The sequence below is a fragment of the Acinetobacter colistiniresistens genome (genome assembly GCF_000413935.1).
Lineage (GTDB): Bacteria > Pseudomonadota > Gammaproteobacteria > Pseudomonadales > Moraxellaceae > Acinetobacter > Acinetobacter colistiniresistens.
In genome coordinates this window covers 184815-239759 of the sequence record NZ_KE340382.1, presented here as the reverse complement: position 1 = coordinate 239759, position 54945 = coordinate 184815, and the positions used below count along the sequence as shown (strand labels likewise).

54 protein-coding genes and 1 rRNA gene are annotated in these 54945 nt (G+C 42.3%); 27 read left to right on the top strand and 28 right to left on the bottom strand.

The features are described from left to right. Positions 1–27: 27 nt before the first annotated feature. Both rrf and F907_RS02530 read left to right on the top strand, forming a co-directional pair. A 5S ribosomal RNA gene (gene rrf / locus F907_RS02525) occupies positions 28–142 on the top strand. A 259-nt stretch (positions 143–401) separates the two neighbouring features. Beyond that, entirely contained in the window at positions 402–4760 is a 4359-nt protein-coding gene (locus tag F907_RS02530) for a hypothetical protein (RefSeq protein ID WP_016653118.1), read from the top strand. 223 nt (positions 4761–4983) lie between these two features. Here the strand turns inward: F907_RS02530 and F907_RS02535 are convergent, their stop codons facing one another. Further along, positions 4984–5319, bottom strand: a complete 336-nt coding sequence (locus F907_RS02535) for a protein tyrosine phosphatase family protein (RefSeq protein ID WP_005277339.1) — start codon at positions 5317–5319, stop codon at positions 4984–4986. A 122-nt stretch (positions 5320–5441) separates the two neighbouring features. On the opposite strand from F907_RS02535, the gene F907_RS02540 reads away from it, so the two are divergent. From F907_RS02540 to F907_RS02555, 4 genes are all read left to right on the top strand, one after another. Beyond that, a complete protein-coding gene (locus F907_RS02540) occupies positions 5442–6338 on the top strand; it encodes an alpha/beta hydrolase (RefSeq protein WP_016653117.1) in 897 nt (298 codons plus the stop codon). Beyond that, the gene (gene trxC, locus F907_RS02545; protein WP_005277333.1) at positions 6339–6776 is read left to right on the top strand and encodes a thioredoxin TrxC; all 438 of its coding nucleotides are present in this window, start codon (positions 6339–6341) and stop codon (positions 6774–6776) included. 1 nt (position 6777) lies between these two features. Next, the gene (locus F907_RS02550) at positions 6778–7191 is read left to right on the top strand and encodes an acyl-CoA thioesterase (protein ID WP_005277330.1); all 414 of its coding nucleotides are present in this window, start codon (positions 6778–6780) and stop codon (positions 7189–7191) included. Positions 7192–7258: 67 nt separating this feature from the next. After that, a complete protein-coding gene (locus F907_RS02555) occupies positions 7259–7738 on the top strand; it encodes a GAF domain-containing protein (protein WP_016653116.1) in 480 nt (159 codons plus the stop codon). Positions 7739–7796: 58 nt separating this feature from the next. Here F907_RS02555 and F907_RS02560 read toward each other — a convergent pair whose 3' ends face one another. Then, positions 7797–8291 carry a DUF4442 domain-containing protein gene (locus F907_RS02560; protein WP_016653115.1) on the bottom strand — a complete coding sequence of 165 codons (495 nt, stop codon included), beginning with the start codon at positions 8289–8291 and terminating at the stop codon, positions 7797–7799. A gap of 14 nt (positions 8292–8305) precedes the next feature. Further along, positions 8306–8794 (bottom strand): YajQ family cyclic di-GMP-binding protein, encoded by a 489-nt coding sequence (locus F907_RS02565; protein ID WP_005239796.1) that lies wholly within the window; start codon positions 8792–8794, stop codon positions 8306–8308. A gap of 90 nt (positions 8795–8884) precedes the next feature. Between F907_RS02565 and F907_RS02570 the strand changes: the two genes are divergently transcribed. After that, positions 8885–9199, top strand: coding sequence for a rhodanese-like domain-containing protein (locus F907_RS02570; RefSeq protein WP_005239794.1), 315 nt, complete (start codon positions 8885–8887; stop codon positions 9197–9199). A gap of 86 nt (positions 9200–9285) precedes the next feature. On the opposite strand, the gene mnmC is transcribed toward F907_RS02570, so the two are convergent. From mnmC to F907_RS02590, 4 genes are read right to left on the bottom strand one after another with little or no spacing between them, the layout of a single operon-like run. After that, entirely contained in the window at positions 9286–11196 is a 1911-nt protein-coding gene (mnmC, locus tag F907_RS02575; RefSeq protein WP_016653114.1) for a bifunctional tRNA (5-methylaminomethyl-2-thiouridine)(34)-methyltransferase MnmC2/FAD-dependent 5-carboxymethylaminomethyl-2-thiouridine(34) oxidoreductase MnmC1, read from the bottom strand. A gap of 17 nt (positions 11197–11213) precedes the next feature. Beyond that, complete coding sequence (locus F907_RS02580) at positions 11214–11672, bottom strand: SH3 domain-containing protein (RefSeq protein ID WP_016653113.1); 459 nt, start codon at positions 11670–11672, stop codon at positions 11214–11216. Between the two features lie 3 nt (positions 11673–11675). After that, entirely contained in the window at positions 11676–11978 is a 303-nt protein-coding gene (locus F907_RS02585) for a YciI family protein (RefSeq protein ID WP_005277316.1), read from the bottom strand. Between the two features lie 24 nt (positions 11979–12002). Continuing rightward, positions 12003–12614 carry a septation protein IspZ gene (locus F907_RS02590; protein WP_005239785.1) on the bottom strand — a complete coding sequence of 204 codons (612 nt, stop codon included), beginning with the start codon at positions 12612–12614 and terminating at the stop codon, positions 12003–12005. 45 nt (positions 12615–12659) lie between these two features. On the opposite strand from F907_RS02590, the gene F907_RS02595 reads away from it, so the two are divergent. Continuing rightward, a complete protein-coding gene (locus F907_RS02595) occupies positions 12660–13523 on the top strand; it encodes a PHP domain-containing protein (RefSeq protein WP_016653112.1) in 864 nt (287 codons plus the stop codon). A 134-nt stretch (positions 13524–13657) separates the two neighbouring features. On the opposite strand, the gene F907_RS02600 is transcribed toward F907_RS02595, so the two are convergent. After that, the gene (locus F907_RS02600) at positions 13658–14554 is read right to left on the bottom strand and encodes a LysR family transcriptional regulator (RefSeq protein ID WP_016653111.1); all 897 of its coding nucleotides are present in this window, start codon (positions 14552–14554) and stop codon (positions 13658–13660) included. Positions 14555–14657: 103 nt separating this feature from the next. On the opposite strand from F907_RS02600, the gene F907_RS02605 reads away from it, so the two are divergent. Then, positions 14658–15704: an aldo/keto reductase gene (locus F907_RS02605; RefSeq protein WP_016653110.1), complete on the top strand. Its 1047-nt coding sequence runs from the start codon at positions 14658–14660 to the stop codon at positions 15702–15704. A 46-nt stretch (positions 15705–15750) separates the two neighbouring features. On the opposite strand, the gene F907_RS02610 is transcribed toward F907_RS02605, so the two are convergent. Continuing rightward, positions 15751–16662 carry a bestrophin family protein gene (locus tag F907_RS02610; protein WP_004655906.1) on the bottom strand — a complete coding sequence of 304 codons (912 nt, stop codon included), beginning with the start codon at positions 16660–16662 and terminating at the stop codon, positions 15751–15753. Positions 16663–16706: 44 nt separating this feature from the next. Continuing rightward, positions 16707–17429: a RadC family protein gene (gene radC / locus F907_RS02615; protein WP_005239780.1), complete on the bottom strand. Its 723-nt coding sequence runs from the start codon at positions 17427–17429 to the stop codon at positions 16707–16709. Between the two features lie 196 nt (positions 17430–17625). On the opposite strand from radC, the gene coaBC reads away from it, so the two are divergent. The 6 genes from coaBC to F907_RS02645 all read left to right on the top strand — a co-directional run bounded on the left by coaBC (position 17626) and on the right by F907_RS02645 (position 21996). After that, entirely contained in the window at positions 17626–18882 is a 1257-nt protein-coding gene (gene coaBC, locus F907_RS02620) for a bifunctional phosphopantothenoylcysteine decarboxylase/phosphopantothenate--cysteine ligase CoaBC (RefSeq protein WP_016653109.1), read from the top strand. Positions 18883–19036: 154 nt separating this feature from the next. Then, positions 19037–19414: a cytochrome b562 gene (locus tag F907_RS02625; RefSeq protein WP_016653108.1), complete on the top strand. Its 378-nt coding sequence runs from the start codon at positions 19037–19039 to the stop codon at positions 19412–19414. Positions 19415–19581: 167 nt separating this feature from the next. After that, positions 19582–20427 carry a methylated-DNA--[protein]-cysteine S-methyltransferase gene (locus F907_RS02630; protein WP_005277300.1) on the top strand — a complete coding sequence of 282 codons (846 nt, stop codon included), beginning with the start codon at positions 19582–19584 and terminating at the stop codon, positions 20425–20427. Then, a complete protein-coding gene (locus tag F907_RS02635; protein WP_016653107.1) occupies positions 20414–21151 on the top strand; it encodes a 2OG-Fe(II) oxygenase in 738 nt (245 codons plus the stop codon). Before F907_RS02630 ends, F907_RS02635 begins: the two co-directional genes overlap by 14 nt. Positions 21152–21155: 4 nt before the next feature. Beyond that, positions 21156–21401 (top strand): Ada metal-binding domain-containing protein, encoded by a 246-nt coding sequence (locus tag F907_RS02640; protein WP_016653106.1) that lies wholly within the window; start codon positions 21156–21158, stop codon positions 21399–21401. Next, a complete protein-coding gene (locus tag F907_RS02645; protein ID WP_016653105.1) occupies positions 21388–21996 on the top strand; it encodes an alpha-ketoglutarate-dependent dioxygenase AlkB family protein in 609 nt (202 codons plus the stop codon). The genes F907_RS02640 and F907_RS02645 overlap by 14 nt, the downstream gene beginning before the upstream one ends. A 53-nt stretch (positions 21997–22049) precedes the next feature. Here F907_RS02645 and secB read toward each other — a convergent pair whose 3' ends face one another. The 4 genes from secB to rsgA all read right to left on the bottom strand — a co-directional run bounded on the left by secB (position 22050) and on the right by rsgA (position 24382). Continuing rightward, positions 22050–22508 (bottom strand): protein-export chaperone SecB, encoded by a 459-nt coding sequence (gene secB, locus F907_RS02650; RefSeq protein WP_004804306.1) that lies wholly within the window; start codon positions 22506–22508, stop codon positions 22050–22052. A 32-nt stretch (positions 22509–22540) separates the two neighbouring features. Further along, complete coding sequence (gene grxC, locus F907_RS02655; RefSeq protein WP_005239771.1) at positions 22541–22801, bottom strand: glutaredoxin 3; 261 nt, start codon at positions 22799–22801, stop codon at positions 22541–22543. An 11-nt stretch (positions 22802–22812) separates the two neighbouring features. Continuing rightward, entirely contained in the window at positions 22813–23229 is a 417-nt protein-coding gene (locus tag F907_RS02660; RefSeq protein ID WP_005239768.1) for a rhodanese-like domain-containing protein, read from the bottom strand. Positions 23230–23323: 94 nt separating this feature from the next. After that, positions 23324–24382: a ribosome small subunit-dependent GTPase A gene (rsgA, locus tag F907_RS02665; RefSeq protein WP_016653104.1), complete on the bottom strand. Its 1059-nt coding sequence runs from the start codon at positions 24380–24382 to the stop codon at positions 23324–23326. 124 nt (positions 24383–24506) lie between these two features. Here rsgA and orn point away from each other — a divergent pair, with 124 nt between their 5' ends. From orn to F907_RS02680, 3 genes are all read left to right on the top strand, one after another. Further along, positions 24507–25067, top strand: coding sequence for an oligoribonuclease (gene orn / locus F907_RS02670; RefSeq protein WP_005146882.1), 561 nt, complete (start codon positions 24507–24509; stop codon positions 25065–25067). A gap of 126 nt (positions 25068–25193) precedes the next feature. Beyond that, a complete protein-coding gene (locus F907_RS02675) occupies positions 25194–25928 on the top strand; it encodes a Bax inhibitor-1/YccA family protein (RefSeq protein ID WP_016653103.1) in 735 nt (244 codons plus the stop codon). 142 nt (positions 25929–26070) lie between these two features. Further along, positions 26071–26874 (top strand): enoyl-ACP reductase FabI, encoded by an 804-nt coding sequence (locus F907_RS02680; protein WP_004655876.1) that lies wholly within the window; start codon positions 26071–26073, stop codon positions 26872–26874. 99 nt (positions 26875–26973) lie between these two features. On the opposite strand, the gene F907_RS02685 is transcribed toward F907_RS02680, so the two are convergent. Together F907_RS02685 and F907_RS02690 are read right to left on the bottom strand one after the other, a co-directional pair. Next, entirely contained in the window at positions 26974–27456 is a 483-nt protein-coding gene (locus F907_RS02685; protein ID WP_016653102.1) for a hypothetical protein, read from the bottom strand. Between the two features lie 78 nt (positions 27457–27534). After that, positions 27535–27936, bottom strand: coding sequence for a phospholipase D-like domain-containing protein (locus tag F907_RS02690; RefSeq protein WP_228129562.1), 402 nt, complete (start codon positions 27934–27936; stop codon positions 27535–27537). 293 nt (positions 27937–28229) lie between these two features. On the opposite strand from F907_RS02690, the gene F907_RS02695 reads away from it, so the two are divergent. After that, entirely contained in the window at positions 28230–28646 is a 417-nt protein-coding gene (locus F907_RS02695; RefSeq protein WP_005239748.1) for a hypothetical protein, read from the top strand. 29 nt (positions 28647–28675) lie between these two features. Here the strand turns inward: F907_RS02695 and F907_RS02700 are convergent, their stop codons facing one another. The 8 genes from F907_RS02700 to F907_RS02735 form a co-directional block, all read right to left on the bottom strand. After that, the gene (locus F907_RS02700) at positions 28676–30070 is read right to left on the bottom strand and encodes an efflux transporter outer membrane subunit (protein WP_016653100.1); all 1395 of its coding nucleotides are present in this window, start codon (positions 30068–30070) and stop codon (positions 28676–28678) included. Between the two features lie 11 nt (positions 30071–30081). Then, positions 30082–32070 carry a MacB family efflux pump subunit gene (locus F907_RS02705; protein WP_005239735.1) on the bottom strand — a complete coding sequence of 663 codons (1989 nt, stop codon included), beginning with the start codon at positions 32068–32070 and terminating at the stop codon, positions 30082–30084. 1 nt (position 32071) lies between these two features. Continuing rightward, entirely contained in the window at positions 32072–33418 is a 1347-nt protein-coding gene (locus F907_RS02710; protein WP_016653099.1) for an efflux RND transporter periplasmic adaptor subunit, read from the bottom strand. A gap of 108 nt (positions 33419–33526) precedes the next feature. Continuing rightward, positions 33527–34357, bottom strand: coding sequence for an SIR2 family NAD-dependent protein deacylase (locus tag F907_RS02715; RefSeq protein ID WP_032862384.1), 831 nt, complete (start codon positions 34355–34357; stop codon positions 33527–33529). A gap of 37 nt (positions 34358–34394) precedes the next feature. Further along, entirely contained in the window at positions 34395–35390 is a 996-nt protein-coding gene (gene holA / locus F907_RS02720; protein WP_016653097.1) for a DNA polymerase III subunit delta, read from the bottom strand. Between the two features lie 9 nt (positions 35391–35399). Further along, complete coding sequence (locus F907_RS02725) at positions 35400–35909, bottom strand: LPS-assembly lipoprotein LptE (protein WP_005277271.1); 510 nt, start codon at positions 35907–35909, stop codon at positions 35400–35402. Positions 35910–35998: 89 nt separating this feature from the next. Then, positions 35999–38623, bottom strand: coding sequence for a leucine--tRNA ligase (gene leuS, locus F907_RS02730; RefSeq protein ID WP_016653096.1), 2625 nt, complete (start codon positions 38621–38623; stop codon positions 35999–36001). A gap of 143 nt (positions 38624–38766) precedes the next feature. Further along, positions 38767–39114: a DUF4124 domain-containing protein gene (locus tag F907_RS02735; RefSeq protein WP_016653095.1), complete on the bottom strand. Its 348-nt coding sequence runs from the start codon at positions 39112–39114 to the stop codon at positions 38767–38769. Between the two features lie 507 nt (positions 39115–39621). Between F907_RS02735 and F907_RS02740 the strand changes: the two genes are divergently transcribed. The 4 genes from F907_RS02740 to F907_RS02755 all read left to right on the top strand — a co-directional run bounded on the left by F907_RS02740 (position 39622) and on the right by F907_RS02755 (position 45537). After that, a complete protein-coding gene (locus tag F907_RS02740) occupies positions 39622–41346 on the top strand; it encodes an acetolactate synthase 3 large subunit (protein ID WP_004655856.1) in 1725 nt (574 codons plus the stop codon). Then, complete coding sequence (ilvN, locus tag F907_RS02745) at positions 41346–41837, top strand: acetolactate synthase small subunit (protein WP_005277260.1); 492 nt, start codon at positions 41346–41348, stop codon at positions 41835–41837. The genes F907_RS02740 and ilvN overlap by 1 nt, the downstream gene beginning before the upstream one ends. A 127-nt stretch (positions 41838–41964) precedes the next feature. Beyond that, entirely contained in the window at positions 41965–42981 is a 1017-nt protein-coding gene (gene ilvC, locus F907_RS02750) for a ketol-acid reductoisomerase (protein WP_005277255.1), read from the top strand. A 492-nt stretch (positions 42982–43473) separates the two neighbouring features. After that, a complete protein-coding gene (locus tag F907_RS02755) occupies positions 43474–45537 on the top strand; it encodes a putative bifunctional diguanylate cyclase/phosphodiesterase (RefSeq protein WP_016653094.1) in 2064 nt (687 codons plus the stop codon). Between the two features lie 72 nt (positions 45538–45609). Here the strand turns inward: F907_RS02755 and F907_RS02760 are convergent, their stop codons facing one another. Next, positions 45610–46755, bottom strand: a complete 1146-nt coding sequence (locus F907_RS02760) for an alpha/beta fold hydrolase (protein ID WP_016653093.1) — start codon at positions 46753–46755, stop codon at positions 45610–45612. Positions 46756–46977: 222 nt separating this feature from the next. On the opposite strand from F907_RS02760, the gene F907_RS02765 reads away from it, so the two are divergent. Both F907_RS02765 and F907_RS02770 read left to right on the top strand, forming a co-directional pair. Next, complete coding sequence (locus tag F907_RS02765; protein WP_016653092.1) at positions 46978–47352, top strand: hypothetical protein; 375 nt, start codon at positions 46978–46980, stop codon at positions 47350–47352. Beyond that, positions 47349–47546 carry a helix-turn-helix transcriptional regulator gene (locus tag F907_RS02770; RefSeq protein ID WP_016653091.1) on the top strand — a complete coding sequence of 66 codons (198 nt, stop codon included), beginning with the start codon at positions 47349–47351 and terminating at the stop codon, positions 47544–47546. Before F907_RS02765 ends, F907_RS02770 begins: the two co-directional genes overlap by 4 nt. On the opposite strand, the gene F907_RS02775 is transcribed toward F907_RS02770, so the two are convergent. Both F907_RS02775 and F907_RS19140 read right to left on the bottom strand, forming a co-directional pair. Further along, positions 47531–47989 (bottom strand): GNAT family N-acetyltransferase, encoded by a 459-nt coding sequence (locus tag F907_RS02775; protein WP_016653090.1) that lies wholly within the window; start codon positions 47987–47989, stop codon positions 47531–47533. The genes F907_RS02770 and F907_RS02775 overlap by 16 nt on opposite strands. Positions 47990–48086: 97 nt before the next feature. Next, positions 48087–48320: a hypothetical protein gene (locus tag F907_RS19140; protein ID WP_016653089.1), complete on the bottom strand. Its 234-nt coding sequence runs from the start codon at positions 48318–48320 to the stop codon at positions 48087–48089. 228 nt (positions 48321–48548) lie between these two features. Here F907_RS19140 and F907_RS02785 point away from each other — a divergent pair, with 228 nt between their 5' ends. Beyond that, positions 48549–48776 (top strand): hypothetical protein, encoded by a 228-nt coding sequence (locus tag F907_RS02785; protein ID WP_016653088.1) that lies wholly within the window; start codon positions 48549–48551, stop codon positions 48774–48776. A gap of 320 nt (positions 48777–49096) precedes the next feature. Here the strand turns inward: F907_RS02785 and F907_RS02790 are convergent, their stop codons facing one another. Next, entirely contained in the window at positions 49097–50185 is a 1089-nt protein-coding gene (locus F907_RS02790) for a helix-turn-helix domain-containing protein (protein ID WP_016653087.1), read from the bottom strand. Between the two features lie 255 nt (positions 50186–50440). Between F907_RS02790 and F907_RS02795 the strand changes: the two genes are divergently transcribed. Next, positions 50441–54945: ESPR-type extended signal peptide-containing protein (locus F907_RS02795; RefSeq protein WP_016653086.1), on the top strand; the 4505-nt coding region annotated here is incomplete at its 3' end.

Genomic DNA, 54945 nt, shown 5'->3' with positions numbered 1-54945 from the left:
TAAGACCCGAAAGCACCACAACAGTTTGCTGGCGACAATAGCAAGAGTGAACCACCTGATCCCTTCCCGAACTCAGAAGTGAAACCTCTTAGCGCTGATGGTAGTGTGGCACTTGCCATGTGAGAGTAAGTCATCGCCAGCTTTTAAATACGAACACCCCCTAACTAACGTTAGGGGGTGTTTTTTTATTGCATAGAGAAATTAATTTAAGCATTAAAAAATAATATTTAGAGGCTTTATTAAATTTATAATTTAAAAGATGGTTTTTTGCCAAGTAGTTCTCTTTATATACTGATAAAGAGGAAGTTGCAGATTGATAAAATATGTTATTTCTAGTAAATTTTTGTGTTAAAGCCGTAAGAGTATTTAGGGCTGAATTATTACATAAAATGGACACTACCATGACATATTTAATTAATTTAAAAAAATTAGGGGTTAACTCTACGCTTTTAGCTACCTCAGTTGCACTTGTTGCTTGTGGCGGCGGCGGCGGGGGTGGCTATTATGGAAATAGTGGAAGCAATAACACGAATGAAGGTGGTTCCAATTCTGGAAATAACTCTTCCAATGATAGTTCTAAAGTAGCTGAAAGCATTAAAGTATTAGATTTAAAAGATGCCTCAGATAAGACTATTGTTAATGCTAATGATAATTCGGTCGTAAAATTTTCAGTCCAGGTTTTAAATAAAGATCAGGGGGGAATCGCTGACAAAGATGTCCGTTTATCTATAACAGATAATGAAAAATTAGGGGTGACAAGTAAAGTTTCATTAGTTAAAACAGTTGATGGTGGTGTCGCTGGCTTTGAGCTTAATATTCCTGCTCTTGCGACGGCATCTGGAAAAGTATTATTAACTGCTACTGTTGATGGCACATCAATTAAACAAGTTTATACACTGAATATTACTAAAACCAGCACTGTTCAAAGTAATTATAATTTAAATGTTCAGCAAGGCGTTGTTTTAAATTTACCGAAAGGCACTGCAACAGTTAATGCTCAGGTTACGGATCAAAATGGGGGGATTAAAGCAGGACAAAATGTTAGTTTAGTTTTACCAGCAGAGATGCAGGGTAAATTTTTCATTTCGTCAGGCTCATCGCTTACTACAGATAATAATGGTAATGCTGCATTTACGATTACAGCGAATACTGATTTAACTTCAGATGATATCCAGAAATTTGTTGCAACCTCTCAAAGTCTAGAACTTAAATTGGTAGACGAGTTTAAAGCTCAAAAAACTGTCAAAGCTGCAATTACATTTAAAGATATTTCTCAGGTTGTACAAAAACTTGAAATTATTAAAGCTGATGTACCTATCACTGCTCAAAATGGCACCACGACAGTCAAAGTTCGTGCAAAAAATAGTAGTGATGTTGCTTTAGCAAATAAAAAAGTAAAATTAATTTTTACTGATAAAAGTGATGCTTATGGTGTGAGCTTGGATCAAGCTGAAGTGATCACGGATGCGAATGGCTATGCAACTTTTACAATCAAAGCAAACTCTAGTTATCCAATTGCTTTATCTCAACAGGGAATTAATCTAAAAGCGATTTATTCTGATAGTTCTGATGTTTTCGCTCAGGATACAATTACTGTTATCACCACAGATTCAAATGCAGCGGATCAATTGGCTTTACAGCGTTTAGAAATTGCATCTTCTTATAAAATTAATGCAAAAAATGATCAAGTCACGATCACTGTTAAAGGAATTAATAATAAAGGTGAGGCTGCTACAAAAGGAAAGGTGTCCTTAGCGTTAAATGGTGATGCCATTTCAAATGGCGTCACATTTGATGGAAGTGCTGAAAATGATTTTAGTAAAGTAGCTGGGGGATATGTTACTTATACCTTACGAACGAATGCAAAAACAGAGGCTGCTGTTGCCGCTTTAGTTAAGTCAGGTATTACAGCAACATTCAAAACGGATAATAATTTAACCAATAGTATTCAAATTGCGGTAGCAGACGAGGAAAAATCGGAAGAAGCAGTTGGTTACTTAGCAATTGATCCAATTAATAGTGCTTTTGATTATACAAAAGATCAAACAATTACCGTCAAAGTCAAAGCAATTGGCGTAAAAGGAAGTGCTTTAAAGGGAGAGAATATTTCAGTCGCTCTTCCTACATTAACGAGTACAGATTTACAGGCACTGGGTTTAAGTTTAACTGGCCAAGCATCTAAAAATACAGATGAAACGGGTTATGCGACTTTTGTTTACGAGTTTAAAGCGAATGGTTCCGATAGGCAAAAGCAGTTAGTTGCAAATGGAATCAGAATCACGGCACAAGCTGCATCAAATGCATCCCAGCAAACTACAACAGTGAACTTTAAGGCACCTACCGACCAGACCGAGATTGATCTGGATTATTTGGCTGTAGATATGCCTGGAAACGTTGTTTTAACTCAAGGGGGTGAACAAACAATCAATGTTGTTGTTAATGCGACGGGAACGGATGGAAAACCTTTAACGGGTCAAAAAATTGGAATTGGTTTAAATGAAGCAGCTTTAGGTAATGGGGTGAGTCTTGCCACAGCATCTGCACTTTCAACAGAAAATGGCAAAGTCACTTTTAGTTTAAAAGTCAAAGCAAATAGTCAGACTGAATTAACGAATTTAATTGCGAATGGGATTACTGTTGCAGTAAAAGGTACGCGTAAGGACGGTTCTGCTTATACATTAACACGTAAGATTGATGTGAGTCGTCCGCCAGTAATTCTACCTAATTTAGCTGGACTTACACTTTCTTATAATGTCCAAACTGTATCTGTATTGGGTGGAGATGTTAGGGTTAAAGTCATTGCCCAAGATAGTGCTGGGAATGTGGTTGCAAATACGCCTCTAGCCATTGCGCTCGCTGGGTTAACAGGCTCTCGAGTATCTTTATCTGATTCTGCATTAACGACCAATAGTAAAGGTGAAGCAGAATTTACAGTTAAGGTCTCAGAAGGTGCTTATGATGCAAGTCTGATTAAGAATGGCATCACGTTTGCTATCGTTGGAACAAACCTGAATAATGGTGATCGTATTCAACAAACAGGTACGATCCAGGTTGCTATCCCTAAAGATTCAGTAAATCTACGGTTAACTTCAGATAAGACAGATCTGGAAATTGGTCAAAGTTACCAAGTTCAGGTTGCTGTAAAAGATGAGTTAGGTGCAAATACAGCTTATCCAGTGAATCTTTCTCTGAATCAAGAAGCATTAAATGCTGGTGTTAAATTGAGTGCTGATTCAGCCCTTACTACAGCAAATGGTTCAACAGCAATTTCTCTAAGTATACCAAAAGATATGTCTGATACAGCTAAACAAGCTTTATTGACATCTGGTATACAAGTGATAGGGACGATTAAAAACCCGAAAGGTGAAGAGTTAAAGACGACGCTAAGTTTTACTGTGGTAGCGCCTATTAATACAAACCATTTAACGATTGATAGTAATAAAATTTCCTTAAGTACAGCGGGTGATACAGCGCTTGCTACAGTTAAGCTTTTAGATGTCAATCAGGGTGGAGTTGCAAATCAGCCTGTTACATTAAGTATTGTTGATCCGAGAAATGCAACGTCAATTAAAGGCGCATCACAGGTTGTAACCAATCAATATGGTGAAGCTGTCTTTAGTCTGGATATGAAACAGAGCAATAGTACGAATACTGATCCTATTCTTTTGATTGCCTCTCATATAAATGAACAAGGTGCTGTAGTACAGCAAGTTTCACAAATATCGGTCAATTCGCCAACAACTTTGGCTCCTCAACTTGATCTGAAATTAAAGGCATCAAAAGATAAATTACATGTACGTGGTGATGCAGTTGATGTTTCTGTACTCGTGACAGATATCAATGGTTCGAGCCAATCTGGAAAAGCAGTAACATTAACAATTCCAGATTACCAAAAAAATGGTGCTTATATCCGTGGTGCTTCTACAGTAGAAAGTGATGAAAATGGTTGGGTGAAATTTACTGTAGTGATTGATGAAAATCTTCGTGCTCAAGGTTATAGCGCTGCTCAGTTTATTACAGATGACCTCCGTGTAGAGGCATTGGTTAAAGACAGTAATGGAACAGAACGACGCCAGAGTTATGTGGCTGATATTATTGCTGCGGATGTTCCCGTAACTCAAGGCTCAATAACGGTTGTTATGAATCCTAATAAAGTGGGGACTGATGATACTTCTGGTATTTACTATAATTGGAATGCTTCTGTACAAGTAACCGATTTAGATGGTCGACCAGTAGCGAATCAAAATGTCACAATGGATGTACGAGCTGTCGAGTTTTCTCGTGGTGCATGGACGGTTGTTGAAAATCCGACTACGAAAGAAAAATTCTGGACTCAACATTTACCACCAGCATTAACACCTCCATTAGCCTGTGCAATATCGACTACAGATGATCCTTCAACGCCTTATGATGATCGCAATGTCACGATTACAGGTGAGAAAGATAGAAATGGTGTCGATGTCCTTGAAACTTTAAATGTTGTTCGCTTTATTGGAGCAAGTGACTCAAATCCATATACTGCAACCTATACAACAGATAAAGAAGGTAAATTTGACTTCCAAATACGTTATCCGAAAGCGTATGCGTCATGGTTATCTGTGCAGATTGGCGCGACTGCGACATTGGCGAATACACCAATACATGGTTATCGAACTGTCTCTTTACCAACCGTATCTGCTGACTTTGATAAGAGTGATTGGGCCTTTACACCATCGATTAATAATAAGAGTCCATATGGAATTCTGAATACGTGTAAATAACTAATGTAAAAAACAGCACTTCGGTGCTGTTTTTTTATAGTGCTGTTCCTACACTGACGGAGGCAGTCGGACGAACTTGTAGTGAGCTACACGCCGAAACAGCGAAGAGACATAAAAGGATAAGCGCGAGTTTTGACATGGTTCTTGATCTATTGAAAAAGAACCATCATCTTATAAATACAAAGCTTTAACTATTTGGATCAGGTAATGAAATGTAATGGACTTAATCGTCTAATAAATCCATTTGTTTAGCGATCTGATATAAATTATTTGAACGGTTACCTGTACGGCAGAACATGAGTATTGGTTTTGGCAGTTCATTATAATGATTGGCAAATGTACGGACATCGAGTTCAGTGATCTGGCCAGCAACAACAGGTTGATAAACATAGTCTAGGCCTGCACTACGCGCTGATTCTTCGATTAGCGCACTGGTGGGTTGGTCTGGGCCACCTTCCAGATCAGGACGGTTATTAATAATCGATTTAAAGCCTTTCTCGACGACTTGCCCAATATGCTCAGGGCCGATTTGACCTGCGAAACCAACATTCTCTGTCATCTTGTCACTCCAAAAACAAATAAAACATTTTATGCTCTATCATAGCATTAAGCTCGATCTTGAGTTTAAATGTCTATATTAAATAAATGATGATAAGTAAAAGATAACGCAATGGAGCGCGCATGCATACTTACACTGTTGAGCCGTTGTATGTTTCCAGTGGTGATGAAACCATCGCTGCGGACTTCTATCTTCCTAAAGCCAATATCAGACCTGCAGTGATTATTATGGCACATGGCTTTGCAGGATTGCGTCAATTCAAACTCATCCAGTATGCGCAGCGTTTTGCACAAGCGGGCTATGCCGTTATTTTATTTGATTATCGCTATTGGGGCGGGAGTACGGGTAAACCTCGAGAGTTGGTCTCGCTGAGCGCACAATTGGATGATTGGAAGAGCATCGTTCAATATGCATCCAACTGCAAGTTAATTGATAGTCGACGCATTATTTTATGGGGAACATCGTTAAGTGGTGGCTATGCACTAAGTCTGGCAACTGACCTTAAAAATATTCAAGCGGTGATGGTGCAGGTTCCCTATGTGGATGGGGCTGAAACAGCCAAGCTTTATCCGCTACAGCGTTATCCTGAAGCCCTGAAACGTTCTAGTCAGGATTATATGGGTTCCAAGATGGGCTTAGTGCCGAAAACCCTGCCTGTGGTCGATCAATATCGACTCTGTTTCTTGCCAACGTCAGATAGTTATTTTGGTTATCACTCGATTGTGAACCCTGACTACTATTGGAGCGGAGAAGTCCCTGCGCGGGTGTTCTTTAATCTCATGCGTTATCGTCCGATTCAGTTTGTAAGAAAAATTAATATCCCGGTTTTATTCATTGCCGCCAAGCATGACTCCCTGATTCCGATTGAATCAAGTCGTGAAGCTGCCACCAATATTGCGCCATTTGTGAGCTATCACGAATGGGAAATGAAACATTTTGATATTTATCATGGTTCTTGGTTTGAAAAAGCAGTCACAACCCAATTAGAATTTTTACATCAACATATTGGAGTGATGTAGATGATTATTGTCTGTGCATCATGTGGTGCAAAAAATCGTGTACCCGAAGAAAAATTAGCAGTTCACCCTAATTGCGGTCAATGTCATCAAGCGTTGTTGACGCAGACCCCGATTGAATTAAACGAACAAAATTTTAGTAACTTCATCAGTAATTCTGACCTACCTGTACTGATAGATCTGTGGGCAGAATGGTGCGGTCCTTGTAAGATGATGGCACCACATTTTGCGCAGGTGGCGAAGCAGAATCCTTATGTGGTTTTTGCCAAAATTGATACTGAAGCCAATCCTCGTTTAAGTGCTGCTTTTAACGTGCGTAGTATTCCGACTTTGGTCTTAATGAATAAAACCACTGAATTGGCGAGAATTAGCGGGGCATTACGTAGCCCTGAATTACAGCAATGGCTAGATCAGCAATTACAGCAACACCAAGGACATTAACATGAGCGAACGCCCAACTCATCCTGAAGGGACTTTATCACTACAGAATATTGCCATGCCAGCTGATACCAATTGGAGTGGCGATGTTTTTGGCGGCTGGATTGTGTCTCAGATGGATCTCGCAGGAGCGATTCATGTTGAACGTTTTAGTAAAGGTCGCTGCGCCACTATTGCGATCAATCAGATGACTTTTCTTGTGCCGGTAAAGGTCGGGAATGTGATTAGCTGTTATACCAAGATTTTGAAAGTCGGTAGCAGTTCGGTGCAAGTTCAAATTGAGGTATGGAATAGTCACGATGATTCACGTGAACCTATACGGATTACCGAAGGGGTGTTTACCTTTGTGGCAGTTGATGTAAATGGTAAGAAACGTTTGATCTCAGAAGAGATTAAGCAGACATTTGCCGCAAGTTAAGTAATTGCAAGGCCTGCTCGCTCTTGTTTTGTTGAGCAAGCCAATATTCTTTTATTTGGAATGATGTATGGCTGAAGAATTAGTTTTGCAGCATGGCCATAAGGCTGAGCAATATCAAAGTATCCTTCCACAGATTCAAGCAATTATTGAAGATGAAACTGATGTGATTGCCAATCTCGCCAATATCTGCGCTGCGTTAAAACAGCAATTTGGCTGGTTCTGGATTGGTTTTTATCTAGTCAAAGAGAATGAGTTGGTGTTAGGTCCATTTCAAGGCCCCATTGCCTGTACCCGTATTGCAAAAGGTCGTGGCGTGTGTGGGACTGCGTGGCAGCAACAGCAAGTCATTATTGTACCCGATGTCGATCAATTCCCTGGACATATTGCCTGTAGCTCTGCCTCAAAGTCGGAGATTGTACTGCCGATCATGAAAAATGGGACGTGCGTCGGAGTATTGGATATTGATAGTGATGAACTCAATCAATTTGATGAAATCGATGCTGAATATTTGAAACAACTCATGCAGCGGATTGAAAAATTTATTTAACTGCTTGATAACAATAAGGCCCAAATTAATTTGGGCCTTATTGTTAGGTGATTCAGTGCTATTTTTTACGCTTTGGCAACCAAGCCCAAAGCATTTGGCATTGGATTGGTGTATTGCCTGAATCATCTATTACGGTTACAGGAATCAATAACTCGCCTTTCTCATTGTCCGCAATGAACTGTTGTTGCTCTGCTGACAATGTTGCCGTTGCGGTTAAACCACCTTGAGCCACTTTTAAATAATCGACATGCAATGATTTGATCAACAAGATGCGATCATCAGGGACATGTAAACCTGTTAAAAAACCCGTCGCAGTCTCGCCGAGTAATGCCATAGCTGCTGCATGAACACCCTTAATATGATTTTGCATATTACGCTGGTTTTCAATACGTACAGTCACGTGGTCTTTGTCGACTTCTAAATAGCGAATATTCGCTGTTCCGACCATCGGAACCACACGACCAAACGCCTTGCTCCAGAGTGTGCTGCGGATGCCTTTTGGAAATTTAGATGTGGTTTTAACCAGCTTATAAAGACGATTATCTTTTGCCATAGTGAACCTATTGCTTAATCTTTGAAATTATTAAATTGCAGTGGCAGACCAAATTGTTGTTCACGTAAAAAGTTCATGATTTGTTGCAAAGTATCGCGTTTTTTATCTGTGACACGGATTTTGTCTCCTTGAATAGAAGATTGCGCTTTGATGCCGCTTTCTTTAATGGCTTTATTAATTTTTTTTGCGGTATCTGAGTCAAGTCCATCTTTGAGCTTGATCACTTGGACGACGTTTTTACCCGAAGCTGTGGCTTTTTGAGGGTCTAAAGCTTGTACATCAATCTTGCGTTTATAAAAATGGTTTTCAAGCATGGTATAAACTTGTTCGCACTGGAAATCACTTTCAGTTGAGATTTTGATTTCTTTATTTTTCTCATTTAACTCAATTGAAACGTCTTGTCCACGGAAGTCAAAACGAGTTGCAATCTCTTTTTCTGTGTTTTGCACAGCATGATTGACTTCAAATAACTCTAATTCAGAAACAATATCAAAAGAAGGCATGGTTAGACCTTTACAAAGGGAAAGAATATTTGAGATGCTAAGGGGGTTTTCTTCATTTGCCAAGTGTTGTTTACATCAAAGGAGTGCACAATGATCCGTAAACAAGAAATTACAACATTTGAGTTCCCAGAAGGCGCAGTCATCTGGGATGTCCGTGATACCAAAGCGTATGCAGAGGCTCATGTCAAAGGGGCGGTGAATCGCCCAATTACTGAAATAACTGCGGATAGTTTGACTCAAGTTACAGCGGATCAACCGATTTATATTCTATGTGGTGGTGGCAGCAAAGCACCGCGTGCAGCAGAGCTTCTAGACGGTATTGATGGTTCTCGAGAGTATGTCGTATTGATGGGTGGCACACGCGCAGCGCGTGATGCGGGCTTGCCTTTAGAACAAGGCGCTTAAATCACTCAAAAAATTGGCCAAAATACTTGGGTATTTTGGCCAATTCAAAACTTTAGATCTCAGTCATTTTTAAAATTAAAAAATATTTAAGCAGAATAATAAGGCTTCTTCACTTTAGTTTTCTTTTGAAAACGTTGTGGATTGAGCTTATCCAATAAGTTTTGAGGTACTGGGCATAATTCGCCTAAGACTAAGGCTGCCAATATTTCACTACACAAGGGGGCAAACAAGAACCCTTTAGAGCCTAGACCTGCAAAGGTATACATTTGCCCATTATTCCCGATTTTCCCAACCAGAGGGAAATAATCCAAACTTTGCGCACGTACGGATGCACGGCCTTGCCAAGTGTCTACAACGGGCAGTTGTTGTGCATATTCTGGGAACACGCTGTGGATAAGTTCATAGTTATGCACATGATCTTCTGCCAAGACATCAACATCATCTCGGTTCGGATAAAAGGATGCACCGAGAATCAATTGCGCTGCATCTAATTGCATACAATAACCGCCATAACTATAGGCTTGATCCAAGGCTAATGGTTGTATGGAATTATTGACCCAACTAACTTGTCCTCGAATCGGCTTTAACACGGGGTAGTTTTCAAATAGCTCAGCACTTTGCTTGGCACAACAAACAATCACATCATCGGCTGTTGCGATGAGTTGTTGTTCTTGCCAAAGCTCAGTTTGGTTGTTTGCGGTATTTAAGCGAGAAATTTTTGCTTTTTTACATTGGATATTCGGATGTTGCAAAATTTCATCACGCAATTGTTGTGGCGACACAGCCCCTGCTTGATGAAGCGCCAAGCTTGGATAAGCTGTTTCAGGTGTAGCTTTCTGCTGATCTGGTACAGATAACACCGCTTCAGGGTACTGTTCCGCTAAGCCGAGCAATTCATCTGCATTTTTTAAAGCCAGTTGCTGGACTTGAATCGGTCTAAATGCTTTAAAGCGTGAATAGAAATTCAAGGCATGTTGCCAGCTCAAAGTCATTAAGTGCTCATGTGCCTGTTCAATTGGGCACAGTTTGGGATTCAGTAAAGCCAGAGGATTGCCCGAGGCACCTGAAAGTGGCTCATTTTGCTCGTAGATCGTGACCTGATGGCCGCGTTGAGCAAAGGCCCATGCTGTGCTTAAACCTGCGATCCCAGCGCCAATGATGGCAATCTGACGAGGTCTTGAACTGGATGCCATTGGTGCTACTTCAGATTGAACCTTAATTTCTGATGCTGCATCCAAGTCTTCAGTTTTAACGTGCGTAGGATCAAGCCAGATGGCTTTGAGCATTTCACGTTTATGACCAAAACCACGTGGGCGGCTAATGTGCACACCATGTTGCTTGAGTCCACGTTTTAGTACACCAGCAACACTAAAGGACGCAAACGTCGTTCCATAGTCGGATAAACGAACCATGTGATTCAGTACATTTTCCTGCCACATGTCTGGATTACATGAAGGCGCAAAGCCATCAAGGAACCATGCATTTACGGCTTGGGTCTTGGGAATAGTTGGAAAAATATCCTGTGCATCACCTAACCATAAATCGATGCTAAAGCGTTCTTCTGGAAAGCTTAAACGATGACAGCCTGCTATGGCCAAAGGGTATTGCGCAATCAGTTGATCGGCTAATGGTTTGAGCTCAGGCCAGACATTCAGTGCACGGATCAGATCGACTTTGCTCAACGGGAATTTTTCGACGCTGACCACATGTAAATGGCTGTGATTGTCAAGACGAATCTGCTGCCAAAGCTGCCACAAGGTTAGAATATTTAAACCTGTGCCAAAGCCCGTTTCGCCCACACAAAAGTATTGATAGTCGTTCAGTTGCGACAGACGTTCAGTGAGGTCATTACCATTTAAAAACACGTGCCGTGTTTCAAGTAAACCATTATCTTTAGAAAAGTAGACATCGCCGAACTGTTTAGAAATGGGAACTTCGATGCCATCGATGAGTTCCCAGTCTAATTCGGCTGTTTGTAATTTTGCTGAGTGAGACATAAATAAAGGAGAAGGTTTTACCACTGACGACGACGTTTAGTGTGAATATAACTGGCAATCAAGAAACCCAGAATCACACCGACAGCAAGGGTCATCGCACCATATAAAAACATTTGTGCACTGCGTTCGCTTTGCAACACCTGAACCTGTACAGTCAAATTATCATTTTTTAACTGTAACTCTTGATTTTGAGAGAGCGCTTCGAGGTTGGCGTGTTCAAGTTGTTTCAAACGACTGGCTTGATCTTGAATCATGGCCTTTACTTTTGCATCTTGCTGCTGTTTGGCTTTGGCAATTTGCTCAGCAGTCAGTGGTTTTACTGCTGTTGTATTGGCTGTAGCGGGTACGGTGGTAGTGGGTTGGGTTTGCGCTGTTGCAGCAGCCGTGGCTGGAGCAGCAGGTGCAGGGGATTCAACGGCCCATGCAGTCGAACTGAGTAGACATAATGCGAATAGACTTTTTACAACAACTTGCATGATTTACCCTTTTGGAAAAGCTTTATTGAATGGTTTTACTTCGATATTTGAGTAAATCCCTTCTTTTAAAAATGGCTCTTCTTTAATCCATGCATCTAATGCTTCTCGACTGTCAAATTCGACAATCATGGTACTGCCAAAAAAGCCTGCTTGTGGATCATTTGGGTCTTTAGGATGCGCACCAGCTGCAATTAAACGACCTTCATCATCTAACTTTTGTAGTCGTTCAATATGTTGCGGGCGGGTTGCTAAACGTTTTTCCAAAGTACCTTCGCGATCAGTACAAGTCAGCACAAAATATGGCATGGCAGTAGCTCGATGATTTAAAATCTATTCAGTGGTTTTAAAATGCTTTCTTAAGAAAAACAGTATAGCAGCTAGGTAACTCATAGAAACGATAATATCGCCAAAAGCGGTGAATTCACCCCAATATTTTCCTTGCATGTAGACAAAACCAAAGAAGAAATGCAAAGCAGCAAGTAAAAAGAATTGTCCACACCATGCCCAGTTCAATTTGATCCAGCCTCTTGGGCTAAGTTCGAGTAAAGAGCCTAAAAGCTTCTGGATAATTGGCATGCGTTCTTTATTAAATAATGGCGTCACGAGGAAGCCTAGTCCAATGCCGATATTGATAATAATGGCCTTCATTTTAATGTAGGTGACATCACTAAAGATCAGGGTGATTCCACCAAAAATGACGGACATACCCACGATGAACCACTGCATTTTTTCCAATTTAAATTTCTGGAAAAAGAACAGGCAGCCATACACCACCAAGGTTGAAATGAGTAGTGCACAGGTTGCAACAAGAATATGATTTTGATCAGTATTTCCAGCACTGCCCACCAGCTGTAGCAGGGGGTGATGACTATCTTTAGGATCGGTGGTTTTATAAAAATAAAAGAAGATAATAATCGGAAGATAGTCGAGCAACGCTTTCATGTTACAGTACGATGATGAAATAGGTCAGATAGCATAATACAAACCATGTTCGGTGTCGATTTACACACACATACACTCATTTCCGATGGTACCTTCTCTCCGGAGCAACTGGTACAGGCTGCGGTGGACTTAAAAATTCATACTTTGGCAGTCACAGATCATGACACCATGGATGCTTTGTCACGTGCCCAAAATTATGCTCAAGCACATGATATTCAAATTATTTCTGGGGTAGAAGTTTCCAGTCAATGGTCTAGACCGAATACCAAAAAGAGCTATGGTGTGCATATAGTGGCCTTGGATATGCAGGATGATGCGCCGATCAAAGCCATGTTGGAACAGCAGAAAAAAGTCCGTGCGGAACGGGCAAAAGTGATTTGTCAGCTCTTAGAAAAATGTATTGATTTTGATATCTATCCTGATGTGATTGCACAAGTGGATGGTGAAGCAGATCGTGTCACCCGAACTCATATTGCCAGAGCCTTAGTCGAAAAAAATATTGTCAGTCGTCCGCAACAGGCTTTTGACCGTTTTCTGAAAGAAGGCAAAAAAGCCTTTGTGAAATTTGAAGGCATGGGCCTTAAAGAAACCATTGATGTGATTCATGCCAGTCAGGGTTTCGCCGTGCTTGCTCATCCGACCCGTTATGACCTGTCTGCCACCAATATCCGTTATTTGATTGAGCTATTTGCTGAATCAGGTGGTGATGCCGTAGAACTACCACCGAGTATTGAGCCTGCTTCGACACGTCAAATGGTGGATCGCATGATTCAGCAATTTGATCTGGCGGTTTCAATTGGTAGTGATTTCCATGGTGACAATATGCCGTGGATTAAATTGGGACAGACACCACGCCTGAAAGAGGGGCAGAAAGGGATTTGGGAAAGTTTTAAATCACCTGTACTATGAAAAAATTAGAATTTTGCCTCATCCTTGTTTTTTTCATACTGCTTGTATGGGGCGTTCAATGGATGTTTCATGGTTTTGCAGGAGGGGGCTAATAAATACTGCAACCTTAAGGCTCGTCTGAACGACTAAAGTTTTTATGATTCACGCTGCTGAAAGTAATCGACTAAATAATCCAAAAAGCGTTGTACTTTAGGCGCGATCAGCTCTCGATGCGGAAATACTGCATAAATTGCGGTTGTTTCTACAGGATAGTCGGGTAGAACTTGTACTAATCTTCCTGAAGCAAGATCCTCAGACACATGCCAGATCGAATGATTGGAAATCCCAAGGCCCGCTAAGGCGGCTTGTCGAACACCTTCACCTGAGTTGGTTGCAAAATATCCTTCGACATGAACCTGTTCAACTTTCCCTTCTGCATTGACCAAATGCCATTGATCGGTGAGACCCTGACCATGCTGCTGTAAGATACAGCGGTGTAGCTTGAGGTCTGCCAAGGTCTGCGGTTGACCATATTTTTCCAGATAGCTGGGTGAGGCGCAGAGCAAACGATGATTGGCACTCAGCCGTTTGGCGATCAAGCTGGAACTTTTTAACTGACCAATGCGAATCGCAAGATCTATTCCTTGTTGAATCAGATCGATGTTCTGGTCATTCAGATCCAAGTGAATTTTCAGTTCAGGATGCAACAACGCAAACTCTGCAATTACAGGCATGAATACTTTGGTGCCGAAAGTGGTTGAGGTGCTAATCCGAAGTCTACCTGTAAGCGGCCGATCTTTAAGCTTTAATGATTCTTGCAAGTGAATAAAATCAGCAATCCAATGCCGACCATGCTCAAGCAAAGCACGACCTTCATCGGTTAATGTCAGTTTCCGCGTGGTGCGATGAAACAAGCGTAGTTGTAGGTTTTGTTCTAGGCGCTGCAATTTCTGACTGGCGACGGAAACTGAGATATTTGTATCCTGTGCAGCTTTGCTGATTGAGCCCAAGTCTGCAACACGAATAAAAAACTGAAAATCTTCTGTATTCATTATCAATAAAATCAGAAAAGTATTTCTTGATTATCGTGGTTTTTCGAATAAATCCCTAGCGCTATTTTTGTATCTAAATCATCACAGGTTGAAGAGACAGATCATGAAATATCACTTTTTAGGAAATTCAGGATTAAAAGTATCAGAGCTGGGGTTTGGTGCGGGAACCTTGGGTGGACAAGGACAAATCTTTGCGGCTTGGGGGCAAGCCAGTCAAACAGAAGCCAATCAAATGATTCGTGCTGGTTTAGATGCGGGCATTAATTATTTTGATACGGCTGATGTCTATTCTGATGGAGAGTCTGAACGGATGCTGGGCAAGGCTTTGGCATCTGAACGTCAACATAATATTATTTCCACCAAAACCGGGATTCGTAGTTCAGACCATCTCAATGATGCCGGATTTAGTCGACGTTATTTATTGTCCGCAGTTGAACAGTCCTTAACTCGGCTGGGAACCGATTATATTGATGTATTACAGCTGCATCAGTTTGATAGCTTTACTGCATTGCCTCAGTTAATGAAAACTTTGGACGAGTTGGTGCGGAGTGGCAAAGTGCGTTACATCGGCGCGTCTAATTTTGCAGGTTGGCAACTGATGAAAGCCCAAGCGATTGCCGAACAATATAGCTATGAAAAGTTTGTGGTCAATCAGGTTTATTATTCATTGATTGGCCGTGATTATGAATGGGAGTTGATGCCCTTAAATGATGACCAGCAGATTGGGGCGGTGGTATGGAGTCCTTTGGGCTGGGGGCGATTGACAGGTAAGTTTGATCGCGAGAATCCGGTTCCAGCCCAGAGCCGTTTACATGAGACCGCGCAATTTGCACCACCAGTGAATGAGGCACATCTCTATGCTGTGATTGATGTGCTCAAACAGATTGCAGTCGAAACTGGCTATACAATTCCGCAAATTGCCTTAAATTGGTTGTTGCAGCGACCCACTGTATCCAGTGTCTTGATTGGTGCGCGTAATCAAACGCAACTGCAAGACAATCTTGTTGCCAAAGATATTCAGCTGTCGCTTGAACAGAGCGAACGCTTAAATCAGGTCAGTGCGGTTTATCCGCCATATCCTTATTATCCTTATTGGAATGGACAGTTTACCGAACGCTTTAAGTCCATCGTCCCATCACAATTTATTTAAGTGATGTTAAGCCGCATAAAAATGCCCTCATTGGAGGGCATTGCAATTAGAGTAAGTTATGGTCATGGGCCTGAATCGGCGGTGGGGTTGGGCGACCAAGCGTCCCCAATAGTTCGATTTCGATCGAACGTACCATCGCATCAAGCGGTAAGTCATTGCTTTGTGTGCCGAAAGGTTCTTCTATTTCAGTACTTAAAGCATCTAGACCTAAGAAGGTATAAGCGAGGATACCTACGAGCAGCGGTGTAACTAAGCCCAAGAGCGAACCAAGACTGAATGGCAGCATAAAACAGAAAAAATACACGGTACGATTCAGCAAAACCGAATAGGCGAATGGAATCGGGGTATTGGCAATGCGATCACAACCAGTTTGCATTTCACTTAAAGCGGCAACATGACGGTTCATCTGGGTATAAATGATATCCGAGATTTCACCTTCTTTCATGGCTTGTAACAGTTCCCATTGAATCAGGCTCAAGGTGTACTGCGGCGCATTATGCTGTTGATATAGTTGGGTCAGTGCTTGTTGGCTCAGTCCACTGGTTTCGGTCAATTCGGTCGGATTGGCGGTTTGATGACGCAGACGATCACGCAGTACATTGGCAAAGACAATTACGTTTTGAATAATCCGTTCACGACGTGCTTGGGTCAGCACGCGGCAATCACGGTCAAAATGGCGCGCAGTGGCAATTAACACGCCCCAGAGTTTACGCGCTTCCCACCAACGGTCATAACAGGCGGTATTCTTAAAGCCCAAGAAAATGGACAGTACCACACCAATTAAGGTGAAGCCGACTAAAGGAATTTCTGGGAAACGATACAGATTGACATACTCGACGCCACCAATGATGGCGGAAATCAGCATCACGAAACCGAGAGAGGGCAAAATTTTGGGTAAAATCGTTCCTCGCCATGAGAATAAAACTTTAAAAATACTCGGCTGGTCACGGACAATCATGTTATTTGAATCATTAATTTTATGTCTTGATATTCCTGTTTGAATTAAGCTTTGTCAAGGCGAGATTGCTTGGTTTGAATAGGGTTGAGTAGTTGTTGTTCAGAAAATGAAAAATAGCCTTCAGCTGAAATAATAAAATGATCGATCAAATGAATTTCCAACAGTTTGCAGGCTTGTTTCAGCTGTTGGGTCAGATAAATATCTTCTGTTGATGGTTGGGCAATGCCATAGGGATGATTGTGCGCTACTACGATTTGGCAGGCCTGTTGTTGCAGGGCATAGCGGAGGGTTTGATTCAGCGAGACAGTACAGGAATGATGTGAGCCGAAGAAGAGCTTTTTAAAATGCAATTTTCTGAGTTCGGCATCTAAACACAGCACGGCAAAAACTTCCTGTTTTTCACCTTGCAGTTCATAACGTAAATAGTCGAGCACCAGTGTTGAAGTATCCAGACAAAGTCGTTGTTGCTGGAAATGATTATTCAGATAACGCCGTCCAAGTTCCTTTACGGCCATCAGCTGTGCATATTTGGTTGAAGCAATGCCATTAAATTGGGATAAATCTTCAAGATTGGCATCAAATATCAAATTAAGTCCGCCAAAATGTTGAATCAAAATACGCGCCAATTCCACTGCAGAATGCTGTTTTGAGCCTGAACGTAGGAAAATCGCCAGTAATTCAGCATCGGATAAGCTTTGTGGGCCTTGGGATAAAAGTCGTTCTCTTGGACGTTCTTGTTCAGGCCAAGTTTTAATGGATTGATTCAATCGCTGATTTTCCTTTGATTTTATTGTGATTATTTTTTTAACGCGCAAAAATAATTGCACGTCTTTTCCTTTTATATGGCCTCATCTCAACACGATTTTCGATCATCGTCAGTGCTGAAATGTTGAGGGTGCTACTTGGGTATCCCGTTATTTAATGCTATTGTGAGCGCCACTGCAACAGTAAGGTATCCTGTTTGTGAGCTTCGATCTAAGTGTTATTCCCCATAAAAACATTATATTAGCGGTTACAGGTGGTATTGCTGCCTATAAAAGTGCCATCTTGGTGCGCCGTTTAAAAGATTTCGGTTTCGATGTCCGTGTGGTCATGACCCATGGCGCACAAGCATTTATTACCCCACTGACTTTTCAAGCACTTTCAGGCAATCCTGTGCATACTGAATTGCTTGATCCTGAGGCCGAAGCAGGCATGGGACATATCGAATTGGCACGTTGGGCTGATCTGGTTCTAGTGGCACCTGCCAGCTGCGACACGATTGCAAAATTTGCCAATGGTTTGGCAGATGATCTGCTCAGTACGTTATATCTGGCCACCAAAGCACCAGTTTGGGTTGCCCCTGCGATGAATCAACAAATGTGGGCAGCGAAAGCGACACAGCGTAATCTGCAAACTTTGGTGGAAGATGGCGTGCATGTGATCATGCCAGATGCGGGTGAGCAAGCCTGTGGTGATGTCGGTCTAGGGCGTATGCCTGAACCTGAAGATCTAGCGCGCCAAGTTGCAGCCTATTTCCATAAGGCACAACGTGCGCTTGCTGAAAAGTTTGGTTTGCTGGCTGGAAAACGCGTCACCATTACCGCTGGCCCGACCCGTGAAGCGATTGACCCTGTACGTTATATTTCCAACCACAGTACTGGAAAAATGGGCTTTGCCTTGGCAGCAGCTTGCTATGCAGCAGGGGCAAAAGTGACTTTGGTGGCTGGCCCTGTCAGTTTGGATACACCGAATGGTGTACAACGTATGAATGTCAGTTCTGCCATGCAGATGCTAGATGTCAGCATGAATCAACTGAAAGACGGCTGTGACATCTTTATTGCAACTGCAGCAGTGGCAGATTATCGTGTGGCACAAGTGGCTGAGCATAAGATTAAAAAAGCAGGTGATGAACTTGCGGTTGCGCTGGTTAAAAATCCGGATATTGTGGCGACGATTGCACAGCAAGATGAGCGTCCTTTCATGGTTGGCTTTGCTGCTGAAACGCAAAATGTTGAAGAATACGCTGCAGGTAAACTGGTGGCGAAGAAACTGGATATGATTGCCTGCAATGATGTGTCACGTCCAGATATCGGCTTTGCCTCAGATGAAAATGCCATGACCGTATTCTTTGCCCAGTCTTATCATATGAAAAAGCGTGAGCTGGAAAAGGCATCGAAACAAGAGATTTCGCAGCAGTTGGTTGAGTCGATTGCCGATGCTTTACGCCGTCGCCTATAAAATTGGACTGATCTCATTTATCAAAATGCAACGAAATCGTTGCATTTTTTATGTATGCTAAATCAGCAATTTCCCTTGTACATCGGAATACACAGTACGAGGTATTTGCTGAAGACAAATCAAGCATAGCCACAGTTTTTGATAGGATATCCGAATGATTAAAAAAACTTTAGCCACCGTCGTGATGTTATCCGCTTTTGCCTTCAGCCATACGGCAATGGCTGCGGGTTTAGAAGATGATATGAAAACGCTGGGAAAAAATTATAAAGCGTTTAACCAAGCTGCAACGCCACAGGCTGCAACAGCTGCTTTGGATAATATGCGTGCAGCTGCGACCCATTCAAAACAATATAAATTGGCGCCGAATACCAAAGATAAAGTGCCAGCATCGACCGCTTTATTTGACCAGATTGTCGTAGAAATTGATAAAGCCAAACTGCTGGTTCAAGCAGGTAAGCTGGATGAAGCGAAAAAACAAGGCAAAAAGATTGCTGAATTACGTGACCAGGGACATAAGTATTACACCCATTAATCTATAAAGCTTGGTCATCGAAGTCATAGAGCTGTACTTAAAAGAGTGCAGCTTTTTTATTGATATTTGAGACGATAGAAAGACAAAATGCAGACTGAGCATGATTCAGATTTTCTCTGTATGGCAAAGTTGCTACAGTAAAAACATGAATGATGAGAGGTGATGATATGTCCTCACAACAACGTAATTATGAGCGTATTGCTCAAGCGATTCAGTATATCCAACAAAACTTTCAGCAACAGCCACAACTGGATGAGGTCGCTGCGCATATCCATTTAAGCCCAGCGCACTTTCAGCGTTTATTTACCGAGTGGGTCGGTACCAGTCCGAAGAAATTTTTGCAGTATATGAGTGTTGAATATGCCAAGCAGATTTTAAAACAGGAGCAGGGCAGTATTTTTGATGCAACCTTTGCTACTGGACTGTCCAGCACCAGTCGCCTGCATGATCTGTTTATCCAGATTGAGGGCATGACCCCAGCCGAATATAAACATGGTGGACAGAGCCTGACGATTCATTATCAATTTGCAGAGACCTTATTTGGCGAAGTGCTGATTGCATCCACCCATAAAGGCATTTGTGCGCTGAGTTTTGTGGACAATCGGGCTGATGCTTTGCAGCAGTTAAAGAGCCAATTTCCTCAAGCTCAGTTTATCGAGCAGATCGATGCCTTGCAGCAAAGTGCTTTGGCCTTGTTTCAAAAAGCACCTCGGCAATTGGCTGATATTAAATTGCATTTAAAAGGTACCGAGTTTCAGCTGAAAGTGTGGCAAAGCCTGCTCAAGATCCCAATGGGACAGCTGTCGACTTATGGTGAGTTGGCCAAAGCCATTGATCATCCCAAAGCGGCTCGTGCTGTGGGGACTGCGATTGGCAGTAATCCTGTGGCATTTTTGATTCCGTGTCATCGGGTGATTCAGTCGACTGGTGCTTTCGGTGGCTATGAATGGGGAACATTGCGTAAAACCGCACTGATCGGTTGGGAAGGTGCACAAACCCATGCTGCTATCTGAACAGATTCAAATCGAAACGGCGATCAGTAAAATCCATGCGGGGGATTGGGAGGTAATCACTGAACAACTCCATCAGCATGGTTTTGCCAAGATTGAGCAGATCTTATCGAGTGCGCAATGTGAGTTGCTAAAACAGATGTATTCGCAACCAGAGCGCTATCGTAAAACCGTAGAGATGCAGCGTTATCGCTTTGGCCTAGGCGAGTACAAATACTTTAGTGATCCCTTGCCGAATCTAATTGGACGGATACGGCATGAGCTCTATCCTTATTTGGCACCGATTGCCAATGCATGGTTTCGGGTGTTGAGGTTAGAACGTTCCTTTCCATCCTCCCATACTGAATTTTTACAGCAGTGCCATCAACATGGGCAAACGTTGGCAACGCCATTGATCTTGAAATATGGGCAAGGGGGCTTTAATACCTTACATCAGGACCTATATGGTGAGGTGTATTTCCCTTTACAGCTGGTGATTGTGCTGAGTCAGCCGAATGTTGATTTTACGGGTGGCGAGTTGGTCTTCACTCAGCAAAACCCAAGAGCGCAGTCTAAAGCCATGGTGATGCAGCCACAGCAAGGTGATATCCTGATTTTCACGACTCAGTTTAAGCCTGAAAAAGGCAGTCAGGGCTATTATCGGGTCAATATGAAACATGGGGTCAGCCCAGTTCATCAAGGGGAGCGTTATAGCTTAGGGATTATTTTTCATGATGCGCTGAGTTAGCCTGATGTGGCGACATTGTGAATTGGCGCAGACCGAGCTGCATCTGAAACTGAAACAGCAGGAAATTTTGTATGCTGGAAACGCACAGCTTAAAATCTATGGCAGATTGACCTGCGCCTCAGGGAAGCGCATGCTGAAAAACAATCGAGTCTTTTTTGTCGATGAGCATGAAGCGATTGCACAGGGCTACCGACCTTGTGGACATTGTATGCAGCAGGCCTATAAGAAGTGGAAAGATGCAACTATTTGATATTGAAGCTGACCCAGAGCAGAATCATTTGCCCTATGACGGTACGGTACAGTACTACGGCAAAGTAGTGCAGACTGCGGCTGCCGATCATTATTTTGATCAGCTGATGCAAACGATTGCATGGGAAAACGACCAAGCCATGATCTTTGGCAAGTTATTAACGACTAAACGTAAAGTGGCGTGGTATGGCGATCGGCGTTTTGAATATACCTATTCCAATATAAATAAATATGCTTTGCCATGGACAACGGAGTTAGTTGAATTAAAACAACTGGCTGAAAAGCTAACTGGCGAAACATTTAACTCTTGTTTGCTCAATCTTTATCATAGTGGTGATGAGGGCATGGCCTGGCATAGTGATGGTGAAACTGATTTAAAAAAAGATGGTGCAATTGCATCGTTTAGTTTTGGCGCAGAGCGTAAATTTGCCTTTAAACATAAGCAGAGCAAAGAAAAAGTCGAACTCTATTTAGAACATGGCAGTCTATTGGTGATGAAAGACACCACGCAGACTTATTGGTTACACCGCCTGCCTCCCACCAAGAAAGTGAGCGCGGCGCGGATTAATTTAACCTTTAGAACGATTGTATATTGATCTTAGAAAAAAAGGACTGAAAAATCAGTCCTTTTATCTTACAGCAATAGTGCTTATGCTTGGCCTTGCGCATCAGCATCCGCTTGTAGGCGTTGCATATTTGCTTCAAATTCAGCATCAAAGTTAATTGGTGTAAGCAACAATTGAGGGAAGCTACCCTTAGTCACAAGATCATTCACCGCTTCACGTAAGAACGGGAACAAGATATTTGGGCAGTAAGCGCCCAAGATGTATGGAAGGCGATCTTCTTCTACACCATCAACCAAGAAAATCCCTGATTGGGTCACATCAACGATGAACGCAGTTTCATTTTCGTTGTTTGCTTGAACCACAACTTTTAAAGACACTTCGTAGTGAGTCGCATCAATTTTTTCTGCAGCAGAAGATAAATTGATGTTGAGTTCTGGCTGCCATTGTTTCGTGAAAACTTGTGCACCAGGAACTTCGAAAGAAATGTCTTTGGTATAAATACGTTCTAACGCGAGTTGTGGTTGAACTTGTTCTTCGCTCATTGTTTTTCCTTAAATCTTGGATTTAGATGTTGTTAAGCTAATAATTGGTCGAGTTTACCTTCACGCTCTAAAGCATAAAGTTGATCAAAACCACCGATAAACTGATCTTTAATAAAAATTTGCGGCACCGTACGATGATTGGTACGTTGCATTAACTCAAGACGAACTTCTGGTGCTTCATTGGAAAGATTAATTTCTTTAAAAGCCACACCTTTACGCTCGAGTAATTGTTTTGCACGCACACAATACGGGCAAGACAGCGTTGAATAAATGGTGACGTTTTCAGTAGTCATTTTATCGCTCCTTAAGCTTTGGTTTTGCTTTTCACTAAAGGCAAGCCTTGAGCTTTCCAGTTGCTAATGCCACCGTCTAAGCGGTAACTGTCAGCATGGGCAACTTTTTGCAAGGCTGAGCCTGCAACCTGCCCTAAGTTACAAATGAAGACCAAAGGACGATCACTTGCTTTTAATTCATCAATATGACTGGTGATCTGGCTATATGGAATGTTACGGCTACCGCTGATGTGGCCATCACGGAAATCTTTTCCATCACGTAGGTCGATCAACATGGCATTTTTTGCCTTGACCAAAATACCCAGTGATTGTGGTGAAATTTTACGACCATTGCGTTGTCCTTCTAAAATAAAGAACAACACGATTAACACGCCGAGCGTACCAAATAAGAAGGGGTGATTCCCCATAAACTCTAACCAGCGTTCCACAAGTCACCTAAAGTTAAAATCAAAATTGATGCTGAGTATAACTTATCTCAATGGTGATCAAAAATGTTAGTTCAAGGGCAGAAGCCGAAGAAAATTAACTTTTTTGTTGTGCTTCCTGAATTTCATCCAACAGGCGCAGATAACTGTCTAGACGACGCGGTAAAATTTCACCCGCATCAACCGATTGTTTCAACGCACAATTTTTTTCGTGGGTATGGGTGCAGTTACGGAACTGACAAAGGCCGAGATGGGCTTCAATTTCAGGAAAGCCAGTTCGTACTTTTTCCAGATTCAGATGCCATAGCCCAAACTCACGGATTCCGGGAGAATCAATCAAGGCACCGTTTGTTCCAAATTTGATCAAACGGGTGGAGGTGGTGGTGTGTTGACCGAGCGCTGAGTTCTCTGAAATCACGTTGGTTTTCTGCGCAGCATCTGGAACAATGGTATTGATCAAGGAGCTTTTACCGACACCTGACTGTCCGACGAAGGCCACTGTTTCATTATCCAGACGTGCCGATAGTTCAGAGAGATCGCCACGTGAATGACAAATCAGGGTTTCATAACCCAACGCCTCATACTCACTCAATAGCGTCAGAATTGGATCATTTTCAGTGAGCAAGTCTGATTTGTTTAACACCAGTAAGGCTGGAATATTGGCATCGGCACACGCGACCAGATAACGGTCAATCAAGGTTGGAGCGGGTTCTGGCAGCGGGGCAAATACAATCACAATCAAACTGATATTGGCAGCGACGGGTTTGACCTTGTGATAACGGTCTGGACGAGTCAGCAATGACTGTCTTGGATAAATCGCGGTGATAATGCCCAAGCCCGTAATGGGATCGGCTTGCCATTTAACCCGATCACCTGTGACCAAAAGTTCTAGGTTGGTACGGGTGTGACAACGCCAAATGCTGTCGAGTTCGATTGGTTTCCAGAATGGTTCCGGTTCACCTTCAGCCACTTGTGGTTTTTCAGGGTGCTGTTCAGGCACAGATAAAGCTTGTACTTCGAGTTGACGACCATAATGCTGAACAACCAGTCCATCCAGATCTTGCGATGTATCAATGTCGTCTTGACGTGATTTATGCTGTTTCTCAATACGACGTTGCTGTTGTTCGGTTAAACGACGCTTACGAATTAAAGCCATTCATATCCCAAAAAATCCACACTTAGAAGACCGCAAAAATAGCACGAAGCCGCTATAGAATTACAGCCAAGATGTAATTAATTTGCTACTATTGATGTTTTTAAGCACATTAGAATCGCCATCCATGAGCAGCACCCCTGATACACGATTAATTTGGATCGATCTGGAAATGACAGGTCTCGATACCGATAACGACAAGATTATTGAAATTGCAACAATTATTACAGATGACCATTTGAATATCTTGGCTGAAGGACCTGTTTTAGCGGTACATCAATCTGATTTGATTCTAAATGCGATGGATGAGTGGAATACCAAGCAACATGGCCAGTCCGGTCTGATTGAGCGGGTACGCCGCAGTAAGTTAAAGGCTGAAGATGCAGAACAGCAAACGCTTGAGTTCCTAAAGAAATGGGTGAGTCCAAAATCTTCGCCGATGTGTGGTAATTCAATTTGCCAAGACCGCCGTTTCTTGCATCGTTTAATGCCTGAGCTGGAACAGTTCTTCCATTACCGTAATCTGGATGTTTCTTCAGTGAAAGAGTTAGCGAAACGCTGGAGACCGGAAATCATGAGCGGTTTAAAGAAAAATGCCTCACACTTGGCAATGGATGACATTCGTGATTCGATTGCTGAACTGAAATATTATCGGGAATACTTCTTTATCATGAATAACGATAAGTAATTGATTTTGTGGTCATACATAAAAGGAGCTTAGGCTCCTTTTTTAATGCGCTAAAAATATTTGGGATTGATCAAAAAATCGCTTAAACTCGGATTTTAATTGCAAACTATAAAAAAGAGAGCGTACATGCAAAGTACTAACCCTATTTTAACGCGGGTAGAAACCTATCAAGATTTGGCTGAGCCAATGACCATTCAGGGGGCGATCCAGAAGTCAGTGCTGTTAACCGTGATTGCGGCTGTTTTAGGCATGGCCTTATTTTTCTACTGTGCGATGACCGCCAATCTTTCCATTGCCTATGCTGCGACAATCATCGGGGCTGTAGGTGGTTTAATTCTGGCTCTGATTACCACCTTTAAATCTAATACCGCACCTGCTTTAGCCATTCCATATGCTTTATTTGAAGGGGCGTTTTTAGGTGGTGTGTCGTTTATTTTCCAGTTGAAATATCCGGGCGTGCCATTACAAGCGTTGTTGGCGACTTTCGTCACAACTCTGGTTTTATTTGCTTTATATAAATTCCAAGTGATCCGTGCCACTGAAAAGTTTAAAGCCATTGTCATTTCAGCATCGATTGCGATTGCCTTGGTGTTTGTAGTACAGATCATTTTACGTTTAGCATTTGGTTCAAGCATTCCTTATATTTTTGAAAGCAACTGGTTAGGGATTGGTTTTGCTGCTTTTGTTGCCGTGATTGCATCATTAAACCTGATCTTGGATTTTGACTTGATTGAAAATGCGGCTGCACAACGTGCGCCAAAAGCATTTGAATGGATCTGTGCCATCGCCTTATTGGCGACTTTGGTGTGGATGTATTATTCATTCCTGCGTTTATTGAGCTTACTTCGTGGTGATGATTAAGTTCCAATTTAGGTAAAAATACAAATCGTCTTCACTTGAAGGCGATTTTTTTATGCAAGATTGTAAAAAAGATGGATTATGCAATTCCGCTCTAGACGGAATATTGGCATGATGTGGTGAAAATTTTTCGAGTGAGAATAAGATGTCACAAGGACTTTTAGCTGGTAAGCGTTTTTTGATTGCTGGTATTGCAAGTAAATTATCGATTGCTTTTGGTATTGCATCAGCACTCCACCGTGAAGGTGCAGAGCTTGCGTTTACTTATCCAAACGAGAAGTTGAAAAAACGTGTGGATGATTTTGCAGCACAGTTTGGCTCAACACTGGTATTCCCTTGTGATGTTGCGGTTGACGCAGAAATTGACAATGCCTTTGTTGAATTGGCAAAACACTGGGATGGTTTAGACGGTGTAGTGCATTCAATTGGTTTTGCCCCTGCACATACGCTTGACGGTGACTTTACTGATGTGACCGATCGTGACGGTTTTAAAATTGCGCATGACATTAGTGCCTATAGCTTTATCGCGATGGCGCGTGCGGCTAAACCATTATTACAAGCACGCCAAGGTTGTTTATTGACTTTGACTTATCAAGGTTCTGAGCGTGTGATGCCGAACTATAATGTGATGGGAATGGCCAAAGCATCATTAGAAGCAGGTGTTCGTTACTTAGCGTCAAGCTTGGGTGTAGACGGTATTCGTGTCAATGCAATTTCTGCTGGTCCAATCCGTACTTTGGCAGCTTCAGGGATTAAATCTTTCCGTAAAATGTTAGATGCCAATGAAAAGATTGCACCACTGAAACGTAATGTGACCATTGAAGAAGTGGGCAATGCCGCATTATTCCTTTGCTCGCCGTGGGCTTCTGGTATCACAGGTGAAATTATGTATGTCGATGGTGGCTTTAACACGGTGGGTATGAGCCAAAGCATGATGGATGATGAATAATTAGATTGATCTAAATTATTTGATAAAGCCGCTTTTATAGCGGCTTTGTTTTTTTAACAATATGATGGAATTCTAAAAAATATAACCCATCTTGTGAACTTATTTATTATGGTCTTCTATACTGTTAAGCCATTGTTCAGGGTCTTTAGCGAATAAATACGCATTTGATTTTTTAATATGACTGCTTACTTTAAATACATTTGGTTCAGCTATACACTTTTGTTCAGGTATAAACAATACACAAGAAAGCTTCTGCGCAATAGCAACGATTTGTTCAATATCTAAAACAAAATTACCACGCATATCTATTCGAAACTGAATGTTTTCTAATTCACCTTCTTCATACCATGCTTGCCCGTCAGTTTTTTCTTCATCCCCGAAACTAACTAAGTCTTCATGCCATGATTTAGATAAGGGGTAATATTTTATAATTTCATCTTTTACATTATTTACTGGACGATTTTTCCAAGTAAAAGAGACATCATAATGACCTTCTGCATCATAAAATCTAGAAACGTCTATCCCATTGGCATTGAACCAGCTTTTGGGAATTAAGCAGACTTTAAATTGCCATGCTGCCATAGGATTTTCTCTGATCTCATTTTTGGGTGAATGCTACGCATGTCAAATTTTACTTAAATATTTTGTCTTGGTGTGTATTTATGACGAGAGTACTTCTCTTACCTTTTTAGAGTCAATTTCTTTCCAGCGAGATACGGTTTTACCGCTAGAAGTAGTCTCAACAAGTAATTCAATTCTGTAGTCTGAATTATATTTTCTTTTTTTAAATAGTTCATGTAAGTAGATGGCAAAATCTTCGGCTAATTCTAATGAATCAAGGTAAACACTTTTCCTACACAACCGTCCGTTTGATGAAACGCCTACAATGATCATTGAGTCTTCATCATGCTCCCAATGATAAGAGCGGAGATGTTGCGGCAAAAGAACGTTTTTTATATAAACAAGTAAGGTTGCATACTCTACAGTATTTCGATTTGGAAACTCTCCTAACTTTCTAAGCATTTTTGCTTTTCTCCTCTCCCTAAATGCATAGTTAAACATAGACTATGCATAACCAATTAAATTCTCGATCTTACTTAGATTTATTCTGATTAGCGTATGCAACAGTAATATTTACGTCAATAAAAAACTAGTAAGCCTTGTTTCATAATTTTTAACATAATATTCAATTCAACAATAAGCGATCAGTTGAAAATATATCAATAAGTATAATTAATCATTTGTCATCGAATAATTTATATGCTAATTAAGGCTGGTTTTGTTTGAATCGAAAATTCTGAAGAGAATCTCGATGAACATATTATTTTTTAGCGTTCGGGGAAGTTAATTTAAACATGAAGAAAACATATGTGGCTTTAGGATTGGTAATTGTACTTTCACTGCAAGGTTGTGCTGCGGTGATGGCAAGTAACCAACCGCATAAAAAGAATCTATCGGTTTTAGAAGTTGGCAAACATCGAAATAATGTGATTTCTGAACTCGGTGCGCCAGTCACATCTGAAATCCAGAATGGTGAACGCAAAGAGATCTATACCTTCCAGCAGGGATATTCAAAAGGGGCAAGAATCAGCCGTACACTGTGGCATACCACCGCGGATATTGCGACCATTGGTCTGTGGGAGATTATTGGTTCTCCCACAGAAATATATTTCAATGGTCAACAACTTTCATATGAGGTTGTTTTTGATGATCGGGACAATATCAAAAGTGCCAAGCTCATTCAAAATGCTGCAACGCCTGTTGTAGAGTGAATACAAAAACATAGCTGTCTAAACTAGGGTTATGGCAGTTCTTTTACTGGGCTGCCACCTAAGGCCTGCATTAAGGTCACATAGGCATTGTATTGATTCTGCTTGGTTTCTACCAAGCTGAGTCGGGCATTACGTGTGGTTTCCTGCGCATCTAGTAAGTTCTTTAAGGCAATCGCACCATTGCGATAACGCACTTCGGTTAAACGTTCTGTTTTATCTGCCAGCTCGACATTACGTTGCTGTAACTGTACTTGCTGATTTAGCTGAGTGCGATTGGATAGCGCATTTTCTACATCGGCAAAAGCTTGGTATAGCGTTTGGCGGTATTGGATTATGGCTTTTTCATATTCAAGATCACTGATCGCAATGTCTTTCTTCATATCATTATATTGAAGAAAGGGCAGGCTCAAGCTCGCACCCAAAGTCAAAGCAGGATTCTTTAACAGTTGGGTTAAAGAGGTGCTTGAAGAACCGACATTTCCCGTCAAATTAATGGATGGATAATAGCTGGCTTTGGTCGCATCTTTATTGGCTAAGGTCTTACGCAAGCGTAACTCAGAAGCTTGTAAGTCTGGACGACGCGATAGGATATCGGCAGGCAAGCCAACAGCAATATTCGGGAGGGCATTGCGAGGTAACTGAGCAGGCTCTTGAATATTCAGTTGTTGTACAGGTTCATGTAGCAAAACGGCAATCGCGGTACGTGCTTCGACGCGTTGCTGTTCAATCTGGCTAAGGCTGGCTTTCTGGCTTTGTACCGATTGCTCAGCTTGGGTTAAATCCAAACCAGACACCGCACCCGCTTTATACTGTGATTGAACCAAAGAATAGATTTTTTGGGTCGATGCCAAGTTTTGCTGAATGGTTTGATAACGTTCATTCAAATAGCCCAGTTGCCAATACAGTTTGGCTGTGGTTGCTACCAAACTTTGAGCAGTTGCTTGTAAGTCCTGTTCAGTTGCGAGCGCTTCCCAACGACTGGCTTCGGTTTGATTGGCCAGTTTGCCAAATAAATCCAGTTCATAGCTGACACCGACACTGGTGGATAAACCGCGGTCAGAGCCATCGCCGGAACGTAGATCAATATTATGCCCTGCGGAAACACTGGAACTGGTTCGAATCCCTTGTCTGTTTTCAGCCAGACCTGCTTGTAGTCGTGCTTGCTTGAGGGTAATCCCTGCAACGCTTAAGTCACTGTTTTTAGCCAAGACTTGAGAGACCAACTGATTTAGTTGAGCGTCATTAAACAGGGTCCACCATTGATCGGTTAGATTCAGACTCTTGTTTTTCTGCGCATCGTATTGGAACTGTTGCGGCACTTGGACTGTTGGTGCGTTATAGGGGGTTTTGACCACAGCAGAACAACCAGCTAAGGAACCAGTAAGTACCAGGGCGAGTCCTAATTTTGTGAATTGAAAAGACATACTCAAATTCCTTATTCTCTCGCTAAGGCAGCAACTGGGTCGAGTTGTGCTGCGTTTCGTGCAGGCAAGAAGCCAAATACAATACCAATCAGACTTGAACAGACGAAGGCTGCGACAATGGAGGTGGTTGAATAACTCATTTCAATTACCCCTTTGGCAAAATGGCCAATGATTTGTCCAATCCCCAAGGACAGGAGAACACCAAGCACACCGCCTAATAAGCAGACCAGAATTGCTTCGATCAGGAATTGCTGCAAAATATCGCTTTGTCGTGCACCCACGGCCATGCGCACCCCGATTTCCTGTGTACGTTCGGTCACCGAGACCAGCATAATATTCATCACGCCAATACCACCAACAACCAAAGAAATGACGGCAATTGCTGAAATCAGTAAGGTCATGGTGGCTGTAGTTTGCTGAATGGTTTCACGAATGCTGTCAGAGTTTTGGGTAAACACATCCTGTGCGCCATGGCGCTGTTCAAGCAGGGTTAAAATCGCATTCTCAGCAGCACTGCTTGGATATTCATCTTTAATCCGCACGATGATGCTACGGACATTGGATTGTCCTAACATCCGGCTCATCACGGTCGAGTAGGGCAGGTAGACATTCAGGCTGTCTGAGCTCATGAAGCCTTGCTGTGCGTCAATCACGCCAATAATACGGCTTGGCACGCTCCCCAAGAGCAGGACTTGACCAACAGGATTGGTACCATCAGCAAAGAAGGTCTTTTCCGTATTGGTATCAATCACCACATCTTGAGCACGTTGGGTAACGCTGCTTTTATCAAAAGGCTGCCCCGATTTAAAGGTCAGACCCCGAACATAGAAGAAGTCAGCACTCACACCATTGACCGTTGCTGAGGCTTCGGTATCTTTATAACGTAAGGTCACACTGGTATTGGCTGAAGGGCTGACCCCATCAACATAAGGTTGTTCAGCCAGTGCTTCTGCATCGGCGGGAACCAGTGTTTTAACTTGGGAGGCACGTGAATTATCACCAAAACCACGTCCTTGATAGACGGTAATGGTGTTGGTTCCCAGACTACTGATATTTTCCAGAATCTGTTTTTGTGAGCCATTGCCGAGCGCCACTACCGAGACGACAGATGCAATCCCGATGATAATCCCAAGCATGGTCAAAAACGTACGCATGCGATGGGCATTCATGGCCAGCAGCGCCATACGGAAGGCTTCACCCAGACGGTCGAAGAAAGAGCGCCAAGCAGAGGTTTTCTTCTGTGTTGTGCGTTGCAGTGGCTGGCGTTCTAGGTCAGGATCGGTATTTTCGGGTGTATTGGCACGGTCTGAAATAATATTTCCGTCACTGATCTCGATGATACGTGTCGCATTTTTGGCAACATTGAGATCGTGGGTGACCAGAATAATGGTATGACCTTTGGCATTCAGTTCACGCAAAATACGCATCACCTCAATACCACTATGTTTATCCAAGGCACCTGTGGGCTCATCGGCAAGAATGACATCCCCACCGTTCATTAACGCACGGGCAATCGAAACACGTTGTTGCTGACCGCCTGAGAGCTGGCTAGGGCGATGGTGCAACCGTTCAGCCAAGCCCAGTTCAGATAACAGTTCCGCAGAACGTTCTTGGCGAATGTGACTGTCTACGCCAGCATAAATGGCAGGGACTTCAACGTTGCCCGCAGCACTCAAATCACCGAGTAAATGATAACGCTGGAAAATAAAACCAAAATATTCACGGCGTAACTGTGCCAGTTCATCCGGTTCAAGCTGGCGTGTTTCCCGACCATTGACCTGATAACTGCCTGCAGTCGGTTTATCCAGACACCCCAAGATATTCATCAGGGTCGATTTACCAGAGCCGGATTGTCCAACGATGGCAACCAGTTCACCTGCATAAATCTTGAGATCAATCCCTTTCAGGATTTGTACTGTTCCTTCACCCGCCGGAAATTCACGGGTGAGCTGACTGACCTCAAGTAGTGGCTGTGATGAATGTATTTGATCTTGAGTCATATTACATTCTCATTGCACGTTGGCTGCTACGTTTGGCTGCTTCATTTGAGCTGTCAGATGCATCGGCAATCACCACTTGATCACCCAGTTTTAAGCCTTTTAGCACTTGTGCTGTAACACGGTTATTCAGACCAATGAGTACAGGCTGTGGTTGAGCTGTACCATCGGCTTGCAGGACTCGAACCATACCTGTTGATGCTTTACCTTGTGCAATCAAGGCTTTTTCTTCTTCGCTCAACTCCAGACGTTTTGGACGTTGGGTCTGGTCAGCATCTGGTTTTTTCACTTGTTCTGATTTGTTGGCATTGGCTGAATTACCTTTACCACTACCACGGTTGCCACGTTGGGTCTGAATGGCAGCAGCAGGAACGGTCAGTGCATTCTTCGCTTCTGCCAGCACAATATAAACTTGTGCAGTCATATCAATACGGAGTTTGCCATCTTCATTCGGGACATCAAACAGCGCATTATAGTAAACCGCAGCGTTGGAGGTCGATGAACTGCTGCTACTGGTGGTTTCGGTATTAATTGAATTTGGTGCTGGTTCAACTTGACGCAATTTTGCGTAATGTTTCTTGTCACTATTCCCTAAGGTGGTGAAATAAACGGTTTGGCCTTTTTCAACTTTCATGACATCCGCTTCAGAAATCTGCGCCTTGATGGTCATGGTGTCGAGTTTCGCCAATTTGACAATGGTCGGCGCCGTTTGGTTCGCGTTTACCGTTTGACCTTCTTCGGTCACGATGGCCACAATGGTTCCATCCATCGGCGCAACGATACGGGTATAGCCTAAATTTTCCTTCGCTGTAGCCAAGGTTAAGCGGGACTGCTCGATCTGCGCACTAATCGATGTGATCTGTGCCTGTGCTGTTTTAAAGTTGGCTAATGCTGCTTCTAGCTCGGCACGTGAGGTTGCATCCTGATTGAACATGGCTTGCTGACGTTTATATTCCGCCTCAACTTTGGCCAAATTGGCTTGTTGTACGGCCAATTGTGCCTGCTGATTTTTAATGTTGGCTTCGGCGGTTTTCTGTTCATTTTCCTGACGAATTGAATCAATTTGTGCAATCAACTGACCTTGTTTTACTTGGTCACCCAATTGAACGTACATTTTCTTCACCTGACCAGAGACCTGTGCCCCCACACTGACCATTTTGGTGGCTTCAAGTACCCCTGTTGCCAAGACCGAGTTTTCAATATCGCCACGAGAGACTTCGGCGCTAATATATTGAGGTGCTTGGGCTTTCGGTTTGAAGAACATCCAGCCGAGTGCTGCAATAATCAATACCCCGATTGCAATCACGATGATTTTACGAGGCTGAATCTTTTTAGTGTTTGTTTTTGGCATGTCAACAGGTCAAAAGTGAGAAACTGGAGCTAGTATAAAAGTGAAATGAGGATAAAGCGTGAATATTTTTAAACTATAATGAGAATTATTTTCCTTTTTGCGGCAAAGTTATTCTATAAAAATCCGATAAATACTAGAGATACCTGCATGCGCATTTGAAGGAAGGGCAATACCTGCTTTTGACGGGATCGCAGATTCGCGTGGATTAATCCGAATCAGTCGCGGGGCAAATCGTTCACTAAAAGAGCGTACGGTGGGGATGGCGGTACCTGCTCCCACTTCAATAACAACAGCTTGATGGTGGTTTTTTAAAAAGAGATCGAGGCGTTTTGCTTGTTGCATCTGGCGTTGGTTGATCCAAGCCGCATCATTAAACATTAAAATATTTGGCCGTGCTAAATGGCCACAGACAGGGCATTGAGGTAATGGTCCTTGCCATTGGCAATCATGCTGAGCAATGTCAGGAATCAATTCATTCGCTGACCAGATATGCTGCTGACAGACATTCAGACATTGCAAATAATGGATACTGCCGTGGCATTCATAAATCTGATCAGGTGCAAAGCCTGCTTTTTGAAATTGCCCATCGACATTCGAGGTAAATACAAAATAGGGCAGTTCTAATTGCTCAGCCAATTGCTTCAGCAGGGAAAAGCCTTGATGGGGTGTGGTTTGGCGATAGAGTGCCAAGCGGTGTCCATAAAAACCCCAAGCTAAATGTGGATGCCGTTTAAACGCAGCAGGGTTGGCAATTTCGCTAAAATCGATGCGCTGCTTGCCCAGTTCTGGATAAGCTTGCCACATGCCTTGATTGCCCCGAAAATCAGGTAAACCTGAATCGACACCCATACCTGCACCAGCACTGATGATCAGGCTGTCCGCATGCTTAAATAGATTTTTTATCTGCTCAATGTAGAGGGGATTTAAATCAAAAGACATCATATCATCCCTTATTTTTATTTTTGGATGCTCAGGCTTAACTGGGTTGTGTGAATAAGGTCGTACCACAGAGCTCAGCTAAAGCTTGTAGCATTAGTTGTTCTGGATTTTCCTTAGACATACCTTTAATCGCTGCATCAATACGCAATAATAAATCAGACCAAGTTAGAAACTGTCTTGGATTTAAGCGGCGTAGCGCTTGTTGATACTGTGAAACTTTGGTTTTCCAGATCCCGAGTTGAATTGCATTATGCGGTTGTTCAAACAATTGCATCAATAAGCGCATTTCTTTGCTCAGGGTCCATAAGATCAGACTATCAGGTTCACCCGCAGCAATCAGATATTGATAAATCTTGACGGACTGTGCCAGATTTCCTGCCAGTAAAGCATCACTTAGATCATAGGTGGTATAACGCGATTGATCCTGCAAGCAGGCATAAAGCTGTTCAATCTGAATCTGTTGAATATCGGGAAAGGTATCGGCAACACGCATCAGGCTATTTTTGGCAGCCAGAAGATTATGTTCATGATGCTGCATCAACCATTGCCATGCGTCATTATCGAGTTGAATACCAAGCTTTTCTGCTTCTAAAGCTAAGATACGTTGTCGATCTTGTGGATAGGTTGCGGTAAGTGGAACCACCACACCATTGGCCTCAACCACCTGGAAGAAGGCAGACTTTAAACTGCTACTGTCCTGTTTGGGTAAAACAATCAACAAAAGATTATGTTCGTTATGCTGGATATAGCTTTTCAGCTGTTTCAAGCCATTGGCATCGGGCTTGATATTGCCATGTACTTCAATTGCAAGTTGTTGCGAAAAGAGGGACAGGCTATTCAATGCATTAAAAACATTTTTCCAGTCATTCACGCTACTGATGTCATAGCGTTGGCGTTCTACGTCTTGTTGCTGCCAGCTCTTACGGAATGCATCGAGCAGGTTTTGCTCCAGTAGAGGCTCTTGTCCATGGATAATCCATGCACCGCGAGCCTCACCCACACGTTTTAAGGCTTGAACATAATCCAGTTTCATAAATCGTGATTATGGCTGAGCTTTGGGTAAACGGTTCGCCGCAATCTGACGAGTCACTTGCTGTGCAATGTCATCGACAATAATTCGATTGAGATAGGCTTCTTGTTGGTTATCCGTGTTCACCGTTGCAACATCGTATTGATAGGTACGAGAGGCGGTTAAGGTACGTGGTTCAGTGATTTTCTTGCCTTGACGGTCTTCAATCTGGAAGGTCACGGTTAAACGTAGCAACACTTCTGTCAACTTACCATTCAACAATTGGCGACGCGGCGTGTAATCCAGAATACGAAGTACATAAGCATCATTGGCGTTACTGAGCTGTACACCTGTCGCACTGAGATAGATACTGAGACGATTTTCCAACTCATCGGTATTGTCAGGCAATACTAAAGTCAGTTTGTTATAAACCAATGGTGCTGTTGTAGTGTTGCTTCCTTTCAAGTGAAAGCCACAGCCGACTAAGCCTGCACTTAGGCCTAAAGTGAGAACGATAGCAGCTGCACGTTGCGCTAAGTGCATATTTATTCCTCTAATGAAATCTATTCTTAACCCTCTGGTTTCACGAGGGGGAGGCCTCTCTTTTTACAAAGAGAGGCGAGAACGAATTATTAAACAACTAAATTAACGAGTTTATTCGGTACAACGATTTCTTTTTTGGTTGGACCGGTCAAGAATTGTTGAACTTCAGGTAATGCTTTTGCCAAAGCCAATACATCCTCTTTAGACATATCGACAGCGACCTCTAACTTACCACGAAGTTTACCATTCACTTGTACAACAATCGTTTGTGTATTACGGGTTAACGCTGACTCATCCACTTGCGGGAATTCAACCGTTGTTAACTCCAAACCAAACTGGGTTAACAAGGTCTGGCTCAAGTGCGGTGCAAATGGAGCAAGCAAAGTTAACAAGGTGGTGATGGCTTCACGTGCTACAGCTGCATCGTTATCATCTTTGGCTTCAAACTTGTTGCTGGCATTGAGTAATTCCATCAATGCAGCAATCGCCGTATTGAAGGCATGACGACGCTCGATGTCATCACCCACTTTCTGGATCGTTTCATGGGTTTTACGACGTAAGTCTTGTGCGTCTTTAGAAAGGTTGGCTGTATCAATCGCAATAGCTTGATTGCCTTTTTCAAGGAAACCTGCTGCCAAACGCCAGACACGTTTCAAGAAGCGGTTGGCCCCTTCAACACCGGCATCCGACCATTCTAATGATTGATCAGGTGGTGCAGCAAACATCATGAAGACACGTGCAGTATCTGCGCCATATTGGTCAATAATGGCTTGTGGATCAATACCGTTGTTTTTCGACTTAGACATTTTTTCCTGCCCGCCGATCACAACTTCTTGACCATCACCTGAATATTTGGCTGAAAGGATACGACCTTTCTCATCGCGCTCTAATTCGATGTCAGCAGGGTTGAACCAAGTTTTTTTGCCATTCTCTGCTTCACGGTAGAAGGTATCTGCCAACACCATGCCTTGGGTTAACAAGTTAGTGAAAGGCTCATTACCTTGAACCACGCCTTCATCACGCATCAATTTATGGAAGAAACGTGCGTAAAGTAAGTGCAGAATCGCGTGTTCAACACCACCGATGTATTGGTTGACTGGAAGCCAGTTTTGAGCCGCTTCAGGTTTTACCATACCACCAGTAAAATCCGGAGATGCATAACGTGCATAGTACCAAGAGGATTCTACGAAGGTATCCAAGGTGTCTGTTTCACGACGCGCATCGCCGCCACAGCTTGGGCATTTGGTTTCATAGAATTCAGGCATCTTGTTCAATGGGTTACCAGAACCATCTGGAACCACATCGGTTGGTAATACCACAGGCAATTGATCTTCTGGAACCGTGACTTGACCACAACTATTACAGTTGATCATTGGGATTGGGCAACCCCAGTAACGTTGACGGGAAACACCCCAGTCACGTAAACGGAATTGAACCTTAGAATTGGCCAATGCTTGTGGTTCTAATTTTGCAAGGAAGGCATCAAAAGCAGCTTGGAATGCTAAACCATCAAACTCACCAGAATTTACCAATTTGCCTTCTTTTGAACCATACCATTCTTGCCATTCAGTTGCTGAGTATTCAGCATCATCAGCACCTTTGGCATTAATTACTTGCTTGATCGCCAAGTTGAATTTATTGGCAAATTCAAAATCACGTTCATCATGTGCAGGAACCGCCATCACAGCGCCTGAACCGTATGACATTAATACATAGTTGGCAATCCAAACAGGGAGGTCTTCGCCTGTCACTGGATGCTTCACAAATAAGCCTGTAGCCATGCCTTTCTTTTCAGCCGTGGCTAAATCAGCTTCTGCGACTGAACCCATACGGCATTCTTCAATAAATGCAGCAAGTTCAGGATTGTTTTCAGCAGCTTTGAGTGCCATTGGGTGCTCTGCTGCAACGGCAACATAGGTTACACCCATCAAGGTATCAGCACGTGTGGTATAAACCGTTAAGCCATCTGCATAAATTTCAGTATTGGCAGAAGGGAAGGTAATCTCCATCCCTGTCGAACGGCCAATCCAGTTACGTTGCATGGTCAAGACCTGTTGTGGCCAGCCATCTTGCAAGGTATCTAGGTCGTCTAATAATTCTTGTGCATAGTCAGTGATGCGGAAGTAGTACATTGGAATATCACGTTTTTCTACCAATGCACCTGAACGCCAGCCACGACCATTTTCAACTTGTTCATTGGCCAACACGGTCTGGTCTACAGGGTCCCAGTTGACGGTTGAAAGCTTACGATAGATCAAGCCTTTCTTATAAAGTTGTACGAATAACCATTGTTCCCAGTGGTAGTACTCTGGTGTACAGGTCGCAAATTCGCGATCCCAATCCACAGACAAACCCAATTTTTTTAATTGATCACGCATATAAGCGATGTTTTCAAAGGTCCACTTTGCAGGTGCTACCTGATGCGCAATCGCTGCATTTTCAGCAGGTAAACCAAATGCATCCCAACCCATCGGTTGTAATACAGTTTCGCCTTTTAAACGATAAAAACGGCTGATCACGTCACCAATGGTGTAGTTACGCACATGCCCCATATGCAGTTTGCCACTTGGGTACGGGAACATCGACAGGATATAGCGATGTTTGCCCTCTACAGTGTCTGCAACTTTAAAAACTTTGCGATTGTCCCAGTCTTGTTGAACTTGGGGCTCAATGGCACTTGCTTGATATTCGGAGTCAATGTGAGAAGTCGTCATAGGGATATGCGATACAACAAAAAAGTAAAGTTAAGATTGCCGCACAGCATAGCGCAAAATTGTAGTAATTGTCAGTTTTTAGATCGGGATTTTATCTACAAGGTCACTGTATTGAAGATGACCTTGCAGGATTGTCGTTGTGTTTATTTAGCAGATACAGCAGAGGCAGGTGGCGGGCTCTGCGGTTTAACTGTGCTTGCTGGTGCTACAGGTGCTGTTTGAGAGGCCTGCTGCGGTATATTGGGTGCAGCTTCAGGATTGGCTTGATGCCCTTGCTGAGTGGTTGGGGTGGTGGTTTGATGGCTGTTGCCATAAGTCGAAACTTTGTCCAAACGTTTTGCACCTTTCGGTGGCGGTGTTGTGGTGTAATGGGTCGAACCACTGGCATCGACCCATTTATAATATTGCTGTGCATGGTTTTGGCTTGAACAGAGCAGCATTATCGTTGCTGTAATCGTGTATAAGATTGTTTTTAAATAAGATGATTTCATATTTGATCCCCCAAAGAAAATATATTTATATTCGACCAAAGTGCCTAATCAAGCAGTTTACAATGCCTAGTTTTCAATAAAAAGAAAATAGTTTTTTGATAAAAGGGCATTTAAAAAGACCAAAATATTTCGTGAAATGTGTTTAAAAAAACAACAGCCAAAAAATATTCGTTAAAAACCTTTTCTTTGTTCTTGACATTGCTTATGAAAGAAACAAGAATGCTTTCTCAAGTTTTATATGTGTTTATTTGATCACCCTTCGAATAAATGTCATGGCTTGCAATGGACATTCTTTCTAGCCGAGAGAATGACGTTTTGAAATATGCTTATCCCAGCACATTTTGATTCGAGATGTCATCAAGTTTATACGGCTGATGAGTCTCAGAAAATTTTTCCTATTGCAGCAAAAACGAGTAGAATACGCACACTTATAAGAAGTGCAAAAGTTAATGAATAACACACAATTTATGTCTCCCATAAATTGTGCTAACACTAGGGTGAATCACGTTGGAACTTTTATCTGGTGGTGAAATGCTCGTTCGTGCCCTTGCGGACGAAGGCGTAGAGCATGTTTTTGGGTATCCAGGCGGCGCTGTATTACATATTTATGATGCGCTATTTCAACAAGACAAAATTAACCATTACCTCGTTCGTCATGAGCAAGCTGCTGGTCACATGGCAGATGCATACTCACGCGTAACAGGTAAGACTGGTGTGGTACTGGTCACTTCAGGACCAGGCGCAACCAATACCGTCACTCCAATCGCAACAGCCTACATGGACTCAATCCCAATGGTGATTTTGTCTGGTCAGGTTGCAAGCCATCTTATTGGAGAAGACGCGTTCCAAGAAACTGATATGGTGGGTATTTCTCGTCCAATCGTAAAACACAGTTTCCAAGTGCGTCACGCGAGTGAAATTCCTGCAATTATTAAGAAAGCATTCTATATCGCTGCATCTGGCCGTCCGGGTCCAGTTGTGGTTGATATTCCAAAGGATGCAACTAATCCTGCGGAAAAATTTGCCTACGAATATCCTGAAAAAGTGAAGATGCGTTCTTATCAACCGCCTTCACGTGGCCATTCAGGTCAGATTCGTAAAGCGATTGATGAGCTAATTACGGCAAAACGTCCGATGATTTATACGGGCGGTGGTGTAGTTCAAGGTAATGCCTCTGGATTATTGACTGAACTTGCTCACTTGTTGGGCTATCCAGTCACCAATACTTTAATGGGCTTAGGTGCTTTCCCGGGTAACGACCCGCAATTCGTGGGAATGTTGGGGATGCACGGTACTTATGAAGCCAATATGGCGATGCATAATGCCGATGTGATCTTAGCGATTGGTGCACGTTTCGATGACCGTGTGACCAATAACCCAGCAAAATTCTGTACCAATGCAAAAGTCATTCATATTGATGTCGATCCGGCAACGATTTCGAAGACCATTATGGCGCACATCCCAATCGTGGGTGCAGTAGAGCCTGTTCTTCAAGAAATGTTGGCGCAATTGAAACAGATGAATGTATCGAAGCCAAACCCTGAAGCAATTGCGGCATGGTGGTCTCAAATTAATGAGTGGCGTAAAGTACATGGCTTGCGTTATGAAGCAGGTCAAAATGGTGTGATGAAACCACAACAAGTGGTTGAAGCATTGGATCGTGCGACCAATGGTGAAGCGATCATTACATCTGACGTAGGTCAGCATCAAATGTTTGGTGCGAACTACTATAAATACAAACGTCCACGCCAATGGATTAACTCAGGTGGTCTAGGCACCATGGGTGTTGGTTTACCGTATGCGATGGCTGCAAAGCTGGCATTCCCTGACCAGCAAGTAGTGTGTATTACAGGTGAAGCATCAATTCAGATGTGTATCCAAGAATTGTCGACCTGTAAGCAGTATGGCTTGAATGTGAAAATTCTTTGCTTGAATAACCAAGCTTTAGGCATGGTGAAGCAGTGGCAAGACATGAACTACGAAGGACGTCATTCAAGTTCTTATGTCGACTCATTACCTGACTTTGCCAAGTTAATGGAAGCCTATGGTCACGTGGGCATTCAGATTAACCATGCTGACGAGCTCGATTCTAAATTAGCTGAAGCGATGGCAATTAATGATAAATGTGTATTCATTAATGTCATGGTTGATCGTACAGAACATGTATATCCGATGCTGATCGCTGGTCAGTCCATGAAGGATATGTGGTTAGGTAAAGGGGAGCGTACATAATGAGACATATTATTTCAGTACTCGTTGAAAACGAAGCTGGTGCGCTTTCTCGTCTGGTTGGTTTATTCAGCCAGCGTGGCTATAACATTGAAACCCTCAATGTTGCGCCAACAGAAGATGAAACCCTGTCTCGTTTGACCTTAACCACGTATGGTGATGATCACAAAATCGAGCAGATCACCAAGCAATTGAATAAATTGGTTGAAGTGGTGAAAGTGGTCGACCTGTCTGAAGGTTCACATATCGAACGTGAATTGATGCTGATCAAAGTCAAGGCATTGGGTGCGGCACGTGCGGAAATCAAACGTACAGCTGACATCTTCCGTGCTCAAATCGTGGATGTAACACCAACGACCTATACGATTCAGATTGCAGGAACAACTGAAAAAATTGATGGTTTTATTGATGCACTTTCAGAAAATACCATCCTTGAAGTTGTACGCTCTGGTGTATCAGGCATTGCGCGCGGCGAAAAAGTTTTAACAATTTAAAAAATCTCCCCCAACCCCTCTTTGAAAAAGAGGGGGGATCACCCAGAACGGTAATCATGGGGGAGCCTACAAAAGATCTGTCCTTGCAGAACAAGGGAAATGACAAAAATTTTAGCGGAGAAAACAGATGCAAATTTTTTACGATAAAGACTGTGACTTATCAATCATCCAAGGCAAGAAAGTTGCAATCATTGGGTATGGTTCACAAGGTCATGCACACGCACTTAACTTGAAAGACTCTGGCGTAGACGTAACTGTTGGCTTACGTGCTGGTTCTACTTCTTGGAAAAAAGCTGAAAACTCAGGTCTTAAAGTATCTGAAGTTCCAGCGGCTGTTGCCCAAGCTGACCTCGTGATGATCTTGACACCAGATGAGTTCCAATCTCAACTTTATCGTGACGTGATTGAGCCGAACATCAAAGAAGGTGCAACTTTAGCATTTGCTCATGGTTTCTCTGTTCTTTATAACCAAGTTGTTCCACGTAAAGACTTAGACGTAATCATGGTTGCACCAAAAGCACCAGGTCACACTGTACGTTCAGAATTCCAACGTGGTTCAGGTGTTCCTGACTTAATCGCGATCCATCAAGATGCTTCTGGAAATGCTCGTAATGTTGCACTTTCTTATGCTTCAGGCGTAGGTGGTGGTCGTACTGGTATCATCGAAACTTCTTTCCGTGAAGAAACTGAAACAGACTTGTTCGGTGAGCAAGCGGTTCTTTGTGGTGGTGCAGTTGAATTGGTTAAAATGGGCTTCGAAACTTTGGTTGAAGCTGGTTATGCACCAGAAATGGCTTACTTCGAATGCTTGCATGAGTTGAAGTTAATCGTTGACTTGATGTTCGAAGGCGGTATTGCCGACATGAACTACTCAGTGTCTAACAACGCTGAATATGGTGAGTACGTAACTGGCGTTGAAGTGATCAACGAACAGTCTCGTGAAGCAATGCGTAATGCATTGAAACGTATCCAATCGGGTGAATATGCAAAAATGTTCATTCAAGAAGGTGCATTGAACTATCCATCAATGACTGCTCGCCGTCGTCAAAACGCTGCGCATGGTATTGAAGTAACCGGTGGTAAGTTACGTGCGATGATGCCTTGGATTCAAGCGAACAAAATCGTAGATAAAGAGAAGAACTAATTTTTTCTCTGAGTTAAAGAAAAACCCTTGTTGAATATAAACAAGGGTTTTTTTATGGGTTGCGATAACAGAGTTATAACAATATAGATAAAAAAATAAGCTTATATTGTTGATGTTTTAATCAGCTTGCTTGCTGTAAAAGGTTCTGATTAAATAGAAAAAGTGTTGCATGCTTTGGGGTATCTGCACGATTAAAAACAAAGAATTTGTCATGACTTAAAAATTAAAATGATCTAGTAAAAATAAATGAGTCTTTTGGTGAAAAATGTAATAAAAAAACAAGATTTTTCATTGGTTTGAAATGATTATGTGCTTTTATTCTATTGATTTATAAAGTGAAAAAGACTTGACCTTATGCTAGATGATGTTATTGTTAAGGAAAGTTTATGAATCCAGTCTTCATGGCTTCTTTGGGTGTGAAACGTCGTTCGGATTTCGGGCATTTTTGCTCATCATATAAAAAAAAGTACTGAATAATCATGGAAGTCCTTTATGGTTCACGTTGATTACGATAGCACATTGGTCATCGTTTCCATTTTGGTTGCAGTCGCGACATGTTACGCTGCAGTTTCGATGGAAGAGCTCGTTTTTAAAGCTGCTTATAAAAAGTTTGAAAAAAGCATTTTAATCGCGAGTGGGTTGATTTTAGGATTAGCCATATGGTCAATGCACTTTGTGGGAATGCTGGCTAGCCATTTGCCAGAAGGCTATCTTTTTGATGTTAATTTAACAATTCTTTCCTATTTGGTGGGGGCGGTTGCTTCTACCTTTGCTGTTTGGCTGACTTCAAGACCAACTTTGCCTATCCCTCGTCTGATTCTCGGTGCCGTGTTTATGGGGCTTGGTATATCTGGGATGCACTATACCGGCATGGCTGCACTGATGGTTGAACATCATGCCATGCATTACGATCCTTTACTGGTGTTGTGTTCAGTCTTAATTGCAATTAGTGGTTCAGGTCTAAGTTTCTTTTTTATTTTTAAATATAAAACAGCAGTCAAATACCGTACCCTGCTCAAGGTAATTGTTGCTGTGCTCATGGCCTTTAGTATTGTGGGAATGCACTATACGGGGATGGCTGCAACCTACTTTGATGAAAGTCTGGCGCAAGTTTTGACTTCTGAGCATACAGAGCAAAGTGTTTTACTGTTTACGATTATTTTTATTACCAGTCTGGTTTTTGTTGCTGGTTTTGCCGTTGCGATACTAGAAGCTCGACTTGAAGAAAGGAATGAGCAACTCACCTTAATCAATAAAGAGTTAGCTATCCAGTCTTTACATGACACACTGACCAAATTACCCAATCGTTTATACCTGACTGAGCATGCAGAAGAGGTATTCAATCACCATCGCCTAAATAAGCAAAAAGCGGCATTCTTATATATCGATCTAGACCGCTTTAAATCGGTGAATGATGCCTTTGGTCATCATATCGGAGATCAGTTACTGATCCAGATGGCGAACCGTTTGTACAATAAGCTGAATTCAAACCATAAGCTATTTCGGATTGGCGGCGATGAGTTCGTCTTAATTTCTGAGAATACCGATATCAATGAAGCGATGCAGCTTTCAGAAGATATTTTGCATTATATTCAGGAAACTTATCTGATTGCGGCAAAAGATATTAATATTTCTGCCAGCGTCGGGATTGCGATGTACCCTGAACATGGCACCAATGTTCAAGACCTGTTGATTAATGCGGATGTTGCTATGCTGATTTCCAAAGATCAGGGCCGTAACACCTATACCATGTTCCACTCGATGTCAGATCAGCAAGATGTACGCAGTCAGTCCAAACTGATCAATGATCTCTATAAAGCGGTGGATGAGCAACAGTTTGTGCTGTTTTATCAACCCAAATTTACATCGAATTATGAGGTCTGTGGGGTAGAAGCTTTAATTCGATGGAAACACCCAACACTGGGTTTATTTACACCGCAAATGTTTATTGAGGGGGCTGAAAAAACTGGATTGATTATTCCGATGGGATACTGGGCACTTGAACAGGCCTGTATACAGATTCAGAAGTGGGAACGAAGTAGCTGTCCTTTTTATCCAATCGCTGTCAATTTATCTGCACTGCAATTTGAAAATAAAAAGCTTTTTAGTGTATTAGAACAATTATTAGAACAATACCAGATCCAACCACATCATCTCATTCTTGAAATTACTGAATCTACCGCTATGCATCATATCGATTCCAGTATTCGTACGTTGGAACGTTTGCGTAAACTCGGGATTCGAATTGCGATTGATGACTTTGGTACAGGCTATTCAAGCTTCTTGTATTTAAAAGATTTACCAGTCGATGAATTGAAAATTGATCGAGGTTTTTTGATTGACCTAAAACCAAACTCAAAAGAAGAAGCGATTATAGAAAGTATTATCCATCTGGCCGCAAAATTGGGCTTAGTCGTGACGGCAGAAGGTGTTGAAACACAGCAGCAAGCGGATATCCTGACCAGTTTGGGATGTAACCAACTACAAGGCTATTTATTGGGTACACCCGTCAATATTGAAGGGTTGGTATTGCATCGCTATCAGCACTTTGCATGATGGATAAATCGAAGATTGGCTCATGTTAAAGGCTGCCGATATCGGCAGCCTTTTTTTCTTTTAAAGATAATTTTAGTCAGAACGAGGAGCTAACCATTGGGTCACCACAGGCCAGACCAATTGGGGAGCCTGATTCCCTGAGACCAAGCCCATATGCCCCCCAGGAACAATTTCAAACTGTTTGTCTGTACTGCTGATTAAATCCATGAGAGGGCGTACGGCTTCGGCCGTCACAATAATATCGGTACGACCACCTACCGCCAGTACGGAGCAATCAATATCTTTCAGGTTCGCGCTTTGTTCACCGAATTGGACTGAGCCCGTAGAGAGTTCATTATCAATCCAGAAACGTAGAATAATATCGCGCATAACGCCACCTGGATAAGCCAGCATATTATCGACAAAAGAACTGGAAGTGGCGTGGTTAATGACGAATTGGCGATCATTCAGATTTTTGAGCAGTTCCCAATAGTTTTTAAAGTTACCAATGGGATCGGTCAATTTAAAACCTAAGGTGTTTTGCCAGCCATGAATATGAAAGACGCGGCTCGGCACTTGATGGATACGAAACTTGGTATTGCTGCGAATCCATTGTGCAGGAATGGTCAGGCGTTGGTAGAACTTGCCCATATAACCCGATTTATGGGTATTAATCGGGGATGCCAGAATAACCAGATTCTGGATGTTTTTATCTTTGAACAGCGCGGTATAGCAGAGCGATAATGCACCACCTAAACTCCAACCATACAGCGATAGTTGCTGCTGACCACTATGCTCACGGATTTTTTCAATAAAGTCTGGCATAAAGGTTTTCACATATGTACCCAGATTATATTTGGCTTGGCGTAGGCTTGGTGTCCCCCAATCAATCAGATAAACATCAAAACCTTGTGCGAGAAAATAACCCACCAGACTACGGCTTGGGAATAAATCATAGATCAGCATATTTGCGGCAAGCGGTGGCACGATGACCAAAGGAATACGATGCTTTACGGTATTGTCTGTTGCAACCGTATAGTGGCGTAAGCTAATAATTTCACGTTGATACACAATATCAAAAGGTGTTCTGCCTGAAAGTGCCAGTTGCTGACCGCGCAAGAGACGATCTGTTGCATTGGAGAGAATTTGGCGTGCCTGACGTCCACTACGGCTATTTAGCATTTTTTGTGCAGTTGGACTGTGAAGAAAACTGCGTTTAACTTTTGGTGATTGAGTCATGTGAACCTAAAGCTCAAAGGTTGCTATTCAATAGCGGCATATTAGAAGAAAAAATAAGTTTGCTCAGTGACTCATTTGCTTAACTTATCTTTCAAAATGATCAATTCGGTAAGCGGATAAACACAAAATGTTAAGGAGTGAATAAAAAATAGTGTAAAGTTAGCTTTACATTTAGTGGAGTAGTTTATATATTGATATAAAGCTTACTTTACATGGTGTGGTATGAATCATTCTCGAAACTTGTTGGAACTGCTCATCGCAATTGCAATTTATATGGTGGTTTTAATTGGCTCATTAAAAGCCTTAAATTTTATTGATATACAATGGCTTAAAATTGTTGTTTCATTAACGCCAATGCTGCCTGCCTTGGCAATCGCCTATGTGATTATTCAACAGTTCAAGCGTTTTGATGAACTGCAACAAAAGATACAATTGCACGCCTTAGGCATGAGTTTTGTGGGAACATCGTTGATTACCTTTAGTTATGGTTTTCTGGAAAATGTCGGATTTCCAAAACTTACGATGTTTGTTATTTGGCCGATGATGGCGGTGCTTTGGTCGATTGCGACCGCGGTTGGAACTTGGAAATATCGATGAAAAATAATCTACCCAGTTTGAGAAAAGAAAAAGGCTGGTCACAAAGTGACTTGGGAGATTATCTCAAGGTATCCCGACAAACCATTAATGCAATTGAAAAGGAGCGCTATGATCCAAGTCTGGCACTGGCCTTTAAGATTGCCCATGTATTTGATCGCAGCATCGAACAGATATTTAGCTATGAAGAAGAGTAATTCTCTTGCTCTTGAGGGCTGATCTCTAAATGTAAGAGCGGAAAGGGATTGCCTTGACCATCCAGTTCTGAGCGACTGAGGATATGGAATCCCATTTTCTGATAGAAGTTAACCGCTTGCAGATTTTGCTCATTCACATCGACTTTATAGATCTGAAGTTGTTGAACAGCAAAATGAACGAAGGTCTGTCCAATCCCTGATCTCCGATATTCAGGCAGAATAAACAACATCTCAATATTGTCATGGCTAGTACCCAGAAACCCTACAATTTCATGATCAATCAGATATTTATATAATTCAACATGATGAAAATATTCATTTAAGATTAGCGGTTTTAACTCATCAATCATGGTTTCTGGCAAAAAATTATGGGTCGCTCTAACCGATTGCTCCCAAATTTCAAGCAGTTGGTTATGGTCTTCTGGAGATGCTTTAACAATCATGTCTTTGATTCGTTTTGCTGATTGATATGATGTAATTTTCTACAATTTTGTCAGAAGTTGCTAGGTATGACTAAGCAATCTTCAATGGCACTGAGCTTTATTCAAGTTCTAATTGATGATCATCTTTGGTGACTTTGATTTTCAGCTTCTTATATTTTCGCTTATTCGGATCTAAAGCTGAGTTTATAACATCTTGAGCAAAATGTTGATCTAGCATCAGTGCAGTATAGGATTTATAGCCCAAGAGAATTCGAGTAGGACGATAGCCGTTACGCGAAATATAATAATCAATCATTTGATTCAATTCGATTAATAGGCTGGTCTCGCTCATTGTTATAGATCACATATAAGAGGCTTATACAGCATAGTCGATATAAGAAAACTTATCTAGCTGATCTTAATTGCTTTTTATGAATATACCAATTGTCATAAAAATGTCATTTAAAAATACTATCGTGATTTATATTATAAAAAATAATGATAAAAATGATGGGGCTTTATCTTGAGAATTTTAAGTCACTGTGGATATGGGGATTTTGAAGATTAGGGAGATATTTATATGCAGAATGAAAGGGTTAACACACGAAATAAAAAACCACTCAATCATCGTGTAAGTGCTTTACTTGCAGCGTATCAAGCATTCTTACTCACCAAGGGCTTGGTGAACAGTGAATTTAGCCGTTTAATCTTTGCAGAAAATTATACTGAAAACTTAAAATTCAAAATCTATGATGATGAATTAAAGAAACAACTGATTGATGAGTTAGAAAAGTTTAGTTCTTTTTAGCCAGAAATACATATTAAGGTTGAGAATATATAAAAATAACGATCTGAAATTTTGACTACATTTACAGAAAATTTAAATTACTCATTTTATGTTGAAGTTAGATATAAAATTAAATAGCTATTAGAAAATCACGCAGCTGAAAATAAAAAGCCTCAGTTGCCTAATTCGGGGTATCGGCAACTGAGGGGGAAACTGAGTCTTTATAATCTAACCTCGTTCTTTAAATAAAGGAATGGTTTTTATTATAAAGGCATAATCTGTTTAATTTTAACGGTTAATATGTTTAGTCAATCGGTAAGAAAGGAATAATTTAAAAAAGATTAATATGGTTTTGCTGGTGGCTCTAGATAATAGTTTTTAATAGAAACTCGTTGTTCTCGAATATAATCACTTGGTTTTTTCCCCGTCCAACCAAGGAAGGCTCTAGAAAATGCACTAATATGGCTATAGCCCAATAGGTCAGATATTTCTTGAATATTTCGGTTTGAATCAATTAACTTTTTTGCCAATTCAAACTTTTTGGATTGAAGCAATGCAGAGAATGTTGTATTGGCAAGCGCTAATTCTCTTTTTAACGTTCTTTCTGATATTTTTAATTTATTGGCAACATCAACAAGACTAGGAAAGCCTAGACCTGGTGTAAATTTGAGTTGCTGATTGACCTTTAGAATAATTTTATTATCTTGATCTCGATAAAAAAGATATTCTTTATTGACCAGTTCCATTGCAAGCTGGTAGGCCGTATCTGAACTAAAAGTCAGCGGAAGGTCTAAACATTTTAGGTCAAAAATAATTTGATTATGATCTCGATTGAAATGAAAAGCGGGTAAGCGTTTTTCATAAAGGCTGTGATATTCCTCTTTATCCCATGTCACATGAATATTGATACCAGTTAAATTAAAGTTAGTGATCATTTGTAAATTGGTAATAATATCAATCAGTGCGCTTTCTATGAAAAACTTATTGATCATATTTTTTTTTGCTTCATTTAAATGATCTGGTAGTTGATAGAGTGGGGTAAGTCGAATCATAATTTTATTGTTTTTATTGAGGATGGCTAAATCCATTTTATGAATGCGCATACTATAATATTTTTGTAAATCAATCAGTACCCTCCCAATGGTACTGTTACTCAGGAGAATAAATCCAATTGCACCATGAACTGTCAATTTACAATTTAAACCTAACTGATAGCCAATTCCTTTATTGGGTAATAAATCAAGTAACCGAATGACAACATCGGTCCACTGATCAAACGTTATACGGTCATTATTGTTGTTATCTGTTAGTAATGATAAAGGAATTTGACAATATCGAATGACTTCACCTTTTGGGACACCAAATGTGGTCGCGGTATCCACAAGTATTTTTAGATAATCGTTGTGAATGTTAAGCATTTGTTTTTTCATACATTTTAAAATAAAATTAAGAGATTTAGCTAAAATACTTATACATCAGCTGAATATATTTTTATGAATTTACGATTTAAAGTCCTATTTTGTTAAATATTTATGACAAATATGTTTAATAATATTCTTATGATGAATAATTCACAAAATCGAGAAAATATGTGATTTGATTGTTAAAATTGTGTGGTAGTTGTTAAGTTTGTGTTGGTTTTATTTATTTAGATTTGTAGGTGTTTAATATAAGGCACCTAAATTATGAATAAAATATATCGGTTAGTCTGGAATAAAAGCCTAAATCTATGGACTGTCGTTTCTGAAAATGCACGAGGTGTAACCAAAAAGCGTAATGTAGCTACAAGTATATCTATAAAAACAGAGCTCACCTCTTCTGCTGCAACAGATCAACAATATCAATTTAAACCGACCTTCATTGCTCTTGCATTAAGCTCGGTTTTTTTTAGTACAGGTACTTTAGCGGCCGCGAATACAGGTGGCGGTGTTGCCGATACTGGTTCAAGTATGGCGATTTCACCCAGTTCTGCACAATGTGGTACTGGAGTCAATCAAGCTACTGTCATTGGTGGTAATGGGACTGCGATTGGGTGTGGGAATGATATTTCGGGTACAAGTGCTAATTTCTGGCAACAAATAAATAACCGCCGAGGTGGTGGAGACCTTGGTTATGGCACTGGAGTGTCTGTTGGGGGATCTAGTAATGGAGTAGCTAGCTCTTCAACAGCGGTAGGGCGCCAAAATATTATCAGAGGATATGGTGGGGCAACTGTGTTAGGGGCTGCTAACTATTCCAATGCAACTGCAGATAGAAGTAGTAATTCGACGCCTGGTAACTTTCATAATGTCTTAATCGGGCAGGGAAACAGTTCAAATGGTCTGATTGGCTATAATACGTTAATGGGAGTTGGTAACAGAATTGCTGATGATACTGCGGTAAATACAACAACACTTGCAGGCGCAGGCACCAACAGTATTGCGATTGGTATTGCCAACCGCGTAACAGGTCAGACCTCAATTGCCTTTGGGCGGCAAAGTTATGCCGATGCGGATTATGCCATTGCACAAGGCTCTACAGCTACTGTTGCGAGAGGGGCAACGGGGGGAATAGCACTAGGTAATTCTGCAACAACAAACGGTATACGTGGTGTTGCGATTGGAAGCGGTACAGGTGGAAATGCGAATGATGCTGCTAGTGCGCCCACTGCGGATGGGGTAGATTCGATTGCCGTTGGAACCACAGCAAAAGCAACAGGCAATGAAACAATTGCATTGGGGCGACAAAGTGCGGCTGGCAATGCACGTGATATTGCAATTGGTCAGGGTGCAGCTGCGCAAGGGGTAACGGATAATGGCTTGGTTCGTGCTGCTGTTGCTGTCGGAGATACTGCACGTGCAGCAGGAAGAAATACTGTTGCTCTGGGGCAGAACAGTACCGCTTCAGCACAAGGCGCAACTGCATTGAGCGCAGGAGCACAAGCTACGGGGGAGTATTCTACTGCAGCAGGAAATCAATCTAAAGCTACAGCAAACTTTAGCACGGCAACAGGGAATGAAGCTGCGGCATTAGCCGAAGGGGCAACTGTAACAGGCTCGAATGCAACGGCCAGCGGTATCGAGTCTAGTGCCTTTGGTGCTGAATCCAACGCTTCAGGAAATCGGTCGGTTGCTGTGGGTGCTGCTGCAGTATCGGCTGGTGAAAATGCTGTTGCGGTAGGATCAAATGCCAATGCCAATAGTGCCAATGATATTGCAATTGGTAATGATGCTGCGACAGCTTTAGGTAGCAATGGCAATAACATTGCGATGGGGAACGGTGTTACGACTGGGGCAACTGGTCAAAATGTATCGATTGGCTCAGATGGTACTACCGCTAATTCGGCGACTGCAGACGGTGGTGCAGTCGCGATTGGTCGTAATCAAATTGCCAACGGTGATGGTGCAGTCGCGATCGGTGACCCAAATAGAGCAATGGGGAGTGGTGCAGTTGCTTTAGGTAAGGATAATACTGCTGCGGGTGATAACACGGCCTCAACGATGGCCAATGGTGCAGTTGCGATTGGGAATACCAATTTGGCTGTTGGTCAGGGTTCAGTTGCCTTAGGTAATACCTCTACAGCTGCAGCAGCAGGTGCAATTGCCTTAGGTGATACCGCGAATGCCCAAGCAACACGTGGTGTGGCACTCGGTTCTGGCGCAACTGCAACTAATGCCGATGATGTTGCTTTGGGTGCAGGTTCGGTCACTTCAGCAGCCAATCCAACGGCCAATGGTACGGTGGGTGGTATTACTTATGGTTATGCCGGAACAGCACCGAGCAGCGTGGTCAGTGTGGGCAGTGCTGGCAATGAACGTCAAGTGACCAATGTGGCGGCAGGCCGTGTCAGTGAAAGCAGCACCGATGCAATTAATGGTTCACAACTGTATTCCACTCAAACAGCGCTCGGAAATCTTGCTGAATCCACAGCAAATCATTTAGGTGGTGGTTCGGTGGTCAATCCAGATGGATCTGTATCAGAACCCGTCTATGCGCTGACAAGCAATCCAGCTGCTAATGGCATCAGCGTCACCAATAATGTGGGTGATGCACTTAATACTCTGAACACAGCGGTCAACCAGCCGCTGACCTTTACTGGTAACAGCGGTAGCACTGCGCAACAACTAGGGAGTTCGCTTGCGGTAGAAGGTGCTTCTACTACAGGGGGGAGCTACAGTGGTAGTAACCTTCAAACTGTGGTAACGCAGGATAAAATACTAATCCAGATGGCAGACAACCCAGAGTTTACCAGCGTGACAGCGGGTGATACCGTCATTAATGATAATGGCGTGACCATCACCAATGGGCCAAGTATCACCAAATCGGGGATCAATGCCGCAGGTAACCCAATCACTAATGTTGGTGCAGGTGTTAATGATACTGATGCCGTGAACAAAGGTCAGTTAGACGATGCCGCAGCCGCCGCTAAAACCGAAGTGACTGAAGGCAAGAACATCACTGTAACCAAAACCACAGGCACAGATGGGCAGGACATTTATAACGTCGCCACTGCGAATGATGTTGCATTTGATTCGGTTCAAGTTGGTAATGTAAACATTGATGGAACAACAGGCAAGATCAGTGGTGTCGCAGCAGGTGATGTGAATCCAACGTCAACGGATGCGATTAATGGTAGCCAGTTGGCAGGAACCGCTAAGAGCGTATCGGATGCTTTAGGTGGGGGCTCAACGGTCAATCCAGATGGCACAGTCAGTGCCCCAAGCTATACCGTAAATGGCAATAATGTAAGTAAGGTTGGCGATGCCATCACTGAGTTGGATAAAGGCTGGAACCTACAAAGCAATGGTGCCAATGCAGGTGCGATCAAAGCAGGCGATACGGTTGATATGGGTACGGTGACGGGTGAAGAAAACCTCACCGTTACAAAGAATGGCAATACCATCCAATATGGTTTAAACCGTGATTTGAAAGTGGATAGTGTGACTGCGGGTGATACTGTCATCAATGATAATGGCGTGACCATTACCAATGGGCCAAGTATCACCAAGTCAGGCATCAATGCCGCAGGCAATTCAATTACCAATGTTGGTGCAGGTGTTAATGGCACAGATGCCGTCAATAAAGATCAACTCGACAACGCAGCAGCTACTGCTAAAACCGAAGTGACCGAAGGTAAAAACATCACAGTGACTAAAACCACAGGCGCAGATGGGCAGGACATTTATAACGTCGCGACTGCGAATGATGTTGCATTTGATTCGGTTCAAGTTGGTAATGTAAATATTGATGGAACAACAGGTAAGATCAGCGGTGTTGCAGCAGGTGATGTGAATGCTACCTCGACCGATGCGATTAATGGTAGCCAATTGGCAGGAACCGCCAAGAGCGTATCAGATGCCTTAGGTGGTGGATCAACAGTTAATCCAGATGGCACAGTCAGTGCCCCAAGCTATACCGTAAATGGCAATAATGTAAGTAATGTTGGTGATGCCATCACTGAGTTGGATAAAGGCTGGAACCTACAAAGTAATGGTGCCAATGCCGGTGCGATCAAAGCAGGCGATACGGTTGATATGGGTACGGTGACGGGTGAAGAAAACCTCACCGTTACCAAGAATGGCAACACCATTCAGTATGGACTGAATAAAGATCTCAAGGTTGATAGCGTGACTGCGGGCGATACTGTCATCAATGATAATGGTGTGACCATCACCAATGGCCCAAGTATCACCAAGTCTGGCATCAATGCCGCAGGTAACTCAATTACCAATGTTGGTGCAGGTGTAAATGGCACAGATGCAGTCAATAAAGATCAACTTGACAACGCTGCAGCGGCGTCTAAAACCGAAGTCACCGAAGGCAAAAACATCACCGTGACTAAAACCACAGGCACAGATGGGCAAGACATTTATAACGTCGCCACTGCGAATGATGTTGCATTTGATTCGGTTCAAGTTGGTAATGTAAATATTGATGGGACGACAGGCAAGATCAGCGGTGTTGCAGCAGGTGATGTGAATGCCACTTCGACCGATGCGATTAATGGCAGTCAGTTGGCAGGAACCGCCAAGAGCGTATCGGATGCCTTAGGTGGTGGATCAACGGTTAATCCAGATGGCACAGTCAGTGCCCCAAGTTATACCGTAAATGGCAACAATGTAAGTAATGTTGGCGATGCCATCACTGAGTTGGATAAGGGCTGGAACCTACAAAGTAATGGTGCCAATGCCGGTGCGATCAAAGCAGGTGA

Bases quoted from the DNA above. Each gene is read 5' to 3' on its own strand.
- F907_RS02530 (WP_016653118.1), top strand. From the start codon at position 402: ATGACATATTTAATTAATTTAAAAAAATTAGGGGTTAACTCTACGCTT.
- F907_RS02535 (WP_005277339.1), bottom strand. From the start codon at position 5,319: ATGACAGAGAATGTTGGTTTCGCAGGTCAAATCGGCCCTGAGCATATT.
- F907_RS02540 (WP_016653117.1), top strand. From the start codon at position 5,442: ATGCATACTTACACTGTTGAGCCGTTGTATGTTTCCAGTGGTGATGAA.
- trxC (WP_005277333.1), top strand. From the start codon at position 6,339: ATGATTATTGTCTGTGCATCATGTGGTGCAAAAAATCGTGTACCCGAA.
- F907_RS02550 (WP_005277330.1), top strand. From the start codon at position 6,778: ATGAGCGAACGCCCAACTCATCCTGAAGGGACTTTATCACTACAGAAT.
- F907_RS02555 (WP_016653116.1), top strand. From the start codon at position 7,259: ATGGCTGAAGAATTAGTTTTGCAGCATGGCCATAAGGCTGAGCAATAT.
- F907_RS02560 (WP_016653115.1), bottom strand. From the start codon at position 8,291: ATGGCAAAAGATAATCGTCTTTATAAGCTGGTTAAAACCACATCTAAA.
- F907_RS02565 (WP_005239796.1), bottom strand. From the start codon at position 8,794: ATGCCTTCTTTTGATATTGTTTCTGAATTAGAGTTATTTGAAGTCAAT.
- F907_RS02570 (WP_005239794.1), top strand. From the start codon at position 8,885: ATGATCCGTAAACAAGAAATTACAACATTTGAGTTCCCAGAAGGCGCA.
- mnmC (WP_016653114.1), bottom strand. From the start codon at position 11,196: ATGTCTCACTCAGCAAAATTACAAACAGCCGAATTAGACTGGGAACTC.
- F907_RS02580 (WP_016653113.1), bottom strand. From the start codon at position 11,672: ATGCAAGTTGTTGTAAAAAGTCTATTCGCATTATGTCTACTCAGTTCG.
- F907_RS02585 (WP_005277316.1), bottom strand. From the start codon at position 11,978: ATGCCATATTTTGTGCTGACTTGTACTGATCGCGAAGGTACTTTGGAA.
- F907_RS02590 (WP_005239785.1), bottom strand. From the start codon at position 12,614: ATGAAAGCGTTGCTCGACTATCTTCCGATTATTATCTTCTTTTATTTT.
- F907_RS02595 (WP_016653112.1), top strand. From the start codon at position 12,660: ATGTTCGGTGTCGATTTACACACACATACACTCATTTCCGATGGTACC.
- F907_RS02600 (WP_016653111.1), bottom strand. From the start codon at position 14,554: ATGAATACAGAAGATTTTCAGTTTTTTATTCGTGTTGCAGACTTGGGC.
- F907_RS02605 (WP_016653110.1), top strand. From the start codon at position 14,658: ATGAAATATCACTTTTTAGGAAATTCAGGATTAAAAGTATCAGAGCTG.
- F907_RS02610 (WP_004655906.1), bottom strand. From the start codon at position 16,662: ATGATTGTCCGTGACCAGCCGAGTATTTTTAAAGTTTTATTCTCATGG.
- F907_RS02625 (WP_016653108.1), top strand. From the start codon at position 19,037: ATGATTAAAAAAACTTTAGCCACCGTCGTGATGTTATCCGCTTTTGCC.
- F907_RS02630 (WP_005277300.1), top strand. From the start codon at position 19,582: ATGTCCTCACAACAACGTAATTATGAGCGTATTGCTCAAGCGATTCAG.
- F907_RS02635 (WP_016653107.1), top strand. From the start codon at position 20,414: ATGCTGCTATCTGAACAGATTCAAATCGAAACGGCGATCAGTAAAATC.
- F907_RS02640 (WP_016653106.1), top strand. From the start codon at position 21,156: ATGTGGCGACATTGTGAATTGGCGCAGACCGAGCTGCATCTGAAACTG.
- F907_RS02645 (WP_016653105.1), top strand. From the start codon at position 21,388: ATGCAACTATTTGATATTGAAGCTGACCCAGAGCAGAATCATTTGCCC.
- secB (WP_004804306.1), bottom strand. From the start codon at position 22,508: ATGAGCGAAGAACAAGTTCAACCACAACTCGCGTTAGAACGTATTTAT.
- grxC (WP_005239771.1), bottom strand. From the start codon at position 22,801: ATGACTACTGAAAACGTCACCATTTATTCAACGCTGTCTTGCCCGTAT.
- rsgA (WP_016653104.1), bottom strand. From the start codon at position 24,382: ATGGCTTTAATTCGTAAGCGTCGTTTAACCGAACAACAGCAACGTCGT.
- orn (WP_005146882.1), top strand. From the start codon at position 24,507: ATGAGCAGCACCCCTGATACACGATTAATTTGGATCGATCTGGAAATG.
- F907_RS02675 (WP_016653103.1), top strand. From the start codon at position 25,194: ATGCAAAGTACTAACCCTATTTTAACGCGGGTAGAAACCTATCAAGAT.
- F907_RS02680 (WP_004655876.1), top strand. From the start codon at position 26,071: ATGTCACAAGGACTTTTAGCTGGTAAGCGTTTTTTGATTGCTGGTATT.
- F907_RS02685 (WP_016653102.1), bottom strand. From the start codon at position 27,456: ATGGCAGCATGGCAATTTAAAGTCTGCTTAATTCCCAAAAGCTGGTTC.
- F907_RS02690 (WP_228129562.1), bottom strand. From the start codon at position 27,936: ATGTTTAACTATGCATTTAGGGAGAGGAGAAAAGCAAAAATGCTTAGA.
- F907_RS02695 (WP_005239748.1), top strand. From the start codon at position 28,230: ATGAAGAAAACATATGTGGCTTTAGGATTGGTAATTGTACTTTCACTG.
- F907_RS02700 (WP_016653100.1), bottom strand. From the start codon at position 30,070: ATGTCTTTTCAATTCACAAAATTAGGACTCGCCCTGGTACTTACTGGT.
- F907_RS02705 (WP_005239735.1), bottom strand. From the start codon at position 32,070: ATGACTCAAGATCAAATACATTCATCACAGCCACTACTTGAGGTCAGT.
- F907_RS02710 (WP_016653099.1), bottom strand. From the start codon at position 33,418: ATGCCAAAAACAAACACTAAAAAGATTCAGCCTCGTAAAATCATCGTG.
- F907_RS02715 (WP_032862384.1), bottom strand. From the start codon at position 34,357: ATGTCTTTTGATTTAAATCCCCTCTACATTGAGCAGATAAAAAATCTA.
- holA (WP_016653097.1), bottom strand. From the start codon at position 35,390: ATGAAACTGGATTATGTTCAAGCCTTAAAACGTGTGGGTGAGGCTCGC.
- F907_RS02725 (WP_005277271.1), bottom strand. From the start codon at position 35,909: ATGCACTTAGCGCAACGTGCAGCTGCTATCGTTCTCACTTTAGGCCTA.
- leuS (WP_016653096.1), bottom strand. From the start codon at position 38,623: ATGACGACTTCTCACATTGACTCCGAATATCAAGCAAGTGCCATTGAG.
- F907_RS02735 (WP_016653095.1), bottom strand. From the start codon at position 39,114: ATGAAATCATCTTATTTAAAAACAATCTTATACACGATTACAGCAACG.
- ilvN (WP_005277260.1), top strand. From the start codon at position 41,346: ATGAGACATATTATTTCAGTACTCGTTGAAAACGAAGCTGGTGCGCTT.
- ilvC (WP_005277255.1), top strand. From the start codon at position 41,965: ATGCAAATTTTTTACGATAAAGACTGTGACTTATCAATCATCCAAGGC.
- F907_RS02755 (WP_016653094.1), top strand. From the start codon at position 43,474: ATGGTTCACGTTGATTACGATAGCACATTGGTCATCGTTTCCATTTTG.
- F907_RS02760 (WP_016653093.1), bottom strand. From the start codon at position 46,755: ATGACTCAATCACCAAAAGTTAAACGCAGTTTTCTTCACAGTCCAACT.
- F907_RS02765 (WP_016653092.1), top strand. From the start codon at position 46,978: ATGAATCATTCTCGAAACTTGTTGGAACTGCTCATCGCAATTGCAATT.
- F907_RS02770 (WP_016653091.1), top strand. From the start codon at position 47,349: ATGAAAAATAATCTACCCAGTTTGAGAAAAGAAAAAGGCTGGTCACAA.
- F907_RS02775 (WP_016653090.1), bottom strand. From the start codon at position 47,989: ATGATTGTTAAAGCATCTCCAGAAGACCATAACCAACTGCTTGAAATT.
- F907_RS19140 (WP_016653089.1), bottom strand. From the start codon at position 48,320: ATGAGCGAGACCAGCCTATTAATCGAATTGAATCAAATGATTGATTAT.
- F907_RS02785 (WP_016653088.1), top strand. From the start codon at position 48,549: ATGCAGAATGAAAGGGTTAACACACGAAATAAAAAACCACTCAATCAT.
- F907_RS02790 (WP_016653087.1), bottom strand. From the start codon at position 50,185: ATGAAAAAACAAATGCTTAACATTCACAACGATTATCTAAAAATACTT.